The organism is Pseudomonas sp. TWR1-1-4, from assembly GCF_049897165.1.
Classification (GTDB): domain Bacteria; phylum Pseudomonadota; class Gammaproteobacteria; order Pseudomonadales; family Pseudomonadaceae; genus Aquipseudomonas; species Aquipseudomonas canadensis.
In genome coordinates, this window is record NZ_JAFCVS010000001.1 from 113,857 (window position 1) to 168,742 (window position 54,886).

The window sequence follows — 54,886 nt, forward strand, 5'->3', positions numbered from 1 at the left end:
GATACCCAGGTGCGTCCATGAACCCGGCCGAGTTCCTGCAAAACGCCCAGGACTTCTTGCCGATCCTGCTGCAAGGCGCCTGGGTGACTATCCAGATTACCGTCCTGTCGTTCCTGCTCAGCAGCGCGATCGGCCTGGTGCTGGCGTTGCTCAAGCTGTCGCCGATCCGCACGCTGTCGTGGACAGCCAGCACCATCATCAACGTGATCCGTGGCCTGCCGATCATTGTGCAGCTGTTCTACATCTACTTTGTGCTGCCGGACATGGGCGTGCACCTCACCGCGTTCTACGCAGGCGTGATCGGCATGGGCATCGCTTACTCGGCGTACCAGGCCGAGAACTTCCGCACCGGCATCATTGCCGTCGAACAGGGCCAGCGTGAAGCCGCCGAAGCCTTAGGGATGCGCTCGGCGCTGATGATGCGTCGGGTGATCCTGCCGCAAGCGTTTCGCATCGCCCTGCCGCCGTATGGCAACACCCTGGTGATGATGCTCAAGGACTCGTCGCTGGTCTCCACCATCACCGTCGCCGAGATGACCCGCCAGGGCCAGCTGATTGCGTCGTCGACCTTCCAGAACATGACCGTCTACACCCTGGTCGCCCTGCTCTACCTGCTGATGAGCCTGCCGCTGGTGTATGGCCTGCGTCGCATGGAACAGCACCTGGGCCGGAGGAAAAAAGCATGATCGAGATTCGCCAACTGCAAAAACACTACGGCAGCCACCGCGTGCTGCACGGTGTCGACCTGGACGTGGCCAAGGGTGAAGTGGTGTGCCTGATCGGCCCCTCGGGCTCGGGCAAATCCACCCTGCTGCGCTGCATCAACGCGCTGGAGGCCTATGACGGCGGACACATCCACGTGTTCGGCGAAACCGTGCAGCGCGGCAGTAAGACCGTGCACGCCCTGCGCAGCCGCATGGGCATGGTGTTCCAGCGCTTCAACCTGTTCCCCCACCGCACCGTGCTGGAAAACGTCATGGAAGGCCCGGTGTACGTCAAAGGCGAACCTGCGCAACAGGCCCGTGAGGAAGCCTTGGTGCTGCTGGAAAAAGTCGGGCTGAGCGCCAAGGCCGACGCTTACCCGGAACAACTCTCCGGTGGCCAGCAGCAACGCGTGGCCATCGCCCGCGCCCTGGCGATGAAACCCGAGGCGATGCTGTTCGACGAACCCACCTCCGCCCTCGACCCGGAACTGGTGGGCGATGTGCTGGCGGTGATGCGCACCCTCGCCGACGAAGGCATGACCATGATCGTGGTCACCCACGAAATGGGTTTTGCGCGGGAAGTGGCCGACCGCGTGTGCTTCCTGCACGGCGGCTACATCGTCGAAAGCGGCGCAGCTGAACAGGTGCTGGGCAATCCGCAGCATCCGAGGACCCAGGACTTCCTACGGCGGGTGCTGCACCCCACTGGCGATACGCGGAGCCTGTCATGAAGTCATTGTGGTCAGCGACCGCGCCTTCGGTGGTGCGGACACCTGCGTTGAGCGAGTCGGTGAAGGTGGATGTGGCGATTGTCGGGGCCGGCTATACAGGCTTGTCGACGGCGCTGCATTTGGCCGAGCGTGGCGTGAGCGTGTGTGTACTGGAAGCTAACGAACCGGGTTGGGGTGCGTCCGGGCGCAACGGTGGGCAGGTCAACCCGACGCTCAAATATGACCCGGAGCAACTGGTCCAAATGTACGGATCGGCGCGCGCAGAGCCATTGATCTCGACTATTTCGAGTTCGGCCGACCTGGTGTTCAAGCTGATCGAAAAGCACGGCATCGATTGCGCGCCGGTACGCAAGGGCTGGATGCAGGTGTCGTACAGCGAAAAAGGCGTCGCCGGGTTGCACGTGCGGGCAGATCAGTGGGCCCGGCGGGGTGTGCCGGTGCAGCGGTTGGATGCAGCAGCGGTGGCTTCGCGGATGGGCAGTGACGCCTTTGCCGGTGGCTGGCTGGACGGCCGGGCCGGGGCGATTCAGCCGTTGGCGTATGCTCGTGGGTTGGTCGGTGCGGCGTTGGCGGCGGGTGCAAGGATTCATGGACAGAGTGCGGTGACGGGGTTGCAGCGTCAGGGGTCCGGCTGGCAATTGCAGACCGCCTCCGGGGCGCAGGTGACCGCCGACCAAGTGGTACTCGCGACTAATGGATACAGCGGCAACCTGTGGCCGGGCATGGCGCAAAGCATCCTCGCTGCGAACAGTTTCATCGTCGCCACCAAGCCTTTGACGGGGCACGCGGCCGAAAGTATTTTGCCGGGCCAGGAAACCGTTTCCACCGCACAAAGGCTGCTGCTGTACTTTCGCAAAGACAGCCATGGGCGCTTGCTGATGGGCGGACGCGGGCTGTTCAACGATCCCACTTCGCCCACGGATTTTGCTCATCTGGAGCGTTCGTTGGCACTGCTGTTTCCGCAGTTGGGGCCATTGGAATTCGAATACCGTTGGGCTGGGCGTATCGCAATCACCCGCGACTTCATGCCCCATGTCCACGAACCGGCACCGGGGCTCACGTTGGCACTGGGTTGCAATGGCCGTGGGATTGCGCTGTGTACCAGCCTTGGACAGCAATTGGCGGGACGGTTGTGTGACGGCAAGGCAGAGTTTGCCTACCCGGTGACGGCGTTGCAGCGCTTGCCGATGCATGGGTTGCAGCGGTTTTATATTGGGGCTGGGGTGGCTTGGTACAGCCTGCTGGATCGGTTGAACATCGGTTGAATCGCCAAATACTCTAAAGAACTGTCAACACTCACAGGTTACCCAACCCACACACTCCGCTAGTCTGAGCCAGTCGAGCTCATTTCTCGACTGGCCCCCCGTTCACCATGCGCGAAAGGAATCGTCCATGAACCCGCAAAAAAACGCCTACAACCTGCCGGTACGCGTGGTCGGGCTGGTGTATAGCCTCGGTTGCTACTTGGTTTTCCTGGTCACATTCCTTTACCTGATTGGCTTCGTGGGTAGCATCGCGGTGCCCAAGAACATCAACGATGGGCCACTCATCGACTGGCCACTGGCAGCATTAGTCGATGGTTTGCTGGTTATCCTGTTTGGTCTCCAGCACAGTCTGATGGCGCGTAAAAGCTTCAAGAGCCGGCTGACCGCACTCATTCCGACGGCGGCTGAACGTTCCACCTATGTGTTGCTCAGCAGTCTGGTACTGGGGGTGATGTTCTGGCTGTGGTACCCCATCAACTTCCCGGTATGGCGTGTCGAAATACCTTGGGCCAGTGCCTTGATAACGGGGCTGTTCTGGATGGGATGGGCCATTGTCTTACTGGCGACGCTGTTGATCAGCCATTTCGAACTGTTCGGGCTCAAGCAAGCAATTGACCGCTGGCGCGACACAACGCAACACGCGCCCGTGTTCAGGGCCCCACTGTTGTACAAGCTCGTTCGTCACCCGCTGTACCTAGGGTTCCTGATTGCCTTCTGGGCTACGACTGACATGACGGTCGGGCATTTACTGTTCTCGATGGGCCTGACGGTCTATCTCTTTATCGGTGCTTACTTTGAAGAGAGGGACCTGGTGGTGTTGTTTGGTGATAGGTATCGGCAGTATCAGGGAGAGACCAGCATGATTTTGCCGGTGCCGAAGAGACGGTCCAAGGGACGGAACACAGACACTTAATCGCCCCTGAGCCCCCCTGTGGCGAGGGCGCTGGGCATCTGCCGTCTGCTGGAAGGTGTGCAACTTTTAGTGAACAAGGCATTGGATGACGCTCATCCAACCGCCTGAACGTAGACGACATAAGGCGCCTGAGCTATCTTCGGACGCCTTATCGATCGACCCGGAACAGGAAGTTACCGCTTGAGCATGTCGTCCCTACTGCGAAGCCGCACCTTTGCCCTCTTCGCAGGCATCGCCTTTATTGCCATAGACCAACTCGTCAAACTACTGGCCTTGGTTTCACTGCAGGCCAACAGCTTCAAATTCGGCGCCAGCCCAATCAACCTCGCGCTGGAACTGAGCCTGAACCCAGGCGCCTTCCTCAGCCTGGGCGCTGCACTACCGGCGCAGGTCAAACAGCTGATCTTTATCGTGGGTGTGGCGGTCGTGGTGGCTTGGGCGATGGGGTGGTCACTTTCCAACTGGAGCCAACCGCTGCGTAAAGTCTTGCCGCTGTACGCAATTGCGTTGGGCGGTATCGCCAACCTGATCGACCGCGTCTTTCGTGACGGGCATGTCGTCGACTACATGGTGTTGAATGTAGGGCCGACACATACCGGCGTGTTCAATATTGCTGATATCGCAATTACGGCCGGCGCCTTGTTTTTGATGCTCGATCTGTTCGTAAAACCACGCAAAGCCTGATGACCTGGGGAATTCAGGGCAACTGCCACAAATTCCCCGCTCTCAAAACACCGACCACCCAATCCGCTCACTCAACAACTCCAACGCTTTCATTCCCGCCAGCGAGTTCCCCGCCGCGTTCAACTCCGGTGACCACACGCACACCGTAAACTGCCCCGGCACCACCGCGACGATCCCGCCCCCTACCCCGCTCTTGCCCGGCAACCCCACGCGATAGGCAAAATTGCCCGCCTCGTCATACAGCCCGCTGGTGGCCATGATCGAGTTGACTTGTTTAGTCTGGCGCGCGGTGAGGATCTGCTCGCCGCTGTGAGCGCTCACGCCTTCGTTGGCCAGGAAGCTGAACGCCCGCGCCAGATCCAGGCAGCTCATCTGCAACGCGCAGTAGTTGAAGTAACTATGCAACACCGCATCCACATCGTTGTGGAAGTTACCGAACGACTTCATCAGATACGCCATGGCCGCGTTGCGCGCACCGTGTTGCGCCTCGGATTCCGCGACGATGCTGTTGACCAGGATCTGCGGGTTGCCCGACAGGCGCCGGACGAAATCACGCATCGACAAGATCGGCACGGCGAAGCGCGATTGGTTGATGTCGCAGATCACCAGCGCGCCGGCATTGATGAACGGGTTACGCGGGCGGCCGCGTTCAAATTCAAGCTGCACCATGGAGTTGAACGGCTGCCCGGAAGGCTCGTGGCCCAGGCGTTCCCAGATGGTTTCGCCGCCGTGGTCGATGGCTTGCACCAGGCTGAACACCTTGGAAATGCTCTGCACCGAGAACAATGTATCGGCGTCACCGGCGCGGTAGGCGGAGCCGTCGTTGCCGTACACGGCGATGCCGATCTGGTTGGCGGGTACATCGGCGAGCGCGGGGATGTAGTCGGCGACTTTGCCGAGGCCGATCAGTGGACGAACTTCGTCAAGGATCGAGTCCAGCAGCGCCTGCATGTCTTGTCCTGTCATCTGTTTTTGAATCAGTGATAAGCGGGGCGCGGAGGATACTTCAATGCGCGCGGAAGCCCCACACAATCTCTACCACCCGCTCGGCCACCACCAGATACACGAGGATCAACAACAGCTGTAGCGCCAAGTGATAACGCAGCTTGGCCAATCGACGGATGCCATCGCTGACGTTCAACAGCATCAACAGCGTCGACAGCACAATCAACCCCCAGCCGGCCACGCTGGAGGCAAACACCCCGATAAACAGGTCCTGGTGGCCCACGAGCGTGTTGGTCCCCGCCGCAAACAACAGCGCACACACCAGCAGGTTTTTCACGTTGTCGAAAATCTGTGTGCTCAGATCGTTTTCCAGCAAGTCCAAATACCGCTTCCATAACGTGTGCATGGGTAAGTACCGGGTAGGGATCGCTCGTCAATCAAAGTAGTCCAATTGCCCGTACACTGCACCGCTGCGCTTACCCTATGAGGACTTCTGCATGAAATTGATGATCGGCCTGGCCGCCCTGCTGTTGGTATCGGCTTGCACCACGACCGCGCCCACCACGCCACCCGCCCAAGACTCCGCTGCGTCGACGTGCCTGGCTGGCGGCGGCACCATGAAGCAAGTCGGCAAGTTGCAGAGCTGGAAGTGCATCACGCCGTACAAGGATGCAGGCAAGGCGTGTACCGACTCTAGTCAGTGTGATGGCGAGTGCCAGACCAGTGTCACCACCCAAACTGGCAATGGCCCGGTGACAGGCGCGTGCCAGGTAGATAACAGCCACTTCGGCTGCTCGGCGACGGTGGAAAAAGGCAAGCTCGGCCGAGCGATTTGCGTGGATTGAGTCTCGCCACCGATCGAACTGTGGGAGCTGGCTTGCCTGCTCCCACAAGAGGTCTGTAGCGCTGCTTAGAAATGCGCCACATCCGACACCTGCTCATCCAGCACATCCCGCGCCAGCGCCCAGGCGCGATCCTTGGATTCCACCACCAGCAGCGGGTAGCCCCAGGCCTTGCCGAACATTACGGCAAACGGCTTGAGTGCCAGGCGTTGCGCGGGGCTGGGCTCGACTTGGATCATACCTTTGACGTAGGTGCGCAACGCCTGCTTGTTTTTCTTCATCCAGATCGACGCTTGCTTGCGCTCCTCATGAGAATGTTCGTGGTTGTTCTCATCCACGGACTTCTCGTGCAGCAACAGGAAGGGTTTCTGACGGGCCAGCAGGCTTTCGAAGACCAGGAAGGCATCCTCCGGCCCGCCCTCGTTGGGCGCGTCGAAGACGATTTTCACCACTGGGAATGTTGAGCTGTCGAGTCGCATGGCAAATCTCCTTGTTGAGAATGTATCTCACTATAACGACCACCCCACTAGACGGCATTGCACAGAATAGCCAGAATGTTTCGCAATTCAGCCAAGCTTGAAGCCGCCATGCAACGCCACCGTCTCGATCAACGTGACCCCTCCAGAGTCAAGGACGCCGACCTGCTCCCGCGTGCAGTGATCGCCGTGAGCGCCACCAGCACGTCCGAGAGCTGGGAGCATGCCCCGCATTCCCATCGCAAGGGCCAGTTGATGTACACCCTGCGCGGGGTGATTCATTGTCAGATCGAGGCCGGCATCTGGATCGTGCCGCCCCAGTGCGCGCTGTGGATTCCCGGCGGCATGTCCCACGCCGCACGCGGCTCCGGCGAAGCGCAGGTGTATTGCCTGTTGATCGACCCGGACGCCGCCGGCGCCCTGCCCCCGCAATGCTGCACACTGTCGGTGTCCGGCCTGTTGCATGAACTGATCAGCAAGGCCGTAAGCTTCCCGCCGATGTACGAAGAGGACGGCGCGCAGGGCCGCCTGATCCGCACGCTGCTGGACGAACTGGCCCAGGCGCCCATCGAGGACCTGCACCTGCCAATGCCCCAGGACCCGCGCTTGCGGCGCCTGGCCGACAGCCTGCTGGCCGCCCCCGGCGATAAGGCCACCCTCGGCCAGTGGGCCGTGCGCATCGGCATGAGCGAGCGCAGCATGACCCGCCTGTTGCTGGAAGAATTTGGCCTGAGTTTCGGGCGTTGGCGCCGGCAGTTGCATGTGATCCTGTCACTGCAACGCCTGGCCAGGGGCGACAGTGTGCAGCGGGTCGCCCTGGACCTGGGCTATGAGAACGCCAGCGGCTTCATCACCATGTTCCGCAAGGCGGTGGGCCAGCCGCCAGCACGTTACCTGGCCGATCGCGCCGGAGCGTCAAAGGCCAACGCCGCCGCGACCATTGCCTTGCACGCGCTACAGACGCCAGATCAGCGCTGAACCGGAATGCGAATATCACCGCCGCGACACTGGGTCTTCATACTTTTGGGGCAGCCGGCAAAGCGCAGCTCCTTACTCAGGCACACCCGCACTTCGGACAGCACCTTGCCCTTGCAGATCACAGCCACACTGTGATCGCCCATGGCTGGGTTGCTCTGGCGGAACAGCCGTTCGATGTCCTGTGCCTCAAGGTAACTGGGCACATTGAAGGGCTGCAGTTGCTGCGGAATCTGCACCGTGGCCAGCGCTGCGTCGGTTGCTTCCAGGTAACGCGTGGGCCCCAAGCCGCTGCACGTGCCGTGTTTGGCCCACTCATGCTTGAGCAACGCCTGTGTGGGAAACATCAGCGCGCCCTTGGCCATGTCGTCGGCCGACAACCGCGATTGCGGGTCGCACGACGCCGGCCACCCGCCACGGGCGTACTGCGGCCATAACCCGTGCAATACAAAGCCGTAGCCTTTACCTGTGCATTGCTCGTTGTTCGGGTGCGTCAAGCAGAACGTGGGCGACCACGACAGAGACAACACATAAAAATCAAAATCCCCTGCCGGGCGTTGCTCACGTGGCGCAGCCATTGCACTGGTGGCTATGACCAGCCACACCATCATCCAGTATCTCATCCGTCTATTCCTCGAAAAAACAGAACCCTATCGCACCTACCCAGGATGATGGGGGTTACGTTGTAGCACCTTGTCGAGGATCCGATCGGTCTTCAACGCCTCGATCGCTTGGGAAGGGTGTTCGGCTTCCCCGCGAATATGGGCATTCATGGCCAGCACGTGATGCCACTGGATATGCGCGTGGCAAGGCACCTCCAGCACTTCGTCCACCTCGCCTTCAAGGCGCAGCGGCTGGTCTTCGAATACGGCAAAAGTGATGCGCCCCTTGCTGCCGATCAGCTCGACCTTGTCTTCGCGGCGGTCGGCGACAAAGTTCCAGCAGCCCATGCCCAGCGCGCCGGACGCGAACGTCCAGCAGGCAGTCACCGCATCCTCGGCGGCGTAGCGCCCGGCCTGTCGCGCGGTGAAGCCCGAGACCTCGACGATATCCCCGGCCAGGTACTGGAACAGGTCAAACCCGTGGCTGGCCAAGTCGGCAAAGTAACCACCACCGGCGATGAGCGGGTCGGTGCGCCAATTGGCGGCACTGGCATCGTCGGCGCCTGGTGGCTTGCACAGGGTCCAGGTCAGGTGGCGCAGTTGGCCGATGCGCCCGTCCTGCAGCCACTGACGCACCTGCTGGAAACGCGGCAGCGAGCGGCGGTAATACGAGACAAACAGATGCAGGCCGGCACGCTCGAAGGTGCGCTGCATCAATGCACTTTGCTCGGCATTCAACGCCATCGGCTTTTCGACACAGCAGTGCTTGCCCGCGGCGGCCACCATCAGGCTGTACTCGAGGTGGCTGTCGGGTGGCGTGGCGATATACACCGCATCCACTTCGGGATCATTGATCAGGGCCTGAGCGTCGGTGTAGAAGCGGGCAATGCCGTGGCGTGTCGCATAATCGCGCACCGCTTCTTCACGACGCCCCATCACGGCCACCAGCGCAGAACCTGGCGCTTTGTAGAAAGCGGGTCCACTCTTCAATTCAGTGACACTGCCACAGCCGATCATGCCCCAGCGTACGGTGCTCATCTGCTCTCCTCATGCGTTTTGATCAATCGGGCAGTATCCACAACCCCACACGTCAGCGCCATAACCACTTAGCATGACAATTGCATTACACTTTTATGACACTCATCCCGCTGCGGGGGCACAGACGATGAAAATACGGGCCACGGTCATTTGCGAACACGAGGGGCATATCCTCTTCGTGCGCAAGGCCAGATCGAAATGGGCGTTGCCGGGCGGCAAGGTCGAACGCAATGAGCGACCGGTTGGTGCGGCTGAACGCGAGCTGGAAGAAGAAACCGGATTGAATGTGGACGGCTTGTTGTACTTGCAGGAGTTGAAAGCCCGCGACACTGTCCATCACGTGTTCGAAGCGTCGGTGGTGAACATCGCCGATGCAAAACCTTGCAATGAAATAATCGACTGCCAGTGGCACCCCTATGGCGCCATGGATGATCTGGACACCACCGACGCCACCCGACACATCGTTAAATCCTTTCTACGTCGCCTGTAGTTCAGCGCTTTGGCCACTGGCCAACAGACCTCGCTTCACCCCGCCATTCTCTTTCTGCCGTTCGACAAAGGACCTGACGAACGCGGCAGCGGCTGCTTGCCACAACAAGCTCCCTCACCACAAAGGGCTTAAGCACCCGGCTGCAGTAACAACGCCACCAGCGCACTCCACCCGGTCTGATGGGACGCGCCCAACCCGCGCCCGGTGTCCCCATGGAAATACTCATGAAACAACACCAGATATCGACTCTCCGGGTCAGCCTCTAACTGCGCATACCCCGCCATCGATGGCCGCAGGCCATTTTCATCGCGAAGAAACAACCGGGTCAGCCGCTGACTGAGGCTGTCAGCCACTTCCTCCAGTGAGGACAGGTAACCACTGCCGCTCGGATACTCCACCGAGAAGTTGTCCGCGTAATAGCGGTGAAACTCCCGCAACGATTCGATCAGCATATAGTTCACCGGCATCCACAGCGGCCCGCGCCAGTTGGAGTTGCCGCCGTACAGCCGCGAGTCAGATTCGCCGGGCTGGTAACTCGCACTCAGGGTATTGCCGTTCATTTTCAACGCCAGCGGTTGTTCGGCAAACGCCTTGGACAGGGAGCGCACGCCAAAGGCCGACAAAAACTCTTCGTCATCCAACATGCGCCGCAACAGGTCCTTGGTGCGTTCGCCGCGCAGAAGCGCCAGCAGCAGGCGATTGCCCTGCCCCGGCTCGTTCCAGCGCGAGACCAGTTTGGCCAGGTCGGGCCGGTGCTTCATGAAGCCCAGCAAACGCTCGCGCAACCCTTCCAGGCCTTCATGCTCGCGCTGCTCCAGCACCAGCACGGCAAACAGCGGCATTAGCCCGACGATCGAACGCAGGCGCACCGGTTCGTTCTGGCCATCGGGGCGATGCAGCACATCGTAGAAGAACAGGTCCTGCTCGTCCCACAGGCCTTCCGCGCTGTCATCGACGCGGTTGATGGCGCCGGCGATATACAGGAAGTGCTCGAAGAACTTTACGGCGATGTCGACATACACCCCGTTGCGCTTGGCCAGTTCCAGCGCAATGCGCATCAAGTCCAGCGCATAGGCCGCGACCCACGCCGTGCCGTCGGCCTGATCCAGCTGGTAACCCGGTGGCAACGCGGCCGAGCGGTCGAACAAGGCGATATTGTCCAGCCCTAGGAAGCCGCCTTGGAACAGGTTGCGCCCTTCGGCGTCCTTACGATTGACCCACCAAGAGAAATTCAGCAGCAGCTTGTGGAATATCCGCTCCAGGAAATCCATATCGCCTACGCCAGTCAGCGCCTTGTCCTGCTGGTAGACCCGCCAACTGGCCCAGGCATGCACCGGCGGGTTGGCGTCGTCGAAGCGCCATTCGTAAGCCGGCAACTGGCCGTTGGGGTGCATGAAGCGGTCTTTCACCAGCAGCAACAGTTGCTGCTTGGCATAGCCCGGATCGATCAGCGCAATGGCCACTGCCTGGAAGCCTTGGTCCCACGAGGCATACCACGGGTATTCCCAGGTATCGGGCATGGAAAGGATGTCGAAATTCGACAGGTGCCGCCAATGGGTATTGCGGATATGCAGGCGCTCGGGCGGCGGCGCAGGTTGTGCCGGGTCGCCGTCGAGCCATTGGTTCACGTCGAAATAGTAGAGCTGCTTGGACCACAGCAGCCCGGCCAGGGCCTGACGCTGCACATTACGCGCGTCCTCATTGGCAATGCCGTGTTGCAAGGCGGCGTAGAAGTCATCGGCCTCCTGGCGGCGTTGTTCGAACAGCTTGCGGGCGTTGACAGGCGGTGCGTCGACCGGGGCAAAACGCAAATAGAGGGTTTTGCTTTCCAGGCCTGCCAGATCGAGGATGAAGCGTGCGGCGACTTTGGTGCCGCAGTCACGGCGAACCGCCGATTGCTCACCGCCGACCACGTAATCATTGATCCCATCCTTGAACGGCCCCGGTGCCGGCTGCCCATCCAACCGGGGGACATTGGTTTCGTTCTCGCAGAATAACCACTCCACCCCGTCCTGGCCCCAGGCATTGAGATGGCGATCCGCCAACTCATGATGACGCGCCAGCACCTGCTCCCCGTCCCGCGTCAACTGTGGCTTGGGCGCGTCGAAGGTCCAGCTCCAGTCATTGCGCGCCCACAGCTGGGGCAACACCTGCAAACGCGTTGGCTGGTCCGAACGATTGTGCAGGGTGACGCGCATGAAAATGTCGTCAGGCTGATGCTTGGCATATTCGACGCTGACATCGCAGTAGCGGTTGTCTTCGAACACGCCGGTATCGAGGATCTCGTACTCGGCATCTGCCAGGCCACGCCGGGCGTTTTCGCTGATCAGGTCGGCGTAGGGAAAGGCGGCGTGGGGGTATTTGTAGAGCATGCGCATGTAGGCATGGCTCGGTACGCCGTCGACGAAAAAGTACAATTCCTTGACGTCTTCACCGTGGTTGCCTTCGGCGTTGTTGAGACCAAACAGGCGCTCCTTGAGGATCGCGTCACGTTCGTTCCACAGGGCCAGGCCCAAGCACCAGCGTTGGGACTTGTCGCTGAAACCGGCTAAACCATCCTCGCCCCAGCGATAGGCGCGGCTGCGTGCGTGTTCATGGGGGAAGTAGGTCCAGGCGTCACCATCGGCGCTGTAGTCTTCGCGCACTGTGCCCCATTGGCGTTCACTTAAATAAGGGCCCCACTCGCGCCAGCACTCGGCATCCGGCTGCGCCAGGCGTTGGCCTTCGAGGGTTGCAAGTATTCGGTTGTCGGGTGTGGCCGTCATCGGGTCGTCCATCGCCTACCAAGTGAGAGGCAGTGTAGAGCCCAATGACGCCCGGGGGCACATGAAGACTTAGAAGATCGCGTAGGTGTAGTTGAAGATCAGGCGGGTCTGGTCCTGGTCGGCGGTGCCGGTGTTCTTGCCGTGATAGGTGCCGGTACGGAAAGTCGTACCAAAACCTTTCAGAGGACCGGCCTGCACAACGTAGTCCAGGCGGAAGTCGGCTTCGTTTTCTTTCTGGTCAGGGCCACCGGCTACCTTCGACTTGATGTCCCGGCCATCCAGGTAAGCCACGGACGCCTTCAGACCCGGCACGTAGGCCTTGAAGTCATAAGAGTACTGACCAAAGTTGACCTGCTCGCCCGCGCGGGAGAACTGGCCGACCACGGCGTCGGTGAACAGGTAGAAGTCACTGCCGCCAGCGCCTTGTGCGTGCGGATCGGCCAGGCTGCCCTGGTTCACCCACACAAAACCGCCGTCGTCACCCACGCCAATGTGGCCGAGCATCAAGCTGCTGCCGCCCAACTGATAGGTGAAGGCCGCACTGTAGGTTTTGTTGTCCACTTCGTTGGCGTGCTTGGCGTAGCCGCCGTTGTTGTTGAACTGGTAGCCGCTCTCGCCGTTCTTGCCGTCGCTGCTGCTGTCGAAGTAGCGCAGGTCGGTCTTGAACGACTGGTCATTGCCCAGCGGCAATACGTGGACCAAGCCGAAGTAGTTCTGTTTGTAGAAGTCCTGCAACTGGGCATAGTAGTACTGCAACGTCAGGTTTTTCGCGATGACGTTGTCGGAAGAGCCAAACGGCTTGTAGTCAACCCCACCGAACTTGAAACTGTCACTGTCGCGAGTCCCACCGGCCACGCTCAAGCCCGTAGAGTTGCTGGAGGCACGGCCTTCAGCGCGGTTCAGTTCACCGCCGGTGAAGGTGACGTTGGGGATGTCGTTGGAGGTCAGGATGCCGCCGTCAAAGGTCTGCGGCGCCACGCGGCTGTCATTGGACACCAGGATCGGCAAGACCGGCGCCAAGCCACCCCCCACATGCAACTCGGTCTGGGAAATGCGGAACTTCACGTTGCCCGCCGCGCGCCCAAAGGAGTCGGCAGGTTCAGTGCCGTTGTTCTTGGTCGGAAAGAAGCTGTTGCCGTTGCCCGACAGGCCCGCGCCCGCCGTGTGGCCATCGCCACCGTCCAGACGCAGCGCGCCGAAGGCCATGACGTCAAACCCCAGGCCGACGGTGCCTTGGGTGAAGCCGGATTTGTAGTCAAAACGCAGCGCGGTTGCGGTTTCGCGCAGGTCGTTGTTGGTCCCCGAGCGGTTATCCGCGCTGTAGTACATGGTCCGCGAGCTGATGGCCGCGTGACTGTCTTCAAGGAAACCGCTGTGACCGTTGCCCGTGCCCAGCGAACCGAGCCCGAAATCATCAGCGAATGCCTGTTGTGCAAGAACGGCGGCGGTGATCGACAACGCCAGTGTAGAAATTTTCATTAACGACAGCCCCTAAACATTTTTTTATGTGTCTGGTGTGCATAACGGCGTTTTCATCCTTGCAAACGTGACGATTCTTTCATGCCGACCGGGGCGGACTCCGTGAAGAATTAGTTAGGAAAACCGCCCGTAAATGAAATTTCTCACGGGCTGGTTTTTGTCATATTCACGTCATCTCATTCATTTGCAGAATGAAGTCCTGAGGATTCTTCGTTTGCAAGCGCGACTTGCGCTCAACAAAATCCAGGCACAGGCCACCTCTATCGTCATAGCCATCAGGAATTTTTCTATGCCTAGCACCGCACATGTCAGCCCAGACGAGATCCGCAAGGGCTTTTCCAAGGCCATGTCCGACATGTACCGAGATGAAGTTCCCCTGTATGGCGCGCTGATGGAGCTGGTGGCCGAGACCAATGCCCACGTGCTCGACACCCAGCCGCAGCTGGCGCAGCAGCTGCAACGCACTGGCGAAATCCAGCGCCTGGACATGGAACGCCACGGCGCGATCCGTTTGGGCACGGCTGAGGAACTGGCGACCATCAGCCGCCTGTTCGCAGTGATGGGCATGCAACCGGTGGGCTACTACGACCTGACACCGGCTGGCGTGCCTGTGCATTCCACTGCGTTTCGTGCCGTGCATGAACAAGCGCTGCAAACCAGCCCGTTTCGTGTGTTCACCTCATTGTTGCGCCTGGAACTGATCGAGAACTGCGACCTGCGCGCCTTTGCCGAAACCGCCCTGGCCAAGCGTTCGATCTTCACCCCTGGCGCCTTGGCGCTGATCGAACAGGCGGAAAAGGAGGGAGGCCTCAACGCTGAGAACGCCGATGAATTTGTCCGCCAGGCCTTGGAAACCTTCCGCTGGCACCACACCGCCACCGTCACCCGCGCGCAGTACCAGCAACTGAGCGACCAGCATCGCTTGATCGCGGACGTGGTCGCCTTCAAAGGCCCGCACATCAACCACCTGACCCCGCGCACCCTGGACATCGACCACGTCCAGGCCGCCATGCCCAACAAAGGCATCACGCCAAAAGCCGTGATCGAAGGGCCCCCTTGCCGCCGCTGCCCGATCCTGCTGCGCCAGACCAGCTTCAAGGCCCTGGATGAACCCATCGCCTTCACCGACGCCCAAGGCAGCCACAGCGCACGCTTTGGTGAAATCGAACAACGCGGCGTAGCGCTCACGCCCAAAGGCCGTGCGCTGTACGACCAGTTACTGAACGCCGCGCGCGACGAACTGGGCGCTTTCCCCAATGAGGGCAACGCCGCGCGTTATGTCGAATTGATGGAACGGCACTTCCAGGCCTTCCCGGATGATCACGCGCAGATGCGTGAACAGGGCCTGGCCTACTTCCGCTACTTCACAACCGAGCAGGGCCTGGCGGCGCGCGGTTCGGCTGATCAACCGCGAACCCTGGACGCATTGATCGCAGCGGGCCACATCGATGTGGAGCCTTTGGTGTATGAAGATTTTCTGCCGGTGAGTGCAGCGGGGATTTTCCAGTCAAACCTGGGGGATGCGGCGCAGAGTCACTACGCAGCCAACTCGAACCAGGCCGAATTTGAAAAAGCGCTGGGCCGTCCGACGATCGATGAATTGAAGCTGTATGGCGAGACGCAGCAGCGCTCGATTGATGCGTGCACACAGGCACTGCTGGCCTGAAATGAAGTACCCACCCGGCTCACCAGCGCAATCCTTGCGCCGCAACAGTCCCCAGAGCCGGGTGGGCGGTGGGCATCATAGGCAGTGAAAGCCGCCCTGTCCTTCAGACAATTCTGAACAAATATGTCCGCCCCTGCTGTAGGAGCGAGCTTGCTCGCGAAAAACCTGAGAGCGCCGCGATGAACCAGAAGCGCTGCGTTAACGTTGACGTTTTTCGCGAGCAAGCTCGCTCCTACAGGGCGGTGTGTTTTTGGCTTATGCCAACTTCGCCACAATGTCGTCTTTGATCAACAGTCGTTTCTTCTTCAGCTTCTCCACATCCTCATCGCTGGCGCTTGCCGATTCTGCCTTCAGCACCTCCTTGTCAGCGTCATCGTATTGAGTGAGCAGCGAGTCCAGACGTTTGTCGCTCGCCCTGCGTGCGTGAACGACTTCCTTGCTCAACCCCAAGTCCTGATACAGGTCGTGTTTCACTGGCATGGCGTACCTCCGCAAGTTGATCAATGGCTTACGCCCTAGAAGCTAGACCATTGCGAGGGGTCTTGTCATGTCCGGGGTCAATACAGCCCCGTTCGTCGCGGCGCAGGTGTTTGGATCAAACCTTTGCGGCGCCCTGCCCTCCACTCTAGATAGCCATTCGAGGGAGACCGGTTTCATGACTCATGCCGCCACCGCTGTCGACACCCAATGCATCAACACGATCCGCACCCTGGCCATGGACGCCGTGCAGAAGGCCAATTCTGGCCATCCGGGCACGCCCATGGGCCTGGCGCCGGTGGGTTACACGCTGTGGAGTCGCTTCCTGCGCTACCACCCGGAGCATCCCGACTGGCCCAACCGTGACCGCTTTGTGTTGTCGGTGGGGCATGCGTCGATGTTGCTGTATTCGCTGCTGCACCTGGCGGGTGTGGTGGAAATCGACGCCCATGGCAAGCGCACTGGCCAGCCGGCGATCAGCCTGGACGATATCAAGCAGTTCCGGCAGGCCGATTCAAAAACCCCGGGTCATCCCGAGTACCGCATGACCACTGGCGTGGAAACCACCACCGGGCCACTCGGCCAGGGCTGCGCCAACAGCGTCGGCATGGCGATGGCCGAGCGCTGGTTGGCCGAGCGTTTCAACCGTGATGGCAAGGTGTTGTTCGACTACAACGTCTACACCCTGTGTGGTGACGGCGACATGATGGAAGGCATCAGCAGCGAAGCCGCGTCGATGGCCGGGCATTTGAAGCTTGCGAACCTGTGCTGGATCTACGACAACAACACCATCAGTATCGAAGGGCACACCGAGTTGGCGTTCAGCGAAGACGTGATCAAGCGATTCCAGGCCTATGGCTGGCACACGTTGCACGTGACTGACGCCAATGACTTGCAGGCGCTGAGCGCAGCGTTGGAGACATTCAAGGCGAACACAGGAGCGCCGACCCTGATCGTGGTCGACAGCGTGATCGGCTACGGCTCGCCCCACAAGCACAACACCGCCGCCGCCCATGGCGAGCCATTGGGTGATGATGAGATTCGTCTGACCAAGGCCGCTTATGGCTGGCCACAGGATTCAAGTTTTCTGGTGCCGGACGACGCGCGCACCCTCTTGCGTGATGCCCTGTTGGAACGCAGCCAGGCGTTATACGAAACCTGGCGTCAGCACCTGTCGCAGCTGGCGCAGCACGAGCCGGAACTGGCTGACGAGTTGCACCGCATGCGCGCAGGGGAAATGCCCGAGCATTGGCAAGACAATTTGCTGCACTTCGACAGCGACACCAAGGGCGTGGCCAGCCGCGCAGCCGGTGGCGAAGTGCTGAATGCGTTTGCCCAACAAGTCCCCTGGTTGCTCGGCGGCTCGGCAGACCTGTCACCGTCGACCAAGACCAACCTCACCTTCGACGGCGCCGGGCGTTTCAGTGCCGACGACTACAGCGGGCGCAACCTGCACTTCGGCATCCGTGAACACGCCATGGGCGCGATTGCCAATGGCATGGCGTTGTCCTACCTGCGGCCGTACACCTCGACCTTCCTGGTGTTCAGCGACTATATGAAACCGCCGATCCGCCTGGCGGCGATCATGGAGTTGCCGGTGGTGTTTGTGTTCACCCATGACTCGATTGGCGTCGGTGAAGACGGGCCGACGCACCAGCCAATCGAACACCTCACGCAACTGCGCGCCACACCGGGGTTGCTGACGCTGCGGCCCGGCGATGCCAACGAAACCCTGGAGCTGTGGAAGGTCGCCCTGGCGCAAACCCATCGGCCGAGTTGCGTGGTGTTGTCGCGCCAGCCGTTGCCGACGCTGGATCGTACGAAGTATGCGGCGGCGTCCGGGGCAGCCAAAGGGGCCTATGTACTGGCGAGTGCCGAAGAACCCAAAGTGATTCTGCTGGCGACCGGCAGCGAGGTCAGCCTGGCCGTGGCGGCGTATGAACAGTTGAAAGGTCAAGGGATCGCTGCGCGGGTCGTTTCGATGCCCAGCTGGGAATTGTTTGAAGACCAGGACCAGGCCTATCGCGACAGCGTATTGCCGCCAGCGCTGAAAGCGCGCGTCGTGGTGGAACAGGCTGGGCCATTGGGTTGGGACCGGTATGTGGGGCAGACCGGCGCCAAAGTGGTGATGAACAGCTTCGGTGCGTCGGCGCCGCTGGCGAAGTTGCAGGAGAAGTTTGGGTTTACGGTGGAGAATGTGGTGGAGCAGGCTTTATCGCAGGTTCAACTGATTCAGGGTTGAGCTAAAAGTAGGATTGCGCGCGAATGCGGGGGGCAGTTTTTTTGGGTGGAGTACATATCCGTTATTTAGGTAACGGCTACTTATGGTTCCGCTCTTACAGCGGCTCACTTTTGGAAAGGCCGGAATGCCGGCCCAGCCAAAAGTAAGCAAAAGGCCTTCGCCCCAACACTCGGCACCTCGCTTAGGCTCGGTGTGCCCGTAATCCGACATGGATTTGGGGGGGCCGCCTAAGATCAAAATCAAAAGCACAGCGGCCTGACAGCCGGCTTGAGTGGTATAGAGCAAAGGCAAAGGCGAACGCGTTTTCTGTAGGAGCTGGCTTGCCTGCGATGGTCGTTAACGATGACGCGGGAAACCAGAATGAACGCGGCGTTCTCACGTTTTTCGCCGGCAAGCCGGCTCCTACAGGGACCGCGTAACCACGATGCGAAGCGAGTCGCTCTTGATCTTGATTTTGATCTTAGGCGCCCCGTCAAACACGCTGGCCGAACGCAGGCTTGAATCCGTGGGTAACCCGGCAGGACGCCGGGTTAGCCGCGCTGGGCCAAGGATGGCCCATCGCGGCGGCCCACGGATTCAAGCCGGAGTGAGGGCACACCGAGCCTAAGCGAGGTGCCGAGTGTTGGGGCAAGAGCCTTTTGGTTACTTTTGGGCTCTTTTCAAAAGTGACCCGCCGTAAGGGCGGAACCAATATCAGCCATCACCGCAGCAACGGATATGTACACCAACACAAATACCCCCCCACATGTGATCGAAATTGCCAGTTAAATCAGCTCTCGGGCCAGGAACGGCGCAGTCCGGCTCACCTTGCTTTTCGCAACTTTCTGCGGCGTACCACTGACAACCACCTTACCCCCCAAATCCCCCGCCCCCGGCCCGATATCAATCACCCAGTCACTCTGCGCCACCACGCGCATCTCATGCTCCACCACAACCACCGTGTGCCCCGCGTCCACCAAGTGATTCAACTGGCTGAGCAAGCGGTCCACATCCCGTGGATGCAACCCGGTAGTCGGCTCATCCAGCACATACAAGGTCGCGCCCCGCGCATTGCGTTGCAGCTCGGTCGCCAGTTTGATGCGCTGCGCTTCACCGCCCGACAGCTCAGTGGCCGGTTGGCCCAGGCGCAGGTAGCCCAGGCCGATATCCCGCAGCACCAGCAACGGGCGCAGTACGCTCGGTTGTTCGGCGAACACGTCCACCGCTTGCTCCACCGTCAGCCCCAGCACTTGGGCGATGGTCAAGCCTTGCCATGTCACCGACAGGGTCTCTGGGTTGTAGCGCGCTCCATGACAGGTCGGGCACGGTGCGTACACGCTCGGCATGAACAACAACTCGACACTGACAAAACCTTCCCCTTCGCAATTCGGGCAACGGCCCTTGGCGACGTTGAAGGAGAATTGCCCGGCATCGTAATGACGCTTCTTCGCCGCCGGTGTGGCCGCGAACAGCTTGCGCACGTTGTCGAACAGGCCGGTATAGGTCGCCAGGTTCGAGCGCGGTGTGCGGCCGATGGGCTTCTGATCCACCTGTACCAGGCGGCGGATGTGCTCCAGCCCGGCTTTGATGTACCCGCCACTGGTTTGCGGCGCGTCGTCTTCCAGGCTTGGTTCTTCGTCATTTTCCACGGCGCGCCCGAGACCGGCGCCCACCAGTTCCAGCAGGGCCTGGCTGACCAGGCTGGACTTGCCCGACCCGGAAATGCCGGTGACCGCGGTGAAGCAGCCCAGCGGAAAATCGACGTTCAGGTCCTTGAGATTATTGCGCGTCAGCCCTTGCAGTTTCAGCCAGCCGGTGGGCTCGCGGCGCGCCTGGTTCGGCGCGCGTTTTTCTGCGAACAGGTACTCACGGGTCTGCGACGCCTCGATTTGCGCAAGCCCTGCGGGCGGGCCGCTGTACAGCACCTGCCCGCCCTGTTCGCCGGCCGCCGGGCCGACGTCGATCAGCCAATCGGCGCGGCGCATGGTTTCCAGGTCATGTTCCACCACAAACAATGAATTGCCCGCGGCTTTCAAACGCTCCAGGGCGGTGAACAACGCCTCGCCATCCGCCGGATGCAGACCCGCCGAGGGTTCATCCAGCACGTAAATCACGCCGAACAACTGCGAGCCCAGTTGTGTGGCCAAACGCAGCCGCTGCAACTCCCCGGACGACAAGGTCGGCGTACTGCGCTCCAGGGACAGATAACCCAGGCCCAACTCGGTCAACGTGCTGACCCGCTCCAGCAAATCCTGGGCAATACGCTGCGCCGCCAGACGTTTTTCCACCGACAGTTTCATCGTGTCCTGGCCCGCCGCCACCGGCCGCAGCAACTCGGCCAAGCGCGTCAATGACAACTGCGACAACTCACCGATGTCCACCCCGGCAAACTTCACCGACAGCGCGGCCTTGGTCAGGCGTTTGCCTTCGCACAACGGGCAGGCGCTGCCCTGCATGAACTGCGAGACGCGCTTCTTCATCAGCGCGCTCTGGGTGTGGGCAAAGGTGTGCAGTATGTAGCGCCGGGCGCCCATGAAAGTGCCTTGGTAGCTCGGCTCCAGTTTGCGCTTGAGCGCATCGCGGGTCTGTTCCGGAGTAAAGCCAGCGTAGACCGGTGCGGTGGGGGTTTCTTCGGTGAACAGGATCCAGTCGCGCTGCTTTTTCGGCAGGTCACGCCACGGGATATCCACGTCGTAGCCCAGGGTCACCAGGATGTCCCGCTGGTTCTGGCCTTGCCACGCCAATGGCCAAGAGGCCACTGCACGCTGGCGGATGGTCAACGAAGGGTCCGGCACCATCAACGCTTCGGTCACTTCATACACACGGCCCAGGCCATGGCATTGCGGGCATGCGCCCTGGGGAAGGTTCGGCGAGAAGTCCTCGGCATACAGCATCGGTTGTCCCGGCGGATAGCTGCCAGCACGGGAGTACAACATGCGGATCAGGCTCGACAACGTCGTCACGCTGCCCACCGACGAGCGCGCACTCGGCGTACCGCGCTGCTGTTGCAGGGCCACGGCGGGCGGCAGGCCTTCGATGCTGTCCACGTCCGGCACACCGACCTGGTCGATCAGCCGTCGCGCATACGGCGCCACCGACTCGAAATAACGCCGCTGCGCCTCGGCATACACCGTGGAAAACGCCAGGGACGACTTGCCGGAACCCGATACACCGGTAAACACCACCAGGGCATCCCGGGGAATATCCACATCGACGTTACGCAGGTTGTGCTCGCGGGCGCCGCGCACGCGGACGAAACCGCTTTGCTGGGCAGTGATCGCTGGGATGTTGCGCTGTGAAGTCATGGACAACCTTGTCGGGCGGTGAGCACGCTGCGCACCCGTTGCGTCAGGGCTTCGGGGCTGTAGGGCTTGCTCAGCAGATGAATTTCGGCGCTCAGCAGGTGATTGCTGGAGAGAATGTCACGCGTATGGCCGGAGGTGAACAACACTGCAACTGGAGGATTCTGTGCACGGGCCCAGTCGGCCAGGTCGGTGCTTTTGACGCGGCCAGGCATGACCACATCGGTGAAGATCAGCTCCGGCTGCAAACCGGCTTGCAGCTTTTGCATGGCCTGGTCGCCGTCATCCGCCGTGAGCACGGTGTAGCCGGACTGTTCAAGCAGCTCGACGACGGTCAGGCGCACGCCTTCATTGTCCTCGACCACCAGGATGGTTTCCTGGCCGCCACTCTGAGGGATCTGATCGATATGCACATCAAGGCTTTCCGGCTCCAGGCTGTGGGGGAAATACATCTGCACCACAGAACCCTTGCCCTCCTCGCTCCACATCTCCACATGCCCGCCACTCTGGCGCACAAAGCCGAACACCATGCTCAACCCGAGGCCGGTGCCATGGCCTTCGCGCTTGGTAGTGAAAAAGGGTTCGAACGCCCGTTTCAACGTGGACTCGGACATGCCGACACCGGTGTCGATCACCGCCAGTCGCACATATTCGCCAGGCTTGATGCTTTTGCCCACACAATCGTCCGGGTTGAGGATGATGTTTTCGCCGGTAATACGGATCACGCCTTCGCCCTGCATGGCGTCCCGGGCGTTGATCGCCAGGTTGAGCAGCGCATTTTCCAGCTGATTGCGGTCGACGTTGATAAACCAGGAGTCCTGGGGCAATTGCACATCGATATGGATGGTTTCCCCCAGCGCCCGTTGCAGCAGTTCACCAAGCCCCGCGTAGATGCGTTGCGGGTTATACACCGCCGGCGACAAGGGTTGGCGACGGGCAAACGCAAGCAACTGCGACGACAGCTTGGCCCCGCGTTCCACCGCCGCAATGGCCGCGGCGACACGGCGCTGCACCTGGGCGTTGTCCGGTTCATGGCGAGCCAGCAAATGCAGGTTGCCGGCGATCACTTGCAGCAGGTTATTGAAGTCGTGGGCCACGCCACCGGTCAGGCCGCCGATGGCTTCGAGTTTCTGCGACTGGCGCAGTTGGTCCTCGGCAGCGGAACGCGCGTGCACCTCAGCGGCGACCCGTTGCTCCAGGTTATGCGTGAGTTCCTGGCGCACCTGTTCGGACTTCACCAGTTCGGTGGTCTCCACCACAATCGCCAATACCCCGGCCGGTTGCTGGTTGTCGCCGGCGACCGGGCTGTAGTACAGGTCCAGCCACACGGTTTCCGGCTTGCCATTGCGCAAAAGCACCAGGTCCTTGTTGTTGAACGACAGGGTGCCGCCGGCCAGGCAGGTATCCATCACATGGCGGTTGAACTCGGCGACTTCCGGCCAACCCAACTCTACCGGCGTGCCCAACAGGTACGGGTGGCGGCCACCGGCAAAGGCCGAGTAGCTGTCGTTGTAGATCATGTACCCCCATTGGCCCCACAGCATCACCATGGGCACCGGTGACGCCAGCATCATCTGCACGGTGCAGGTCAGGCTGGTGGACCATTGGTCGATAGGGCCCAGGTCGGTGGTTGCCCAATTGAAGTCGCGGATACGCTGGGCCATTTCTCCGGCCCAACCTTCACAGCCGTGGGGGTTGGATAAAAATTGCATCATTGAACTCTGCGCAAAGAAAGGACAGCCGCAAAATTTGGAGCGCACCAGGGCCGGATGGTTTCATCTTGTATAACTTAGGGGGTAATGGCCGCAGAAGCCACTGCCCCTAATGAAAATCCCGGCTGCGCACATGGATGCCTTCCAGCAATGGCGTCAGGTCGGTAAGGCGCCCGGCAATCAGGTGCCGCACTTCGCCCACCGCTTCCCAGCGACCGTCTACTTTCAACAACCGCGAGCCCACCAATGCCTGGCGTTGACGCTCAGCCAGGTCACGCCAGACCACCACATTGAGGTTGCCGAATTCATCTTCCAGGGTGACAAAGGTCACCCCACTGGCCGTGCCGGGACGTTGTCGACCAGTAACCAGCCCGGCGACACTGACATTGCGCCCATGCTCCACCGCCATCAGCTCCTGGGAACTGCGACAGCGCCGCTTGCGCAGTTCCGCACGCAACAACGCCAACGGATGCGGGCCCAGGGTGGTGCCGACCGTGGCGTAGTCGGCGTGCAGGTCCTCACCCACGGTGGGCGCCGGCAATTCCACCACGGCTTCGTCCGGGCTCGGCAGGCCGGCAAACAGCCCGAGTTGCTTGTGTACGCCGGCCACTTCCCAACGCGCCTTGTGTCGGTTGCCAGCCAGGGCGCGCAAGGCGCCGGCATCCGCCAGCAGTGCCTGGGCGCGTGCATCCAGCCCGGCACGCTCGTCCAGGTCGGCAATATCGCTGAACGCCCGGCGCTGGCGTGCGCTTTCGATGCGCCGCGCATCTTCTTCGCGAAACCCCGCGATCATGCGCAAGCCCATGCGAATCGCCGGCTGTGCGCCGTCAATCGGCTCCAGGCTGCAATCCCAGTCGCTGGCCTGCACGTCCACCGGGCGGATCTGCAAGCGATGGCGCCGCGCGTCCTGCAGGATCTGGTCCGGACTGTAGAAACCCATGGGCCAGCTGTTGATCAGCGCACAGGCAAACGCCGCCGGCTCATGGCACTTGAGCCAGCAACTGGCGTAGGTCAACAAGGCGAAACTGGCCGCGTGGGACTCGGGGAAACCGTAGCTACCAAAACCCTTGATCTGCTCGAAAATCTGCGCGGCAAAGGCCTCGCTGTAGCCGTTTTTCAGCATGCCGGTGCGCAGGCGCGCCTGGTGCGGTTCCAGGCCACCGTGGCGTTTCCAGGCGGCCATGGAGCGGCGCAACTGGTCAGCCTCGCCGGGGCCATAATCGGCGGCGACCATGGCGATCTGCATCACCTGTTCCTGGAACAGCGGAATGCCCAGGGTGCGCTCCAGCACCACTTTCAGTTCGCGTGACGGATACGTGGTGGCCTCCTCCTTGTTCCGCCGTCGCAAGTACGGGTGCACCATGCCACCCTGGATCGGCCCCGGCCTCACGATAGCGACCTCGATCACCAAGTCATAGAACGTTTGCGGCTTGAGCCTGGGCAGCATCGACATCTGCGCCCGCGACTCGATCTGGAACACACCGATGGTGTCGGCCTTGCTGATCATCGCGTAGGTGGCCGGGTCTTCCTTGGGTACCGACGCCAGGCTCATGTCACGGTTGCGATGGCGGCGCAGCAGGTCGAAACAGCGGCGGATCGCGCTGAGCATGCCCAAGGCCAGGATGTCCACCTTAAGCAGGCCGACGGCGTCGAGGTCGTCTTTGTCCCACTGGATGATGGTGCGCTCGGCCATGGCGGCATTTTCCACCGGCACCAGGGTGTCCAGCGGGTATTCGGAAATCACGAAGCCACCAGGGTGCTGGGACAGGTGCCGGGGGAAGCCGATCAATTGCTGGGTGAGCGTGAGCACGCGGCGCAGGATCGGGCTGTCGGGGTCGAAGCCGCCTTCGCGCAAGCGCTCCAGCGGAGGCGCGTCGTCACTCCAGCGCCCGCAGCAGTCGGCCAGGGCATTGATCTGATCCGGCGGCAACCCCAGGGCCTTGGCCACATCGCGCACCGCGCCGGACGCGTGGTAACTGCTGACCACCGCCGTCAACGCCGCGCGGGTACGGCCGTAGCGCTGAAACACGTACTGCAGCACTTCTTCGCGGCGTTCGTGCTCGAAGTCCACGTCGATATCCGGCGGCTCATTGCGCTCCCTGGAAAGAAAACGCTCGAACAGCATGCTGGTCAGGCTCGGATCGATCTCGGTGATGCCCAAGGCAAAACACACCGCCGAGTTGGCCGCCGAGCCGCGCCCCTGGCACAGGATCGACCGGCTGCGAGCGAACTGCACAATGTCGTGCACCGTGAGGAAGTAGCTTTCGTAACCCAACTCGCTGATCAACTCCAGCTCGCTGTTGATCTGCTGCAAGGTCTTGGCGTCGACACCCTGCGGCCAACGTTTGGCGATGCCTTCTTCGGTCACGGCGCGCAGCCAGGATTCGGCGTCGTGACCTTCAGGCACCAGTTCCCGTGGGTAGTGATAGCGCAATTGGCTGAGGTCGAAGGTGCAGCGGCGGGCAATGGCCTGGGTTTCGTCGAGCAACGACGCGGGGTACAGCGCGCTTAACGCCTCCAGGCTGCGCAGGTGCCGCTCGCCATTGGGGTGCAGCCGCGTGCCGGCTTCGGCCACCGGGACGTGATGTCGGATGGCGGTCATGGTGTCTTGCAGGGCGCGGCGGCCACGCGCATGCATATGCACATCGCCGCAAGCCACAACTGGGATATGCAGGCTGGCGGCCAATTGCAGGCGTTGTTCCAGGTGGCGAGCATCGTCCTGACCGCAGTGCAGGTGCACCGCCAGCCACAGGCGTTGCGCGAAGGTCCGGCACAGCCATTGGACGTCGGCCTGGGTGTCGCTGTCTTCGGCCACCCACAGCGCCAGCAGGCCGGGCAGCGGTTGCTCGAAGTCCTCGCGCAGCAGGCGATAGCGGCCTTTTTCGGCGCGCCGCCGGGCCAGGGTGATCAAGCGGCACAGGTGCTGGTAGCCGCTGAGGTCTTCCACCAGCAGCACCAGTTTCGGGCCGTTGTCGATACGCATCTCGCTGCCAATGATCAGCGGCAGCTCCACCGCCTTCGCCGCCTGCCAGGCGCGCACAATACCCGACAAGGTGCATTCGTCGGTGATTGCCAGGGCGCTGTAGCCTTGGCGCTTGGCGCGTTCGAACAGTTCCAGCGCACTGGAGGCGCCACGCTGGAAGCTGAAATTGGACAGGCAGTGCAACTCGGCGTAGCTCATGACCACCACCCCCTGTAGAAGCCGGCTTGCCGGCGAGGGTCGTCAACGATAACGCGGACAGCCAGGCAGAACGCGGTGCCTATGGTTTTTTCGCCGGCAAGCCGGCTCCTACAAAGGGAGGGTGTGTTCATGAGAACCAGCCTTGCAGCCACAATCCATCACTTTGCCCGACAGTGCGAAAGGCCCAGCCTTGCTGGCCGGCGCGGGTCTGGATCAGGTAGTAGTCACGACGAACATCGGCGCCGTCCCACCAGCCGGACTCGATGCGTTCCGGCCCCATGAGGATCTGCACGCCCTGCTCGCCCAGCAAGGTCGGTTCGTTCAGCAGCCAGCCGGGGCGCTGCACTTTGTTCAAGGTTGGGCATGGGGTTTTATCCGCTGCCGCTTGCCAGGCGCATTCGGGGCGGTGGTCGGCGTGAAAGCGCAAGCCCTGCACCGCCTCATCGCCCAAGCGGGCACGCAGGCGTTCGCGCAGTTGCTCCCACGGCAGGGTTTGTTGCGGGCGGTCGTCGAACAGGTCCTGGCGCTGGGGCACAAACACCGGCAGGTCCTGGGCCACCAGGCGAAAGCCGCGTACCGGTGAGGTAACTTGCACCTGCTCCAGACGGCCACGGGCCAATTCAAACAGCATCGCCGGTTCGCGTTCGGCACTGAGCAGGCCGACCTTGATCACGCTGTCGGGCGCCTGGGCGTGTTCAAGATGCAGGTCGAAACGCTGCACGCCACTGTCGCGGCCACACAGGAACGCGGACAGATCGCCAGTCAAACGCCTTAACGGAAACAGCAGCGCCTGATGAGATTGCACGTCGAAATTCAGCTCGATACGCACATCAAACCGGTCCGGCGGCTGATAGAACGCCAAGGCCAGCGGCCGCTGCCCAGCCAGTGCATCCAGATGCTTGAGCAGGCCAGCCTCAAAGCGCCGTGCCAGGGTATGCCGAGGCAGCGCCTGCACTTGGGCCAATGTGCGCAGGCCCATGCGCGACAAAGCCGTGGCGGCCTGCGGGTCGAGGCCGGCGCGGTCGATGGGCAGCGGCGCCAGGGCCTGCATCAAGCCGTCATCCTGCACCGCCAGGCCATCGTAGATATTTGCCAGCACCCGCGCCGCCGCCGGGTTGGGCGCAGCGACGATTCGGTGACGAAAACCCAGTTCGGTCAATTCCTTGCGCAAGCGCGCTTCGAAGCGCGACCAAGGGCCGAACAGCCCCAGACTCGACTCGATCTCGAACAACAAGGCACGCGGATAGTACAGGCTGACCTGGGAGCTGAACTGATAGGCCCAGGCAGCGAGGAACTGCTGGTAGCGTTCGATTTCGGCGGGATCATATTCGGCGCTGGCAAAGGTCTTGACCAGGGCATGCGCCGCCGTCAGGGATTGACCGGGACGCAAGCCCAGGGCACGGGCGGCATCGTTGACGGTTTGCAGCAAACGGCGTTGCGGCGTGCCGGCCAGCAAGACCAGGGGTTGCTCCGGCTCGGGGTGCACACGCTGCACCCCGTCCAGCGCCAATTGCGGGAAGACAATACACACCCAACGCATGGCAACCTCAATGCCCCGCCAGTGCAATCGGCGCCGGATGGGCCAGGCCGCCCCGGCACTTGAGCACCCGCACCTGCGCAGGTTTGGCCTCCACGGCCAGGCGCAAGGCGGCCGGTGATGAATTGACCGCCTCACTCAAGGCACGCCAGGCAAAGGCCAGGGTCTGCCCGGTTTCCGCCGCCACTTGCAAGCGCCGCAGCGCGCGGTCATCAGCCTTGCGCGGCCAGCACAACACCGCACCGCAACTGCCGGAACGCAGGCATTGCTCCACCGCCCACAAGGCATCGCGCTCCTCGGCCTGGATCACCGAAAGCAGGCGCAGATCCACCCCGGCGTTCTGCCAGGCATGCGGATAGGGCGTGTAGGGCGGCGCCACCAACACAATGCGCTCGCCCGCCTTTGACAAACGGGCCAGGGTTGGCAGCACCAGTTGCAGTTCGCCCACCCCCTCCTTGGCCATGAGGATTTCACTCAAGGCCGCCTCCGGCCAGCCGCCCGTGGGCAATACCGCATCCAGCGCTGCCAGCCCGGTGGGATACACACTGGCCGGAGGCGCGGCGGGCCGGCCTTTCCAGACACGCCCGCCATTGAACAGCGTGTCCAGTGCAACCACGGCGCCCATCAGCCTTGCCTCACCAAGCCGCAGAACACCCCTTCGATCGCCAGGTCCTGATCGGGCCCGACCACAATAGGTTGATACGCGGGGTTGCGCGGCAGCAAACGCACACTGTCGCCATGGCGTTCGAAACGCTTGATAGTCACTTCACCGTCCAGGCGCGCCACCACAATCTGCCCGTTCAAGGCCTCGGCACTGCGGCGCACGCCCACCAGGTCGCCATCGAGAATACCGTCCTCGATCATCGAATCACCCTGCACACGCAGCAGGTAATCCGGGGTTTTCGCGAAGGTCGATGGGTCGAGTTGCAGGCGGTTGTGCACTTCGGCATCGGCACCGATGGGCAAACCAGCAGCCACACGGCCTAGCACCGGTACATCCAGCCATTCCGGACGCTTCGGTTGATTGAGCAGGCGAATACCGCGCGCCTGGTTCGGGTTGACCTCGATAAACCCGGCTTCCGTCAGCGCCAGCACGTGCTTGCGCGCCACGCTACGCGAGGCAAAGCCGAACGCCTCGGCGATCTCGGCGAGGCTGGGAGGCTGGCCTTGCTGCGCGATGCGGTCGCGGATAAAGGTCAGGATGGCGGTACGGCGGGGGGTTAGAGTCGTCATGGAGTACATTTGTACTCCTGTGGGAATTTTCTGACAATAGCCGCTAGTCGTGTGGGGGACGACAAGGTTTGTCGAAACGTCCCACGTATCGGCCGGATTAGCTCTACTCCCCTCCCCTTAGAACCTCAGCAAAGTCCCTCGCCTGAATACACAGTGCGAGGGATTGCGGATGGATTTTCTTGTTGGAGCTGTTTCTTGAACCCGGCCATTGGCAGGCTGGCCCTGACCCCAATGCAGGTGAAAACGGTTGATGTCGAGGCTGTCTTTCGCGACTTCCGGGAATGCCTGAATACCTTTGACGACTGGGCATCGAGCTTTTGGCGCTTTTCGGCGCTGGATGTCGAGCAGGTCTTCAAGGTCGGGGACGAAGTGGCGCTGGTCGCGCCGATCAACCGCTCTCTTCACCCGAGCAGCACCGTCGCTACCTGCCAGGCCAACGGCACGTTGACCCTGGTGCATATGTTCCAGAGCACGCGATTTGTGCCCATCGGCAACACGCCGGTGATTCTGCAACGCGTCGACCCCAACGGCGGCCCACTCGGCGAGCCAATCCACAAGACCATCGGCCCGAGCGGCATTCTCGAAATCGACGAGTGTGAGCGCAACCAGCACTACCGGGTCAGCTTCTATCCCAATGTTTCCAAGGATCACGTCAAGGCGCTGTATGCGTCTTATCAGACAGTGATTGATGAACTGGAAATCCGTCTGCGCAACGAATGGACGGGCACCTTCCAGGCGCTGTGGAAAGACTACACCGATGCGAGCCCGCTTGATCAACGCAGGATGCTGGAGGCGGCGTTTCTGCGCGGCATGGGCAAGGCGCTCTACAACCTCTGGGACAACCTCACCCAGCTGTGCGACCTGCTGGCCGACCTCAAGCCCAACAGCGAAAAGCTCCTGCACTACCTGTCCCAAACCGAACTGGATGAACTGCTGAAACTGGGCAGCGAGTCCATCGCAAAAGGCTTGTTGATGCTCAGCGATGAGCCGCTGCTGTTCATTTATGTATCGGCGATTTGCAGTTGGATTCGGATGTTGCCGCCGCAGGAGATGAACGAGGTGATGGGTGAGATCACCGGAGAGATCCTGATCAACCTGGTGCTGATCTGGGCGACGGCGGGCATGGGCGTGGCGGTGCGCCTCGGCGCCCAGGTGATGGGGCATATCAAATCCGGTCGGGTGCGCAAATGGCTGGGGATGTTGGCTGAGCAACTGGCAGGGCCTCGGTTGGACGCGCATGTCGAAGCGGCCAAGCCCATGTTGTTGGGTAGCTCGGCGACGCCGATTCGGACGATTCCGGATGTGCCGTTGAAGGCTGGGGATCAGGTGGTTGCCAACGCGGTGCCGTTGGTGCGGGACAAGTCCCAGCGGACGGTGTTGGTGCGCCAGGAACATGTGGATGATGCGCCTGCTGTTGGGAAGAATCCGGCTGGGGATGCGGCGGCATCGTCGGACAAGACCGCCACTAACGGTTGCCCGGTGTCGATGGTCACGGGTGAGGAACTGCTGACCCTCACCGATGGCGCGCTGGACGGGATCTTGCCGTTTGAGTGGACCCGGTTGTATCGCACCAGCGCGGTGGAAGTGGATTGTGGGTTGGGGTTTGGCTGGAGTCACTCGCTGGCGCATCGGCTGAGTGTTTCCGGGGATTCGGTGGTGTGGACGGATCATGAGAATCGGTCGACTACCCTGCCCCTGCCTTCTAACTCTCGACCGGCGATTACCAACAGCCTGGCCGAAGCGGCGATCTACTTGGGGTCATTGCCCGATGAGTTAGTCCTGTCTCAAGGGGCGCGTTTCTACCATTTTCGCGACGGTGTGCTGACGGCGATCAGCGATGCGTATGACAACCGGTTGCGCATTTCCCGGAATTATCTGGGGCAGATTGAGCGGCTGGATAACGGCGTCGGGCGCTCGTTGTTTTTGCGCTATGCGTTGGGTCGCATTGTGGCGGTGGACTACCAGATTGAGCGGGCCGTCGATGACGGTCCGTTTGTCTGGGTGACGGAGCAGAACGTTGTTTCCTACGCCTATGACGTGGCGGGTCGGTTGGTTTCTGCGACCAATGCGGTAGGCGAAAGCGAGGTTTATCGGTACGACGAGCAGCACGTCATTCTTGAGCGTGGCTTGGCCGGTGGCGCGAGTTTCTTTTGGGAGTGGGAAAGGTCTGGCAAGTCCGCGCGATGTGTCCGCCATTGGGCCAGTTTCTCGCAGATGGACACGCGGTATGCCTGGGATGACAACGGCCAGGTCACGGTGTTTAACGCCGATGGCAGCCAGGAAGTCTACGTGCATGACCAGCGGGCGCGGCTGGTGCAGCGGGTGGATCCTGACGGTGCTGAGCACTTCAAATCCTACGATGACAAGGGAAGGCTGACGGTTGAGCAGGATCCGTTGGGGGCGATCACGGCCTACCAGTACGACGAAGCTGGACGTTTGGTGGCGGTGTTTCTTGGGGATGATGAGCCAACATCCTACGAGCATGACAATGGATTCGTACGGATTGTAAGGCGGGGTCAGGCGGTCTGGAAATATGAGCGTAATGAACAGGGCGATGTTACGCGTAAGACCGATCCTGACGGCCATTCGACTGACTACAGCTACAACAAACGCGGGCAACTGACCCAGGTTTGGTATCCAGATCACAGCTGTCATCGGCTGGTCTGGAATGAGCGTGGTCAGTTGCTTGAAGAGCAGTTGCCGAATGGCGGCGTTAAGCGCTATCGCTATGACGGCCTTGGACGGCAGGCTGCGCGCGAGGATGAACATGGCGTGCTGACCCAGTATCAATGGGACGCCGCAGGCCGCTTGCTTAAACTGACTCAGCCCGGCGGTGCCACACGGGAATACAGCTACAACGCTTACGGAAAAATCACCTCCGAGCGCGATGAGCTCGGCCACGTCACCCGCTACGAATACGCCGACGGCCTGCACCTGATCAGCCGTCGCATCAACGCTGATGGCACTCAGGTCAAATACCGTTACGACAACACTCGTTTGCTGCTGACCGAAATCGAAAACGAGGTAGGCGAAACCTACCGACTCCAGTATCACGCCAACGGCCTGATCCAGCAGGAAACCGGCTTTGACGGCCAGCGCACGGCTTACCTCTACGACCTCAACGGTAACCTGCAGGAAAAGACCGAACACGGCGATGATGGCAGTCAGTTGGTTACCCGTTACGAGCGCGATTATGCCGGACGGCTCGTAAGAAAAGCCCTGCCTGATGGCAACCGGGTCGATTACGCCTACGACCGTCAGGGCAATCTCCTAAGCGTCGAGGATGGCCACTGGGCGTTGGCCTACGAGTACGACAGCCAAAACCGTCTCACCGCCGAACACCAAGGCTGGGGCACGCTGCGCTATGGCTACGACGCCTGCGGCCAACTGCAAAACCTACGCCTGCCCGACAGCAATCGGGTGGCGTTCAACCACGGCAAAGGCGGCCACCTAGTCACCGTCGAACTGAACGGTGAAACCCTTACCTCCCACCTGTTCAAGGCCGGTCAGGAACACCAACGCCAACAAGGCCAACTGATCAGCCACTACCACTACGACGATCAACAACGCCTGCACGCCCACGCCGTTACCCAACAGCAACACACGCTTTACCAACGCCACTACGACTACGACAAAGCCGGCAACCTCACCCGCTTGCTCGACACCCACAAAGGCGACCACCACTACCACTACGATCCGCTAAACCGCCTCACCCGGGCCAACCACTCGCAAAGCGAGCAAGAACGCTTCGGCCACGACCCCGCCGGCAACCTGCTCATGCAAAACCGCCCCGGCCCCGACATCGTGGCCGGCAACCGCCTGATGATCCAAGGCGACAACCATTACGACTACGACGCCTTCGGCAACCTCATCCGCGAACGACGCGGCAAAGGCCATCAACTCGTCACCGAATACCGCTACGACTGCCAGCACCGGCTGATCGGCATCAAAAAACCCAACGGCCAGACCGCCAGCTATCGCTACGATCCGTTTGGCCGGCGCATCAGCAAAACCGTTGATAGCACAACTACCGAGTTTTTCTGGCAAGGCGACAGACTCATCGCCGAACACCAGACGGATCGCCACCGCAGTTACCTCTACGAGCCCGACAGCTTCCGGCCATTGGCGCTGCTGGAAGGCTTTGGTCCAAAGGAAACCAAGGCCTACCACTACCAACTCGACCACCTCGGTACGCCGCAGGAACTCACCGACCCGAACGGCGAAATCGTCTGGTCCGCCCACTACCGCGCCTACGGCGAAATCAGCCGTCTCGACATAGGAAAAGTGGACAATCCGCTTCGTTTCCAAGGCCAATACTTCGACCAAGAAAGTGGGCTGCACTACAACCGTCATCGCTACTACAATCCGGATGTCGGTCGCTACCTGACGCCTGATCCGGTGAAACTGGCAGGAGGCATCAACGCGTATCAGTACGCGCAGAATCCAATCGGATGGATAGATCCTCTAGGCCTAAACTGTAAGAACACGAACTGTCCTGAAGGGCCCTATAGCGTAATAGTTCCGGGAGGAGGTTTAGATGCACATGAGAAGGCAGGAGGACATTTAATGGAAAAGCACATAGGTAGAAGCGACAAACAATTGTTGGACCGTTTGAAACAAGAACCACACATCCCAGCCGCCTCTACTTTCCATGACAGAGCCAGCGCAGAGCATGAAGTATCGACTGTACTGGATCAAAACAAAGCAAAAATCGATAAATTTTTAAAGGGAACAAAGAATCAAACCGTCATCACTCAAAAAACCAACTACCCCGTAGGCACGAGCTTTAAAAAGAACAGCACAACAGCGCTTCCGGGAAAGGAAATTCAACTGATAATCCGTAGAGATCATAAAATGCATACTGGCTACCGAATTCATACTGGATTTCCAAACCCATGAATCAAGACTATCCTGAGCTACAGCAATTTCTTGCGGGTTACTTCAATCAAGACTGGGTTGATGACCACAAAAAAGCGGACGACGTTATTAAATATTTTATCTCCGAATCATCTGAAGATACGCTATTAGAAGTGCAAGAAGAACTAGATAAACTAATGCGAAGTGGAACGACAGAGCAAGAGCTCGAAAATTACTTATTCAGTGATATCGGTTGCTATTATTATTATCGCAGCGAATGGCCCGACGGAATCACTTGGCTGAGACATGTCGTATCAATACTGAAAAATGGAATCCTCCAAATGAAAAATGAAAAAAACTAAACGACGCTTAATAAAGCGAGACCCACTCCTGTGGCAAGCGAGCTTGCTCGCGTTGGGCCGCGCAGCGGCCCCAATCCGGGCAATGGTTTTTTTAGTTAATTCGGCACCGCCTGCTCACCACAATGATCGTATTCACCCGCTAATCAGCGAATTCACCACCCTTCTTTGAGCATCCGCAACTCCAAATGCTGCAACAGCATTATGGTCTTCCCATCCACAATCTCCCCGCTCTGCACCATCCCCAGCGCCTGTTCAAACCCCAGCTCCAGCACCTCGATATCCTCACCCTCCTCTTCCAGCCCACCACCGCTCCCCACCCGATCCCCCGGCTGATACTCACCCATGAAAAAGTGGATCCGCTCCGTCACCGACCCCGGGCTCATGAACGCCGCATAGATCTTCTCCACATGCCCCACGCGATACCCGGTTTCCTCTTCCGCTTCCAGGCGAATACGTTCTTCGGGACTGGCGTTGTCGAGTAAACCGGCCGCCGCCTCGATCAGGTAGCCGGGGTAGTCATTGACGAACGTCGGCATGCGAAATTGGCGGATCAGCAACACCGTGCGCTGCTCGCGGTTGTACAGCAGGATGGTCGCGCCATTGCCGCGGTCATATACCTCGCGGGTCTGGGTTTGCCAGCTGCCGTCGCGGCGGCGCAGGTCGAAGCTGTATTTTTTCAGCAGGTACCAGTTTTCCGAGAGGGTCTCTTCGGCGGTGATGCGAACGGGGCTGTTGTCCATGCTCGGGTTTCTCAAGAAAAGGGTTGTGTTTGTTTGATGCTGTTCCAGGCAGCAGCGACTGCTTCGGCGCTACTCGCCTTGATCCGTGCGAGGTTGCGCGGGTAGTCCACCCCTGGGTTTTCGGTGAAGCGCGTGGCCGTGAATTGGCCGTTGCTGGCGCGCAGGATATAACCCGTGTCCTCGCACTGCGAGGAGGCGAGAAACAGCACGCCCGGCGTCACCCAGTCGGGCTTGAGTTCGTCCGGTTCTTCGGTCACGCCCCACATGCGCGTCTTGGCGACCGGTGAGATTGCATTGACCTTGATCCCGGCCTCAGCACCTTCGTGGCTCAACGCGTTCATGATCCCCAGTTGCGCCATCTTGCCCGCGCTGTAGGCCACCAGGCCGGTCTGCTCATACTGTGCGTACATGGCGCGGTCGGAGGTGGTGAGGATGATGCGCGGCGCAGATGAGCGCAGCAGGTACGGCCAGGCGTGCTTGCACAGCCACAGCGGTGCGTAGAGATTGATGTCCATGGCGCGTTGCAGGAACGCGGCGTCAAGGTCGGCGATGTTCTGGTAACCGACCCAGCCGGCGTTGTGGATCAGGATGTCGAGTTGGCCAAAGGCCTCGATGGCGTAGGCGATCAGTTGCTCGCAACCCGCGTTCGTGGACAGGTCACCGCCGTGGCCGATCACGTTCAAGCCTTCGGCCTGCAAGGCTTCTGCCGCGGCCTGGACCACCGAGGCATCGCTGCCCGCGCCGGCATTGTCGGCACCGATATCGCTGATCACCACCCGTGCGCCGCCCTGGGCCAAAGCCCGTGCGTAACTGAGACCCAACCCGCGTGCACCGCCGGTGATGACTGCAATTTTGCCTGTGAAATCCATGTGCTTGCTCTCCTGTTCGGGCCGCCCACCCTAACAACCTCGGCGCGCCTTGTTCAATGCTGTAATACTTTGCAAGCAATCCCCGTTGACGGCTGTCGAATTAATTCCTGCCTGGCTGGGCCATCTGGTAAAACCCCTGCTTCACCTTTTTCCTGGAACCTTCATGTCCTCTCGTTTTCTCTCGCGCCTGAGCCTGCGCTGGTTTCCCATGGTGTGCATGGCGTTGTTGATCGTCGGCCTGCCGGTGGGTTGCGCGGTGCTGCAACACAAGGAGCGCGAACTGGTGTTTCGCATCGAGCCGGGTACCGCCAGTTGGTACAGCGGCTTGCCCAAGGCGGTGCAAGAGTTCGAACTCAAGCCGGCCAGTTTCAAAGCCGGACAGAATATCCATGGCTGGTGGTACCCGGCGGACAACAAAGACGCGCCCGCGGTCCTCTACCTGCACGGCGTGCGCTGGAACCTCACCGGGCAACTGTTTCGCATCGAGCAGCTGCACGCCCTGGGTTATTCGGTACTGGCTATCGACTATCGCGGCTTCGGCCAGAGCCACGGCGAGCTGCCTTCGGAAACCACGGTTTACGAAGACGCGCGCGTCGCCTGGGAACGTTTCCAGGTGCTGCAACCGGACCCGAATAAGCGCCTGATCTACGGACATTCCCTGGGGGGCGCGGTGGCCATCGACCTGGCTGCCGAGCTGGGCAAACAGACTCCACTGCCGGTGCGCGGGCTGGTGATCGAATCCACCTTCACGTCGCTGGCAGATGTGGCCACGGCCGTGGCGAATACCTCGTTGCCGGTGCGCTGGTTGCTGTCGCAGAAATTCGATTCCATTGACAAGATTGCCGATATCCATATGCCGCTGCTGGTGGTGCATGGCCTTGATGATCGCTACGTGCCGCCGCGTTTCAGCCAGCAATTGTTTGAAGCTGCCCAGGAACCCAAGCGGCTGTTATTGGTGCCCGGTGCCAGCCATAACAACAGCATGAGCCTGGCCGGTCGCAGCTATGGCCAGGCGCTGGAAAAACTGATGCACGCGAAGATGCCGGACCAGGTTGCCACACACTCCACAGGTCGAAGCGCAGACTCGTAAAAGCGTATTTCGGCACTGGGTTCGCGCTTGCGTGTCAAGCGCAAACCCTGCCCATACTGGGCCAAAACAGAAGTTGATCAAATAATGACCTCTGCCGAAATCGCCAACCCTGCCGGGGCTTCGCAAAGTTATCCACAGAGATACCCACGGTTTTCGTGGACAACTCTTTTTATATTTTTACGTTTTTTTTGCTCAGCAAACGCTTTCAGGAAATGTACCGGGCAACAAAATCTCGCGATTCACATCGCGTATATCGTTATACCCACACAATGCCATCGACACGTCCAACTCACGGGCGATGATCTCAAGCGCCTTGGTCACACCCGCCTCGCCCATCGCGCCCAAACCATACAAATGCGGGCGGCCGATCATGGTGCCTTTGGCGCCCAATGCCATCGCTTTGAGCACGTCCTGGCCGGAGCGAATGCCACCGTCGAGCCATACCTCAATGCGCTCACCCACCGCTTCGACAATCGCCGGCAACTGGCTGATGCTCGAAGGCGCACCGTCCAGTTGACGGCCACCGTGGTTGCTCACCACCAGTGCGTCGGCACCGGCGTTCGCTGCCAGGCGAGCGTCTTCTACATCAAGAATGCCCTTGATGATCAACTTGCCGCCCCAGCACTTCTTGATCCACTCCACATCGTCCCAGCTCAGGCGCGGATCGAACTGCTGGGCGGTCCAGGAAGACAGCGAACTCATGTCTGCCACGCCTTTCACGTGCCCGACGATGTTGCCGAAACCCCGGCGTTTAGTGCCGAGCATGCCCATCACCCAGCGCGGCTTGGTGGCCATGTTGAGGATATTCGGCAAGGTCAGTTTCGGCGGCGCCGACAGGCCATTGATCAAATCCTTGTGACGCTGGCCAAGGATCTGCAGGTCGAGGGTCAGCACCAGCGCATCCACACCGGCAGCCTTGGCCCGCTCGATCAGTTGTTCGATAAAGCCGCGGTCGCGCATCACATAGAGTTGGAACCAGAACGGCTGGCCGACGTGCTCGGCGATGTCTTCCAGGGAGCAGATGCTCATGGTCGACAAGGTGTAGCGCAGGCCAAATGCGGCGGCGGCGCGCGCGGTCAGAATCTCGCCATCGGCGTGCTGCATACCGGCCAATCCGGTGGGTGCCAGTGCCACCGGCATGGCCATCTCCTGGCCGATCATCGTGGCGCGGATCGAGCGCTCATCAATGTTGCGCGCCACCCGCTGGCGGAACTTGATGCTGGCAAAATCACTTTCATTTGCCCGGTAAGTGCTCTCAGTCCAGGAGCCGGAATCAGCGTAGTCGTAGAACATGCGTGGGACACGTTTTTGCGCGAGCTTGCGTAAATCTTCGATGGTTGTAATCAACGACATCTAGGTCACCTCTCCCTGAACTGAATGCTGAGAGTAACTGCCCATCGGCTGCGCAACCAGCCATTGCGTTTAGATAGCCGTACGGCTAACCTCGCAGAAACCCGCAAAAAAGCGCACAAACATGCACAGCACTCATCACGACATCGACCTGCCTTCTTTGCGCAAACAGAAAATCCTGTTGCTGCTGGAGCGCGATGGCAAAGTCACCGCCTCCGAGCTGGTGGAACACTTTGCCGTGTCCCAGGACACCATCCGCCGCGACCTCGGCGAACTCGCGGCCGCCGGCCTGTTGCAACGCGTCCACGGCGGCGCCCTGCCCCGGCCCAAAGACACCGGCAAAGACTTCTTCACCCGCGTCGGCGAGACCAGCGAAGCCAAGCGTCACCTTGCGCGGCTGGCCGCCGACCGTGTGGAAGATGGGCAGATCGTACTGTTCGATTCCGGCTCTACCACGCTGCAGATTGCCCAGTCATTGCCGCGCTCGATTCGCCTCACGGTGGTCACGACATCGCCCATGATCGCCATCGCCTTGGCCGACCATCCCGATGTGAAAGTGATCCTCACGGGCGGCCAGCTCAACCCGGCGACCCTGTCCACCAGCGGCCATGAAACTGTGCGCATGATCCAGGGCATCAAGGCCGATTTACTGTTCACCGGCGTGTGTGCGCTGCATCCGCAAGTGGGCATCAGCTCGCTGCATTTTGATGAGGTGGCGGTCAAACAAGCTCTGCTCGACAGCGCCTCCCATGTGGTAGCGGTGACCATGGCCGACAAACTCGGTGCCGTGGAGCCTTTTGTGGTGGCACCGTGCAGCCGTATTCACACGTTGATTACCGAGTGGCATGTACCAAGTGTGGAGGCGTATGAGCAACTAGGGTTGGAAGTGCTACGCGTGGAAGTCGAGTAGGCACAGCGCGTCGGGCGTGGCCAAACCGCTGGCGGTATTGTCGAAGATGCACCAGGTGGGAATGCCAGCCGCAACAGACGCGCTCAATAAACGCGCATACGCTTGAATGCGTTCAGGCCCATAACCACTGTGGTAGATACGCGGTGCTCCGTGCAGGCGCCAATAATGCACGCCCTGCCAACCGGCCGGAGCATTTCCCGCCTCGATGACCGGCGGGTCGGCAGCCACTCGCCCAATTTGCAGATCCTGCAGCATCTCTTCAGCCGCTAACCAACTCGCGTGCCGTGGTTCCAATACGACAGCGCCTGTAAACCGTCGGCGCAACAGCGTGAAGAATGCGTTGGCAACAACCGGTTCGTAATTCAACGAAGGCGGCAATTGCACCAGCAGGCAACCTAATTTTTCACCCAGTTGCAGGCATTGCTCGAGAAACGCATCCAGTGCGGCCTCGCAGCCCTGCAAGCGCAATTCATGCGTGATGCGCTTGGGCACTTTGACCGAAAAACCAAAGCCCGACGGCACCGAATGCGCCCAACGCGCGTACGTCTTCGCCAAGTGCGGACGATAGAACGAACTGTTGATTTCCACCGCATTGAAGCGCGAAGCATAACGCTCCAAATGCGTGCCCTCGTCGGCAAATGCTGCCCAGTACTCACGCGGCAAACTCCAGCCGGCACAGCCCACAAACAGGGTTGCCGTCAAAACAGCACCTTGGCGGCATCGCGCATGAAAATCTCGATGGTCTTGGGCCCCACACCATCGAATTCCCCAAGGCGCTTTTCGAAGGACGCTCGGCTCTCGCTGGCCCTGCGCATATGCGTGATCTTTCCCGCGTACTCAGCACTCAACTTGGCGCTGAGGTCGAGCAAACGTTGCGCGGTGGTTTCGTCATAGCGCACGTAATGCGCGCGCCCGAGCATGGCGACCAACTCACGCGATGTGCAGTGCTGCAGCTTGCGCGCCGTGTCGCGGCCCTGCTCTTCAACGATCACCTTGTAGGCCTGTGCGGCAATCGGTGCCTGGATGCGCTTGCCCATCAGGAAGCTGGCGATAAACCACTTGAAGAGGCCGTCATCATCGTCGGGTTTGAGCTCGATGCCCAACTCCAACGCGGTGATAGATCGGGCCATGTTTAATGGCCCAGCTTGCGCTCGGCCTTGGCGGCCTGCTCGTTGATGGCATTGGTCTGGCGCTCGGTGTCCTTGATCGAGGTGGGCGTCAGCACTTTATCGACGGTTTCGGTGTTGGGATTTGGGCGCTCCAGGGTCTGGCCTTTTGTGGCTTTATCAGTGCCCTGCTGAGCTTCTTCGGAGCTGATGGGTGCTGGGGTCTTATCGGCAGTCATGGTGTTTCTCCAATCAATGAATGCCCGCAGAAATATCGGGCACCTATGCAGCAGAAGCCTTCAGCCTTGGATAGTTCAAGGAAATTGACCGCGCCAACCATCCAAGAAATAAGCGCAAATTAATTTAAACCTTTGCCGCCCGGGCCGGATCAACTCTCCCATACCCCATCCATCCTTCCCCCCCATCAGGAGACACTCGATCATGAGTTCAAACCTTAACGGCAAGAAGATTCTGGTCATCACGTCCAACACCGGTATCGAGCGCGATGAACTGCTCAAGCCCCTGGAAGCGCTGCGCGGCTATGGCGCGACAGTGACCCACGGTTCCAGCAAAGGCGGCACGACCCAGACCTTCGTCGGCGATACCGAGAAAGACAAGACGGTAGAGTCCGATGCGGCGCTGTCCGAGCTATCGGGCAGCGAGTTCGATGCACTGGTGATCCCCGGCGGCACCGTTAACGCGGATACCTTGCGCCAGGATGCGGCGGCGCTGACGTTAATCAATGAGTTCGTCAAAGCGGGTAAAACCGTGGCGGCAATCTGTCACGGGCCATGGGCCTTGATCGATGCAGGTGTGATCAAGGGCAAGACCCTGACCTCCTATAAAAGTGTACGTATCGACTTGGAAAACGCCGGCGCCGCAGGCTGGGTCGATGCCGAGGTCAAGGAATGCCAGGCCAACGGCTGGACGTTGATCACGTCGCGTACACCGGACGATTTGTCAGCGTTCAGCGAGGCAATCGCCAAAGCTGTAGCCGGCTGACTCCGAGCAGAACGAAAACAGGCGCCGCAATGGCGCCTGTTGTCTATTTAGGCCTGACTCAACTTTTACGCTGCTCGGGCATCTCGCGTTTGGGCCCGAACATCGCCCAGGCGATAAGCCCAAACAACGGCACAAAAATCAGAATGACCAGCCACAATCCTTTCGACTCCCAGCCCCCCGTGCTGCGCAGTACGATATTGATGGCCCATAGTTCCAAGAGCAGCAGAATCACCGCCAACCCGATCCAGATGTATTGAATTTCCATGCTTCACCTCCTAGGTCGTATGCATTAGGTCAAGCGATGGCTGCGAGGGTTCATTAAAATTTGCGTCAACTGGCACGGGTTGTGGAATGCAACGTGTCACAGGCAACACCATGCAACCTGCACGACACGCTCCACCTTCAGCTTATCGTAGGCCATTGAATTACTTGATGAATTCAAAATAGCTCAAGTTGGTACAACTGATGCACCTGAGTACGGGACGAGGCATGCATTTCGACATGCCCTGAATATTTCCGTGAGGTGTCACCCATGAATGCCATTGACCTGCTCAAAGCCGACCATGAACGCGTGAAGGCCCTGTTGACCCAATTGAGTGAATCCACCGAACGCGGGGTTAAAAAACGCACTGAGCTGTTGGCCAAGCTGGAAGCGGAAATAAGCCTGCACACCAAGCTCGAAGAGGAAATTCTTTACCCGGCGTTCAGGAAGGTCGGTGGCAAGGAGCAGGACATCATGTATCACGAAGCCAAAGAGGAGCACCGCACTGTCGATTCCTTGGTACTGCCGGATCTGAAGCAGACCGAACCTTCCACTACGGAGTTTTCCGGTCGCGTAAAAGTGGTCAAGGAGCTGCTGGAACACCACATCGAGGAAGAAGAAACCGAGATGTTCCCGCAGGCGAAAAAACTGCTGGGCAAAGCGTTGCTTGAAGAGTTGGGCGCTGAAATGGAAGCGATGAAAGCGGCGCATAAAAAATTGCAGTCGACCAAGCCAATGGCGGCCTGATCGAGGCATGACCCGAGCCTTGAGGAAACTCAGGCTCTTGATGCATCATGATAGGGGATTGCATCATGAAGACCAGATTGCCCCAAAGGATTTTACTTATAGTCGGCCTGTCAGCTCTGCTCGCCGGCCCCGCCTACGCCGCATTTGGCGATAACCCCGAACCAGCTGCTAGCGCGTTGAGTGGCGACAGCGCTGCCGGTTCAGCACTGCCGCCGGGAACCTACCCCAGCAGCCCCTCCGACAGCGACAAGAAAACCAAAGAAACTGCAAAGCAGCCGAGCAAGCCGGCTAAACCTGCCGACCGCCAGCAAAAAGAAACTCAGCAAAAAACCCGCTCAGGCAGTTGACGGCTCATTCGTTCCCGGCGGCGCGGGCGCCAGCCCCCAGTCGCCGTGTTCATACCCGTCATCAGCGAGCATTTCCGCCGGGTGCAGGGTGCGTTCGGCGCCGTTGCCGCAGGCCAGGTCGGCCGCGCCGTAACAGCCTCTCAAGGCACCGACAACCACCCACTGAAACTGTCCGGCGCCTTTAACGGGCACCAGGCGAAATCCCAGGGCGGCGGCGGCAACGCCTGCTGTTCGGCCCCTGCAGACCGGGCGTCTTTCCAATCTACAACCCGTGACGACTGCCAGGCCAGGGCCACACCCTGGGCCTGACTTTCATCCGTATTGACCCAACGCGCCGCAGCCGCCGCCATGAACGCCTCGATCGGCTCGTCGTCGATCTGCGACCGATACGGCGAGCCCAGCAGCCAACGGCAGACATTCAGGTGATAGGTCCAATCCAGCGGCGGCCGGTTGCGATAGGCCCAGGTCATGAAGCTGCGAAACAGGTTCAATCCTTCAGGCGGATCCAGCTTGAGCAGCGCCGGGCAGATATCGAACAGGGTGTGCCAATACGGCAACAACCGCGCATCCAGGTGCACGAAGCTGCGGGAATTACTCGGGTATTCAGGCGGCGCCGATTCCGCGTGCAGGCGGCGGGACGCCTTGCTGACGAGGCGGCTGGCGCCTGCGGGCAACAGGTGGTTCATGAAACGCACTCACAGTCATGACGATGGAATGCCGCCCGATCACGGGAGGCCCAAGGCATACGTCAGAAAGTGGGGGAAGCGCGAGGGTTGGCCGAAGGCCAGGCATAACGCGGTGGCGCCTTGTTGCGCCGTTGGTGAGCGGGTCGAGGGGCTTGCCGCAGGCCCAACAGCCAGGCGAGACCCACCAGAAACACCAGCGCAACCGTCAAGGCGTTGCAGACCGGGCAAGCAAAGTAGTTCGAGATGTTGCCGGAAGACGGGCTGCCCAACCCTTTGTCGGAAAGTGGTGCCGACTTGCCGTCCACCGAACAGAACGCCCCGCCGATGCCATTCAGTTCCTGGCCCATCATCTGCCCATGCCCCAAACCGCAGACGAACAGGTTCATCAGCACGCAGAAGTACAGGGCCCAGGCAATCAGGGAACGGTCGGGGTGGCTCAGTTTCATGGCGGCGACTCTACCACCAGAGCCGCCAAAGGATGAAGTGTCGCAGGCCCCTGTGGCAGAACGTCGCAGATTACGTGCACTTCCCAGGGTTGGTAGACTGAGTGCCCTCAAAGCCTGACGTATTGATCCAGAGCAATGCAGGCGTTTCACAGGATGCACAGTTGATGAGTACCTTATTCACCCGCCGCAAAGTGCTGACCGGAATGGGCCTGCTGGGGCTGGGCAGCCTGCTGGGCGGCTGTGACTACAGCCCCAAGCTGAACTTCAAGTACGGCAAGGACCTGAGCGACAAGATCATGGGCCGTACCTTCAAGCTCAAGAACACCGACGGCGAAACCGTCACCTTGAGTTCGTTCCGTGGCCTGATGCCGGTGGTGTTCTTCGGTTTCACCCAATGCCCGGCCGTGTGCCCGACCACCCTGGCGCGCGCCGCGCAGGCCAAGAAGCTGATGGGCCGCGACGGCGAAATCATGCAGGTGGTGTTCATCACCCTGGACCCGGAACGCGACACCCCCGAGATTCTCGACAAGTACGTCAAAGCCTTCGATCCGAGCTTCGAGGCGCTGTACGGCACCCCGGAAGAAATCGCCGTGGCCGCCAAGGAATTCGGGATCTTTTATGAAAAGATCCCCGCCGGCGACACCTACACACTGTCCCACACCGCCACCAGCTTCGTGTTCGACACCCGTGGCAACCTGCGCCTGGGCCTGCAGGCATCCCTTACCGCTAAAGAGTGCGCAGAAGACCTGCTCACCGTCATGGAGGTCTGCTAATGACTGCCGTTCAACACCTCAAACGCACCCTCATCGGCCTGACCCTGCTGGGCCTTGCCGCCCACGCCAGCGCCCAGGTGCAAGTAACCGACGCCTGGGTACGCGCCACCGTGCCGGGCCAGCCGTCCAGCGGCGCGTTCATGACCGTCACCGCCGACAGCGACAGCCAACTGTTGAGCGTGGCCTCGCCGGTGGCCAAGGACGTGCAGATCCATGAAATGAGCATGAAGGACGACGTGATGCGCATGGGCCCGGTGAATTCGGTAGCCCTGCCCGCCGGCAAGGCCGTGTCCCTCGACCCCAACGGCTACCACGTGATGCTGATGGGCCTGACCGGCCAGATCAAGGAAGGCGACCAGGTGCCGCTGACCCTGACAGTGCAGAACGCCAAGGGCGAGCAGCAGGCGATTGAAGTGAAGGCACCGGCCCGTGGCGTGGATGGGATGGATCACAGCAAGATGCATTGATGGGGACTGTGGCTGACGGGTTCGGAAGGTTTGTCAGTTCTGTTGTGGTGAGCGGGCTTACTGTGGTGAGCGGGCTTACTGTGGTGAGCGGGCTTGCCCCGCGCTGGGGCGCGAAGCGGCCCCAACCAAGAGCACTCAATTCCCTCTGACAGAACGCGGTGGATGGTTTTAGGGCTGCTTCGCAGCCCAGCGCGGGGCAAGCCCGCTCACCACACCAAACGAGCGTTTTATCGGCTTGGCGCGGGCGTCGGGTGGGGTGTATCGCTACGGATCAGGCCACCTGCCCTTGGCTGCGTCATCAGGTGAAAACTCTCGCTGAGCAACTCGACCGTGGCGCGAATGCTGTCGGTCTGACGCGGTACCGCGAACAACCCATAATTGACGCTTAACGCCGGGCTGCCGTTGGGCCCCAGTGCGATCACGCGCATGGTGTCCGGGCGGATATTTTCGGCAGGCAACAACGCGACGCCCAAGCCGCTTTCCACGGCAGCCATGATCACGCCGATATTCGGGCTGGTGACGGTGACACGGAAATCGCGGCCGGCAGTCAATAACGCGTCGAACATCAGGCGCCGCCACGCGCAAGGTTCGGCGTACACGATGACATCCAACGCCAACGCCGGGTCGATCTCGTCATCGATCCCGCACACCCAATACAACGGCATATTCCAGGTATGCACGGGGTCGGCGGCAAATACCGAGCTCACGCCAATGGCAACGTCGAGCAAACCATCGTGCCAGCGCTCAGCGAGTGCATCGCCGTGGTCAACGGTGATGTCCATGTGCACGTGGGGGCTGGCACGGTGTAAGCGGCCCAGGGCGGCTGGCAATGCTGAGACGGCGACGTCTTCCGACAGGCCGACGCGCACCGTGCCCATTACCGTACGCTCCTTCAAGCGTGTCGCCACTGTTTCGCCCAACGCCAGGATGCGTGTGGCATAGCTGAGCAACAGTTCGCCCTCAGTGGTCGGCACCACGCCACGCCCGGTGCGACGCAACAGGCGTTGCCCGAGCAATTCTTCCAGCCGGCGAATCTGCGCGCTCAGCGCCGATTGCGCCCTGCCCGCCTGTTGCGCGGCGCCACTGAGGCTGCCGTGATGACACACCGCAACAAAGGTGCGCAGCAAATAAGGTTCGAACGCGTCGGATATCATGTTTGGCATAACTCTGAATCAACCGCTATCAGCCTACCTTGATACCCATCGTATGACTACGCTGCTCAGCCTGTTCAATCAGTGAGTAGAAACATCATGGATAACCCCCAGAACCCGCGCGTCGTATTGGCCGCTCGCCCCGAAGGTCGCCCGAAAACCAGCGATTTCCGCCTTGAGTACGCACCGATCCCCGAGCCGAACGATGGACAGGTGCTGCTGGAAAACCTTTACCTGTCTCTCGACCCTTACATGCGCTGGCGCATGAGTGCAGCCAAATCGTATGCCGAGCCGGTGGGCATCGGTGAGGTGATGGTCGGCGGCACCGTGGCGCGTATCAAGCACTCACGTCACGTCGATTGGCACGCAGGCGATATCGTATTGGCCTACGCCGGCTGGCAGCGCTTCGCGTTGTCTGACGGACAAGACCTGCGCCGCCTGGACCCAAGCGTCGCACCGCTGACCACCGCCCTCGGCGTGCTGGGCATGCCGGGCTTCACGGCCTACGCCGGCCTGCTCAATATCGGCAAACCCAAACCCGGCGACACCGTAGTCGTCGCAGCCGCCAGCGGTGCAGTCGGTTCAGTGGTCGGCCAGATCGCCCGCCTGCACGGTGCTCGTGCCGTGGGCATTGCCGGGGGAGCGGATAAGTGCGCATTCGTGAAAGACGAACTCGGCTTTGATGCGGTCATTGACCATCACACAGCGGACTTTGCCGAACAGCTGGCCATGGCGTGCCCCCAGGGTATCGACGTGTACTTTGAGAACGTCGCCGGACCTGTCTGGGATGCCGTGCGACCGCTGCTCAATGATTTTGCGCGTATACCCGTGTGCGGGCTGATCGCTCATTACAACGATGACGCCCTTCAAGAAGCAACGATGGACCGATTGCCTGCAACGATGCATGACATTCTCGCCAAGAGCCTGACCGTGCGTGGGTTTATCCAGACCGAGTTTGTCGATCAGCAGCAGGACAAATTCCTGCACGACGCCGCGCAGTGGATCGCCGAAGGCAAACTCAAATGGCGCGAGGACATTGTCGACGGACTGGCGCGGGCACCCGAAGCGTTCATCGGGCTGCTGGAAGGTCGCAATTTCGGCAAGTTGATCGTGCGCCTCAATCCACAATAAACAGCTTCGCCCCACTAGTCGTCGATGAGCGATGGCCTTCCATATCATTGCCCACCTGGTAACTCATTCCGGCCGTCAGGGTGAACTGACGGCCGTCTTCCAATTCGGTGTGCAACTCGCCTTCAAGGCACAACAGAATGTGCCCTCTCCAGCACCAGTGATCCGCAAGGTAGCCGGGGGTATATTCGACCATGCGCACGCGGGTTGTGCCGAAGTGGCAGGTGCGCCATAACGCATTGCCGGTAATGCCTGGGTGAATGGCAGGTTCGACAGTAGACCAGTCGGTGGTGCCAAAAGGGACGGCAGTGAGTTCCATGGTGGGCTCGATGGTTATTTAGCGAGGCTTGAGGCTAATCATCTGGAGCAACGGGCGATAGGCACAGATCAAACGCTTTTCTGGGATACAGGTATCCTGCTCGCACCGCTCCCCTGGATTCGCTTATGCACATCGACCCCGCGTACATCCTTCACGAAACCGAACACTGGCTGCTCAACCACCACCTGGCCTCGGCGTTGCCCGGCTACCTGATGTTGGGCGCCAAGACACCGATCCATTCCCTGGCCGACATGCCGGAAGCAGCGCTGGCCGAGTTGGGTGGGCTGCTGGCGAAAACCCAGCGAGTGGTAGAAGCGCAGCTCAAGCCGAAATGGCTGTACATCAGCCGCTATGGACACATGCCGGGATTCCCGCTGCATTTTCATTTCATACCGGTGTACGACTGGGTGGAGGAAGCATTCTGGCGGGATGATCGGTATCGCTTGCTGCAGGATTTTGGCTCGCAGCCCCCGACGCAAACGTTGACCGATGGCGCGGAGTTAACGCTGTTTGTGTGGCGTGAGTTTGGCGAGAGCCTCACACCACCGGTAATCCACGGAGCCTCGGTGGCGCAGGTCATCGAACGCCTACAGGCACGTTTTGATGATTGAAACAGTTCCACTGTAGGCGCTGGCTTGCCAGCGAAAATCGGCAACGATGACACTGGTGTTCTGGATGAGTGCGGCGTCCGTGATTTTTTCGCCGGCAAGCCGGCTCCTACAGGGGTTGGGTGTCAGGTCGTAAGGTGTTTAGTCATCGGGATACAGGCCAACTGCAACCCTGATGGTGAGTGATAGACCGCCTGCTCATCTCCCGCATACCCGTGCGCGCGGTAGAAATCCACTGCATTCAGCGTCGAATCCAGCACCAATGTGGGGATGCCCCGCTTATGCGCCTGGTACTCTAGAAAATCCAGCATCGCCTTGCCATAGCCGCACCCGGTGTAATCCGGCAGGACGAACAGCGCGCCGACTTCATTGTTGTCCGGATCAAGCATTCCAGTGACGACCGCCTGACCGTCCACCCACCCCAGGTAAAACGGTTTATCCATCAGCGCGCTGTAACCATCTTCGGCCTTGCCCCGCGTCCACAGCAGCATTTGTTCGCGCGTGTACGCGCCGATGCATTGGCCGCGAATGGCCTGCAAGCGGATGTTGAACGCCACCTGGGCGTGTTCTGGGGTAGCCCGTTTTATCTCCAGCATTTCACGCTCCTTCCATGAAATCATCGTGCCATTAGCACACTTGTGCTAATCGACCCCTCCCCCCTGCGGCGCTATATTCCCCGGCACTTCCAGCGCTCCTCCGGCACCGTGCATTTCTTGCGCGTGGGCGCGTTGTGCGCTGGAAAAACCATAACAACCCCAAGGAAGAAGCACCATGAAACTGCAATCCTCCGTTACCCGCCTCACCCTGTTGGGCGCCCTGATCATCGGCGTCGCCGGCTGCAGCAACATCAAGCCTACCGAAGATCACCTCAAGACGCTGTCGGAGACCAACCTGGGCGAACCGGTCAAGCGTATTTCCAATGTGCGCAGCGACTCGATGACCACCTACTACGTCGCCAGCGCGGCATCCGGCGAGTACAACTGCTCAGTGCCCAGCGGTGCCAGCGGCGGAGCGTTCGCGGTGGCGAGCTTTGGGCTGATGAAGCCTGCCGCCTACTGCCAGCCCAAAGGTGCACGCGGCAACCCCCTTCAGGGTTTCACCCAGTAACCGCCTCCTGGCTCAGGTCCCGCAGAACACCGCGCAGTTCAGCGGGGCGCACAGGCTTGGAGAGAATGGCGATCTGACGGTCGTGCAACGCGGCCTGGATTTTCTCCACATCGTGCCCGGTGAGGATCAGCGCCGGGACCGCCCAGCCACGTTGTTCGCGCAGGGCATCAATGCATTCGATACCGGTGGCGTGGTTACCCAGATCGTAGTCGGCGACGATGATGTCGCAATCACTCACCAGATCACGCCCCGAGGACGCCGCCTGCACCTCGCACCCCCAGCGCTCCAGCAGCGCCTGGGTGGCGAGCAACACGTTGTGGTCATCTTCCACCAGGCACACCTTCAACCCGGTGAGCAACCCGGCTTGGCGCGTGTCATCACGCGGAGCCGTTGCTCGCGGCGCGGTGGCCAGGGTGAGGCCATACAGGCTTACGGAAGTGCCATGACCCACTCGTGAACGCAGGCTCACTTGAACCCCCATCAACTGCCCCAAACGCTTGACGATGGACAGCCCGAGGCCCACGCCTTCGACGTCTTTGTCACGCAGGTGGCGTACCCGATAAAACTCCTCGAAGACCTTTGACAGATGCTCCTCGGCAATCCCTCGCCCCCGGTCATGAATCTCCACCGCCAAGCCGCCGTCGCGAATGCGCACGCCGATCAGCACCGGACGATGCGCGCCATATTTGAAACAATTGGACAGCACGTTCTGCACCATGGTCGCCAACAGCGCCGGGTCGACCAGCACCCAGTGCGCGCACGGCCGCAGGCGCAATTCCACCCCCGCCCAGCGCGCGGCCTCGGCGTTCTGGCGCACCAGGTCGGCAAGAAACTCGCCCAGGTGTACCGCCTGGTATTTAGGCAGCAGGCGGCCGTTGTCGAGGGTGTAGAGGTCGAGAATCGAGCGAAACAATTGCGACACGTTCAGCAGCGAACGGTCGATGTTATCCACCAGGCGCCGCTCTTCATCGCCCAGCCGGGCTTCGCGCAGGCACGCGGTGAACAGGCCGATGGAGTGGATGGGTTGGCGCAAATCATGGCTGGCCTGGGCGAGGAAACGGGATTTTTCCAGGTTGGCGGCGATGGCCTGCTCAGATGCCTTGCGCGTGCGCTCCAGCAGGATATGCGCGTACACCGGGATCACCGTGCTGGTGATCATCAGCATCAGCACCATGAAAGGTTGCGCCTGCCACACCGGTGTGAGGCGATACACGATCAGCAGCGCCAGCAACGCCAACGCCGTGGCAATCGCCAGGTATCGCGAGCCGTAGCGCATGCCATTACCGAGGTTGACCCACACCATCACCGCATACAATGGCAAGGCCGCCTCGCCGCCGACCACCATACCGAACGAGGTGCCGGTGTAGTCGTGAAGCATGCCGAAGATCCGCCGTGCCGGATAATGCCCGGGCCAACGTGCGATCACCTGGCGCAACGCGATGGAGGCGAGCAGGAACAGGACGATATACAGGATCACCGGCAGGTAGGTGTCCATCGACTGTCCGGGCAGAAAGCCCAGTGCGGTGATGTACACGACAGCGATGGTGGCCACCACAATGCGCAGGTTGGCTTGGTCGAGTTCGGAGTTGGTCTCAAGGCTCATGGGGTTACGTCCTTGTGCGGCAGTCATCAATTCCTTCACACACCCCAGGCAGGCCCAGGGCGCGGTGGTAAGGTAGCATGCAACTGCACAGCCTTGCCCCAGGAAGGAGCACTCCTATGACCGGTCGCATCATCATCGCCGACGATCACCCGATGTTTCGCGAGGCCATGTTGCGCACCGTACAGCGCATACTGCCGGACGCTTTGATGCAGGAAGCTGGCGACCTGGAAACGGTGCTCGCGCTGATCCGAGAAGGCGGCGAGGTCGATACCCTGATCCTCGACCTGCGCTTCCCCGGCCTGACCTGCATGAGCCAACTGGTCGACCTGCGCCAGCAACTGCGGCGCACCACGTTGATCGTGGTGTCGATGGTGGATGACCCGGCATTGATCGATCAGGTCATGGCCCTGGGCGCAGATGGCTTCATTGGCAAGAACATCGCCCCCGATGAGATCGGCCAGGCCCTGCTGGCCATCCGCGAAGGCGAAGTGCTGGTCAAGTTCGCCCCCTCCGGCCTACTGCCGCTGGACACCCACACCCTCACCGCCCGCCAGCAGGACGTGCTGCGCCTGATCGCCCAAGGCAAGACCAACAAGGAAATCGCCAAGGCCCTGGATATCTCGCCGTTTACCGTGCGCATCCATGTGTCGTCGTTGTTGCGCACGCTGGATGTGCCGTCGCGGGCGGCGGCAGCGGTGAAGTATTCCGGGGAGTTTTAGTGGTAAGCGGGTTCACCAAAGACGCTGCTTGCCAGTCGCTTGGTCAGCCCTGCATCCGATATTTATGCTCACTTCCCAGCTTAATAATATTTTATTTATAACCCCCCTCCCCCTAGCCTTGAAGTCATGCCAACGCTGAATCCAACTGCATTACGCAAGGACAGAGACATGACTCAAGCAATAACAAAAACAGACACGCTGGTGGTAGGCGCCGGCCAAGCTGGCGTGGCCATGAGCGAGCATCTGAGCAAGCAAGGGGTGCCCCACTTGGTGCTGGAGCGCAGCCGTATCGCCGAGCGCTGGCGCACCGGGCGTTGGGATTCGCTGGTGGCCAATGGGCCGGCCTGGCATGACCGCTTTCCGGGGCTGGAATTCGACACGGTCGCTCCGGATGGATTTGCGCCGAAAGAGCATGTGGCGGATTACTTTGAAGCCTATGCCCGCAAGTTCAATGCGCCGATCCGTACCGGCGTGGATGTGCTGTCCGTGGTGCGTAATGTCGGCCGCCCAGGCTTTACCGTGCACACCAGCGAAGGCGTGATCGAGGCCAACCGTGTGGTCGCCGCCACCGGGCCGTTCCAAAAACCAGTGATTCCGGCCATCGCGCCGAAAGACAGCGCGCTGCACCAGATCCACTCCGCCGACTACCGCAACCCCGCGCAATTGCCGGCCGGTGCGGTGCTGGTGGTGGGCGCGGGTTCCTCCGGCGTGCAGATCGCCGATGAATTGCAGCGCTCCGGACGCCAGGTGTATCTCTCGGTCGGTGCCCACGACCGCCCGCCCCGCGCCTATCGCAATCGCGACTTCTGCTGGTGGCTGGGGGTGCTGGGCGAGTGGGACCAGGCGGCCATGAAACCCGGCCGTGAGCACGTGACCATCGCGGTCAGCGGCGCACACGGCGGCAAGACCATCGACTTCCGTGAGCTGGCCCAGCGAGGCATGACCCTGGTCGGCCTCACGCAAGCCTTCAACGGCAGTGTCGCCAGCTTCCAGCCGAACCTGGTGGAAAACCTGGCACGCGGCGATGAAAACTACCTGGCCCTGTTGGACGCAGCCGACGCCTATATCGAGCGTAACGGCGTCGATCTGCCGCTGGAGCCCGAAGCCCGTCGCGTATTCCCTGACGCCGACTGCATCAAACACCCGATCCTGGAACTGGACCTAGCCAAGGCCGGTGTCACCTCGATCATCTGGGCCACCGGGTTTGCCGTGGACTACAGCTGGTTGAAGGTCGCCGCCTTCGACGAAGCCGGCAAGCCCCAGCACCAGCGCGGCGTGTCCAGCGAAGCCGGGATCTACTTCCTCGGCTTGCCATGGCAATCGCGTCGGGGTTCATCGTTTATCTGGGGCGTCTGGCATGACGCCAAGTATGTGGCCGACCACATCGCCATCCAGCGTCAATACCTTGAATACCGCGAAGCCGCCCCGGTGGTTCGTCCCTCCCCTGTCAGCGCCTGATCCCTTTATTGCCGGAGTTTTTGATGCCTACTCACACTCGCATCCGCATGTTCAACACCAAGGAAACCTACCCTAATCAGAGCCTGGACAACGACCTGTGCCAGGCCGTACGTGCCGGCAATACCGTGTACGTGCGCGGCCAGGTGGGCACGGATTTCGAAGGTAACCTGATCGGCCTTGGCGACCCGCGCGCCCAGGCTGAGCAAGCGATGAAAAACGTCAAGCAACTGCTGGAAGAGGCCGGTTCCGACCTGTCGCATATCGTCAAGACCACCACCTACCTGATCGACCCGCGCTACCGCGAGCCGGTGTATCAGGAAGTCGGCAAATGGCTCAAGGGCGTGTTCCCGATTTCCACCGGGCTGGTCGTATCGGCGCTCGGTCAGCCGCAGTGGTTGATGGAAATCGATGTGATCGCCGTTATTCCAGAGTAAGGAGCCGCACATGACCTTTTCAATCGTCGGCCGTTGTGCCGAAACCGGCCAGTTGGGCATTGCCATCAGCTCATCGAGCATTGCCGTAGGTGCCCGTTGCCCGTGGCTGCGGCCCGGCGTGGGCGCGGTGTCGACCCAGAACATCACCCTCCCGGCCCTGGGCCCGGACGTGCTGGACCTGTTGGAGCAAGGCCTCGCCCCCGCCGATGCGGTCGACAAGGCGCTGACGCGCAACGGTTACAGCCAGTACCGGCAACTGACGGCGATTGATCACCTGGGCCGCAGCGTGCATTTCAGCGGCAGCGAAACCCTCGGCACCCATAACGCCGTGTCGGGCGAACAATGTGTGGCGGCGGGCAACATGCTCGCCGACCGCACGGTGATCGAGGCGATGATCACGGCCTTCGAGCAAGGTGAAGGCCAGTTGGCGGACCGGTTGCTAGCGGCGATGCATGCCGCCATCGCCGCCGGTGGCGAAGCCGGCCCGGTGCACTCCGCCGCGCTGGTGGTGGTGGGCGAACTGACCTGGCCGATCATCAACCTGCGCGTGGATTGGGCCGATGAACAACCGATCCTTGAATTGCAAAAGCTCTGGGAGGCCTATCGCCCGCAAGTGCAGGACTACATCGACCGCGCCCTTGCCCCGGACCGCTCCCCTGGCTACGGCGTGGCCGGAGACGACCGATGAGCACCAGCCGCGAACTGCTGCAGGCGCTGGTGGGGTTTGACACCACCAGCCGCGAATCCAACCTGCAACTGATCGAGTTTGTACACGATTACCTGGCCGGTTTCGGGGTATCCAGCGAGTTGGTCTACAACGAAGATCACAGCAAGGCCAATTTGTTTGCCAGCGTGGGCCCGGTTGAGTTGCCGGGGATCGTGCTGTCGGGGCACACCGATGTGGTACCGGTGGACGGCCAGCCCTGGACCGTACCGCCGTTCGAGCTGACCGAACGCGACGGCAAGCTGTTCGGGCGCGGCACCGCCGACATGAAGGGTTATATCGCCTGCGTGTTGGCACTGGTGCCGGCATTGGTCGCGGCGCCGTTGCGGATGCCGGTGCACATCGCACTGTCCTATGATGAAGAAGTCGGTTGCCTGGGCGTG

At 60.7% G+C, this 54,886-nt stretch carries 56 protein-coding genes and 2 pseudogenes (2 of these 58 running past the window's edge); 29 read left to right on the forward strand and 29 right to left on the reverse strand.

Translation table 11 applies throughout. The features are described from left to right. The 7 genes and pseudogenes from ACP7C6_RS00510 to ACP7C6_RS00540 form a co-directional block, all read left to right on the forward strand. Nucleotides 1-21 carry the end of an ABC transporter substrate-binding protein gene (locus ACP7C6_RS00510; protein ID WP_305381294.1) on the forward strand. The gene continues 762 nt to the left of window position 1, outside the view, so the window shows 21 of its 783 coding nt (coding positions 763-783); its start codon lies beyond the left edge, outside the window; it ends in the stop codon at nt 19-21. Next, a complete protein-coding gene (locus ACP7C6_RS00515; RefSeq protein ID WP_028616551.1) occupies nt 18-686 on the forward strand; it encodes an amino acid ABC transporter permease in 669 nt (222 codons plus the stop codon). Before ACP7C6_RS00510 ends, ACP7C6_RS00515 begins: the two co-directional genes overlap by 4 nt. Beyond that, nucleotides 683-1,435 (forward strand): amino acid ABC transporter ATP-binding protein, encoded by a 753-nt coding sequence (locus ACP7C6_RS00520; protein ID WP_028616552.1) that lies wholly within the window; start codon nt 683-685, stop codon nt 1,433-1,435. The genes ACP7C6_RS00515 and ACP7C6_RS00520 overlap by 4 nt, the downstream gene beginning before the upstream one ends. Then, nucleotides 1,432-2,700, forward strand: a complete 1,269-nt coding sequence (locus ACP7C6_RS00525) for an NAD(P)/FAD-dependent oxidoreductase (RefSeq protein WP_028616553.1) — start codon at nt 1,432-1,434, stop codon at nt 2,698-2,700. The genes ACP7C6_RS00520 and ACP7C6_RS00525 overlap by 4 nt, the downstream gene beginning before the upstream one ends. A gap of 127 nt (nt 2,701-2,827) precedes the next feature. Continuing rightward, nucleotides 2,828-3,613, forward strand: a complete 786-nt coding sequence (gene mddA, locus ACP7C6_RS00530; RefSeq protein ID WP_426108058.1) for a methanethiol S-methyltransferase — start codon at nt 2,828-2,830, stop codon at nt 3,611-3,613. 27 nt (nt 3,614-3,640) lie between these two features. After that, nucleotides 3,641-3,721, forward strand: a pseudogene (locus tag ACP7C6_RS00535) (DUF6124 family protein); the annotation flags it as partial. 72 nt (nt 3,722-3,793) lie between these two features. Then, nucleotides 3,794-4,297 carry a signal peptidase II gene (locus ACP7C6_RS00540; protein ID WP_311892718.1) on the forward strand — a complete coding sequence of 168 codons (504 nt, stop codon included), beginning with the start codon at nt 3,794-3,796 and terminating at the stop codon, nt 4,295-4,297. 42 nt (nt 4,298-4,339) lie between these two features. Here ACP7C6_RS00540 and glsB read toward each other — a convergent pair whose 3' ends face one another. Both glsB and ACP7C6_RS00550 read right to left on the reverse strand, forming a co-directional pair. Continuing rightward, nucleotides 4,340-5,248 (reverse strand): glutaminase B, encoded by a 909-nt coding sequence (glsB, locus tag ACP7C6_RS00545; RefSeq protein ID WP_028616557.1) that lies wholly within the window; start codon nt 5,246-5,248, stop codon nt 4,340-4,342. Between the two features lie 55 nt (nt 5,249-5,303). Beyond that, nucleotides 5,304-5,648, reverse strand: coding sequence for a hypothetical protein (locus ACP7C6_RS00550; RefSeq protein WP_028616558.1), 345 nt, complete (start codon nt 5,646-5,648; stop codon nt 5,304-5,306). A gap of 91 nt (nt 5,649-5,739) precedes the next feature. On the opposite strand from ACP7C6_RS00550, the gene ACP7C6_RS00555 reads away from it, so the two are divergent. Further along, nucleotides 5,740-6,087 carry a hypothetical protein gene (locus ACP7C6_RS00555; protein WP_028616559.1) on the forward strand — a complete coding sequence of 116 codons (348 nt, stop codon included), beginning with the start codon at nt 5,740-5,742 and terminating at the stop codon, nt 6,085-6,087. A gap of 65 nt (nt 6,088-6,152) precedes the next feature. Here the strand turns inward: ACP7C6_RS00555 and ACP7C6_RS00560 are convergent, their stop codons facing one another. Continuing rightward, a complete protein-coding gene (locus ACP7C6_RS00560) occupies nt 6,153-6,563 on the reverse strand; it encodes a hypothetical protein (RefSeq protein ID WP_236318990.1) in 411 nt (136 codons plus the stop codon). Between the two features lie 108 nt (nt 6,564-6,671). On the opposite strand from ACP7C6_RS00560, the gene ACP7C6_RS00565 reads away from it, so the two are divergent. Then, entirely contained in the window at nt 6,672-7,538 is an 867-nt protein-coding gene (locus tag ACP7C6_RS00565) for an AraC family transcriptional regulator (RefSeq protein ID WP_032864164.1), read from the forward strand. Here the strand turns inward: ACP7C6_RS00565 and ACP7C6_RS00570 are convergent. Further along, a complete protein-coding gene (locus ACP7C6_RS00570) occupies nt 7,529-8,158 on the reverse strand; it encodes a ribonuclease T2 family protein (RefSeq protein WP_426108062.1) in 630 nt (209 codons plus the stop codon). The two genes, ACP7C6_RS00565 and ACP7C6_RS00570, sit on opposite strands and share 10 nt — an antisense overlap. Nucleotides 8,159-8,194: 36 nt before the next feature. Beyond that, entirely contained in the window at nt 8,195-9,175 is a 981-nt protein-coding gene (locus tag ACP7C6_RS00575; protein ID WP_021491604.1) for a Gfo/Idh/MocA family protein, read from the reverse strand. A 127-nt stretch (nt 9,176-9,302) separates the two neighbouring features. On the opposite strand from ACP7C6_RS00575, the gene ACP7C6_RS00580 reads away from it, so the two are divergent. Further along, nucleotides 9,303-9,665: an NUDIX hydrolase gene (locus ACP7C6_RS00580; RefSeq protein WP_095016581.1), complete on the forward strand. Its 363-nt coding sequence runs from the start codon at nt 9,303-9,305 to the stop codon at nt 9,663-9,665. A 128-nt stretch (nt 9,666-9,793) separates the two neighbouring features. Here ACP7C6_RS00580 and ACP7C6_RS00585 read toward each other — a convergent pair whose 3' ends face one another. Further along, complete coding sequence (locus ACP7C6_RS00585) at nt 9,794-12,430, reverse strand: MGH1-like glycoside hydrolase domain-containing protein (protein ID WP_426108065.1); 2,637 nt, start codon at nt 12,428-12,430, stop codon at nt 9,794-9,796. Between the two features lie 69 nt (nt 12,431-12,499). Further along, nucleotides 12,500-13,909 (reverse strand): OprD family outer membrane porin, encoded by a 1,410-nt coding sequence (locus tag ACP7C6_RS00590; RefSeq protein WP_028616577.1) that lies wholly within the window; start codon nt 13,907-13,909, stop codon nt 12,500-12,502. A gap of 289 nt (nt 13,910-14,198) precedes the next feature. Here ACP7C6_RS00590 and hglS point away from each other — a divergent pair, with 289 nt between their 5' ends. Further along, nucleotides 14,199-15,575, forward strand: a complete 1,377-nt coding sequence (gene hglS / locus ACP7C6_RS00595) for a 2-oxoadipate dioxygenase/decarboxylase HglS (RefSeq protein ID WP_426108068.1) — start codon at nt 14,199-14,201, stop codon at nt 15,573-15,575. Between the two features lie 137 nt (nt 15,576-15,712). Here the strand turns inward: hglS and ACP7C6_RS00600 are convergent. Both ACP7C6_RS00600 and ACP7C6_RS00605 read right to left on the reverse strand, forming a co-directional pair. Next, nucleotides 15,713-15,799, reverse strand: a pseudogene (locus tag ACP7C6_RS00600) (outer membrane lipoprotein carrier protein LolA); the annotation flags it as partial. A gap of 31 nt (nt 15,800-15,830) precedes the next feature. After that, nucleotides 15,831-16,055: a DUF465 domain-containing protein gene (locus ACP7C6_RS00605; protein ID WP_426108070.1), complete on the reverse strand. Its 225-nt coding sequence runs from the start codon at nt 16,053-16,055 to the stop codon at nt 15,831-15,833. Between the two features lie 175 nt (nt 16,056-16,230). On the opposite strand from ACP7C6_RS00605, the gene tkt reads away from it, so the two are divergent. Continuing rightward, complete coding sequence (gene tkt / locus ACP7C6_RS00610) at nt 16,231-18,294, forward strand: transketolase (protein ID WP_305381329.1); 2,064 nt, start codon at nt 16,231-16,233, stop codon at nt 18,292-18,294. 764 nt (nt 18,295-19,058) lie between these two features. Here tkt and ACP7C6_RS00615 read toward each other — a convergent pair. The 6 genes from ACP7C6_RS00615 to lexA all read right to left on the reverse strand — a co-directional run bounded on the left by ACP7C6_RS00615 (nt 19,059) and on the right by lexA (nt 29,247). Continuing rightward, nucleotides 19,059-21,578, reverse strand: a complete 2,520-nt coding sequence (locus ACP7C6_RS00615) for an excinuclease ABC subunit UvrA (RefSeq protein WP_028616581.1) — start codon at nt 21,576-21,578, stop codon at nt 19,059-19,061. Then, nucleotides 21,575-23,287 carry an ATP-binding protein gene (locus ACP7C6_RS00620; protein WP_426108073.1) on the reverse strand — a complete coding sequence of 571 codons (1,713 nt, stop codon included), beginning with the start codon at nt 23,285-23,287 and terminating at the stop codon, nt 21,575-21,577. Before ACP7C6_RS00620 ends, ACP7C6_RS00615 begins: the two co-directional genes overlap by 4 nt. A 109-nt stretch (nt 23,288-23,396) precedes the next feature. After that, a complete protein-coding gene (locus ACP7C6_RS00625) occupies nt 23,397-26,468 on the reverse strand; it encodes an error-prone DNA polymerase (protein ID WP_426108075.1) in 3,072 nt (1,023 codons plus the stop codon). A 127-nt stretch (nt 26,469-26,595) separates the two neighbouring features. Continuing rightward, nucleotides 26,596-28,008: a Y-family DNA polymerase gene (locus ACP7C6_RS00630; RefSeq protein WP_028616584.1), complete on the reverse strand. Its 1,413-nt coding sequence runs from the start codon at nt 28,006-28,008 to the stop codon at nt 26,596-26,598. A 7-nt stretch (nt 28,009-28,015) separates the two neighbouring features. Beyond that, on the reverse strand, nt 28,016-28,630 hold the full coding sequence (imuA, locus tag ACP7C6_RS00635; RefSeq protein WP_016980372.1) for a translesion DNA synthesis-associated protein ImuA: 615 nt from the start codon (nt 28,628-28,630) through the stop codon (nt 28,016-28,018). Then, nucleotides 28,630-29,247, reverse strand: coding sequence for a transcriptional repressor LexA (gene lexA, locus ACP7C6_RS00640; protein WP_028616585.1), 618 nt, complete (start codon nt 29,245-29,247; stop codon nt 28,630-28,632). The genes imuA and lexA overlap by 1 nt, the downstream gene beginning before the upstream one ends. Before the next feature lie 222 nt (nt 29,248-29,469). Between lexA and ACP7C6_RS00645 the strand changes: the two genes are divergently transcribed. Both ACP7C6_RS00645 and ACP7C6_RS00650 read left to right on the forward strand, forming a co-directional pair. Next, on the forward strand, nt 29,470-34,137 hold the full coding sequence (locus ACP7C6_RS00645; protein WP_426108315.1) for an RHS repeat-associated core domain-containing protein: 4,668 nt from the start codon (nt 29,470-29,472) through the stop codon (nt 34,135-34,137). Continuing rightward, nucleotides 34,134-34,457: a contact-dependent growth inhibition system immunity protein gene (locus ACP7C6_RS00650; RefSeq protein WP_028616587.1), complete on the forward strand. Its 324-nt coding sequence runs from the start codon at nt 34,134-34,136 to the stop codon at nt 34,455-34,457. The genes ACP7C6_RS00645 and ACP7C6_RS00650 overlap by 4 nt, the downstream gene beginning before the upstream one ends. Before the next feature lie 152 nt (nt 34,458-34,609). Here the strand turns inward: ACP7C6_RS00650 and ACP7C6_RS00655 are convergent, their stop codons facing one another. Next, the gene (locus ACP7C6_RS00655) at nt 34,610-35,197 is read right to left on the reverse strand and encodes an NUDIX domain-containing protein (protein WP_068934236.1); all 588 of its coding nucleotides are present in this window, start codon (nt 35,195-35,197) and stop codon (nt 34,610-34,612) included. 11 nt (nt 35,198-35,208) lie between these two features. Next, a complete protein-coding gene (locus ACP7C6_RS00660) occupies nt 35,209-36,066 on the reverse strand; it encodes an SDR family NAD(P)-dependent oxidoreductase (protein ID WP_068934238.1) in 858 nt (285 codons plus the stop codon). Between the two features lie 163 nt (nt 36,067-36,229). Here ACP7C6_RS00660 and ACP7C6_RS00665 point away from each other — a divergent pair, with 163 nt between their 5' ends. Then, a complete protein-coding gene (locus tag ACP7C6_RS00665) occupies nt 36,230-37,156 on the forward strand; it encodes an alpha/beta hydrolase (RefSeq protein ID WP_028616590.1) in 927 nt (308 codons plus the stop codon). A gap of 192 nt (nt 37,157-37,348) precedes the next feature. Here ACP7C6_RS00665 and ACP7C6_RS00670 read toward each other — a convergent pair whose 3' ends face one another. After that, on the reverse strand, nt 37,349-38,509 hold the full coding sequence (locus ACP7C6_RS00670; protein ID WP_122684636.1) for an alpha-hydroxy acid oxidase: 1,161 nt from the start codon (nt 38,507-38,509) through the stop codon (nt 37,349-37,351). A 121-nt stretch (nt 38,510-38,630) separates the two neighbouring features. Here ACP7C6_RS00670 and ACP7C6_RS00675 point away from each other — a divergent pair, with 121 nt between their 5' ends. Further along, entirely contained in the window at nt 38,631-39,416 is a 786-nt protein-coding gene (locus tag ACP7C6_RS00675; RefSeq protein WP_338567581.1) for a DeoR/GlpR family DNA-binding transcription regulator, read from the forward strand. Here the strand turns inward: ACP7C6_RS00675 and ACP7C6_RS00680 are convergent. Genes ACP7C6_RS00680 through ACP7C6_RS00690 form a run of 3 tightly spaced genes read right to left on the reverse strand, consistent with a single transcriptional unit; the run spans nt 39,396 to nt 40,761 of the window. Beyond that, nucleotides 39,396-40,118 (reverse strand): DUF72 domain-containing protein, encoded by a 723-nt coding sequence (locus tag ACP7C6_RS00680; RefSeq protein ID WP_426108081.1) that lies wholly within the window; start codon nt 40,116-40,118, stop codon nt 39,396-39,398. The genes ACP7C6_RS00675 and ACP7C6_RS00680 overlap by 21 nt on opposite strands. After that, nucleotides 40,115-40,546 carry a DNA methylase gene (locus tag ACP7C6_RS00685; RefSeq protein ID WP_236321097.1) on the reverse strand — a complete coding sequence of 144 codons (432 nt, stop codon included), beginning with the start codon at nt 40,544-40,546 and terminating at the stop codon, nt 40,115-40,117. The genes ACP7C6_RS00680 and ACP7C6_RS00685 overlap by 4 nt, the downstream gene beginning before the upstream one ends. A 2-nt stretch (nt 40,547-40,548) precedes the next feature. Further along, entirely contained in the window at nt 40,549-40,761 is a 213-nt protein-coding gene (locus ACP7C6_RS00690) for a hypothetical protein (protein WP_028616595.1), read from the reverse strand. Nucleotides 40,762-40,963: 202 nt separating this feature from the next. Here ACP7C6_RS00690 and ACP7C6_RS00695 point away from each other — a divergent pair, with 202 nt between their 5' ends. Then, the gene (locus ACP7C6_RS00695; protein ID WP_028616596.1) at nt 40,964-41,524 is read left to right on the forward strand and encodes a type 1 glutamine amidotransferase domain-containing protein; all 561 of its coding nucleotides are present in this window, start codon (nt 40,964-40,966) and stop codon (nt 41,522-41,524) included. Between the two features lie 58 nt (nt 41,525-41,582). Here the strand turns inward: ACP7C6_RS00695 and ACP7C6_RS00700 are convergent, their stop codons facing one another. Further along, on the reverse strand, nt 41,583-41,789 hold the full coding sequence (locus ACP7C6_RS00700) for a PLDc N-terminal domain-containing protein (RefSeq protein ID WP_028616597.1): 207 nt from the start codon (nt 41,787-41,789) through the stop codon (nt 41,583-41,585). A gap of 267 nt (nt 41,790-42,056) precedes the next feature. Between ACP7C6_RS00700 and ACP7C6_RS00705 the strand changes: the two genes are divergently transcribed. Both ACP7C6_RS00705 and ACP7C6_RS00710 read left to right on the forward strand, forming a co-directional pair. Further along, nucleotides 42,057-42,533: a hemerythrin domain-containing protein gene (locus ACP7C6_RS00705; RefSeq protein WP_426108084.1), complete on the forward strand. Its 477-nt coding sequence runs from the start codon at nt 42,057-42,059 to the stop codon at nt 42,531-42,533. Nucleotides 42,534-42,598: 65 nt separating this feature from the next. Beyond that, entirely contained in the window at nt 42,599-42,880 is a 282-nt protein-coding gene (locus ACP7C6_RS00710; protein WP_073860007.1) for a hypothetical protein, read from the forward strand. Here the strand turns inward: ACP7C6_RS00710 and ACP7C6_RS00715 are convergent. From ACP7C6_RS00715 to ACP7C6_RS00725, 3 genes are all read right to left on the reverse strand, one after another. Further along, nucleotides 42,869-43,039, reverse strand: a complete 171-nt coding sequence (locus ACP7C6_RS00715) for a DUF3079 domain-containing protein (RefSeq protein WP_236321869.1) — start codon at nt 43,037-43,039, stop codon at nt 42,869-42,871. The two genes, ACP7C6_RS00710 and ACP7C6_RS00715, sit on opposite strands and share 12 nt — an antisense overlap. Continuing rightward, a complete protein-coding gene (locus ACP7C6_RS00720) occupies nt 43,021-43,566 on the reverse strand; it encodes a putative natural product biosynthesis protein (RefSeq protein WP_426108087.1) in 546 nt (181 codons plus the stop codon). The genes ACP7C6_RS00715 and ACP7C6_RS00720 overlap by 19 nt, the downstream gene beginning before the upstream one ends. Nucleotides 43,567-43,628: 62 nt before the next feature. Beyond that, nucleotides 43,629-44,012, reverse strand: coding sequence for a DUF2946 domain-containing protein (locus tag ACP7C6_RS00725; RefSeq protein ID WP_068934246.1), 384 nt, complete (start codon nt 44,010-44,012; stop codon nt 43,629-43,631). A gap of 164 nt (nt 44,013-44,176) precedes the next feature. On the opposite strand from ACP7C6_RS00725, the gene ACP7C6_RS00730 reads away from it, so the two are divergent. Both ACP7C6_RS00730 and ACP7C6_RS00735 read left to right on the forward strand, forming a co-directional pair. Continuing rightward, entirely contained in the window at nt 44,177-44,785 is a 609-nt protein-coding gene (locus tag ACP7C6_RS00730; RefSeq protein ID WP_016976099.1) for an SCO family protein, read from the forward strand. Continuing rightward, entirely contained in the window at nt 44,785-45,252 is a 468-nt protein-coding gene (locus ACP7C6_RS00735) for a copper chaperone PCu(A)C (RefSeq protein ID WP_122684642.1), read from the forward strand. Before ACP7C6_RS00730 ends, ACP7C6_RS00735 begins: the two co-directional genes overlap by 1 nt. Nucleotides 45,253-45,479: 227 nt before the next feature. Here the strand turns inward: ACP7C6_RS00735 and ACP7C6_RS00740 are convergent, their stop codons facing one another. Beyond that, complete coding sequence (locus ACP7C6_RS00740) at nt 45,480-46,415, reverse strand: LysR family transcriptional regulator (protein WP_426108090.1); 936 nt, start codon at nt 46,413-46,415, stop codon at nt 45,480-45,482. Nucleotides 46,416-46,502: 87 nt separating this feature from the next. Between ACP7C6_RS00740 and ACP7C6_RS00745 the strand changes: the two genes are divergently transcribed. Continuing rightward, complete coding sequence (locus tag ACP7C6_RS00745) at nt 46,503-47,534, forward strand: NADP-dependent oxidoreductase (RefSeq protein WP_426108092.1); 1,032 nt, start codon at nt 46,503-46,505, stop codon at nt 47,532-47,534. Here ACP7C6_RS00745 and ACP7C6_RS00750 read toward each other — a convergent pair. After that, nucleotides 47,521-47,850: a DHCW motif cupin fold protein gene (locus ACP7C6_RS00750; protein WP_068934251.1), complete on the reverse strand. Its 330-nt coding sequence runs from the start codon at nt 47,848-47,850 to the stop codon at nt 47,521-47,523. The two genes, ACP7C6_RS00745 and ACP7C6_RS00750, sit on opposite strands and share 14 nt — an antisense overlap. Nucleotides 47,851-47,975: 125 nt before the next feature. Between ACP7C6_RS00750 and ACP7C6_RS00755 the strand changes: the two genes are divergently transcribed. Further along, nucleotides 47,976-48,461 (forward strand): HIT family protein, encoded by a 486-nt coding sequence (locus tag ACP7C6_RS00755; protein ID WP_068934253.1) that lies wholly within the window; start codon nt 47,976-47,978, stop codon nt 48,459-48,461. Nucleotides 48,462-48,583: 122 nt separating this feature from the next. Here the strand turns inward: ACP7C6_RS00755 and ACP7C6_RS00760 are convergent, their stop codons facing one another. Further along, a complete protein-coding gene (locus tag ACP7C6_RS00760) occupies nt 48,584-49,054 on the reverse strand; it encodes a GNAT family N-acetyltransferase (RefSeq protein ID WP_426108095.1) in 471 nt (156 codons plus the stop codon). A gap of 175 nt (nt 49,055-49,229) precedes the next feature. Between ACP7C6_RS00760 and ACP7C6_RS00765 the strand changes: the two genes are divergently transcribed. Continuing rightward, nucleotides 49,230-49,565 carry a hypothetical protein gene (locus tag ACP7C6_RS00765; RefSeq protein ID WP_028616607.1) on the forward strand — a complete coding sequence of 112 codons (336 nt, stop codon included), beginning with the start codon at nt 49,230-49,232 and terminating at the stop codon, nt 49,563-49,565. On the opposite strand, the gene ACP7C6_RS00770 is transcribed toward ACP7C6_RS00765, so the two are convergent. Then, entirely contained in the window at nt 49,555-51,168 is a 1,614-nt protein-coding gene (locus ACP7C6_RS00770; protein ID WP_426108097.1) for an ATP-binding response regulator, read from the reverse strand. The genes ACP7C6_RS00765 and ACP7C6_RS00770 overlap by 11 nt on opposite strands. A gap of 116 nt (nt 51,169-51,284) precedes the next feature. On the opposite strand from ACP7C6_RS00770, the gene ACP7C6_RS00775 reads away from it, so the two are divergent. From ACP7C6_RS00775 to argE, 5 genes are all read left to right on the forward strand, one after another. Then, on the forward strand, nt 51,285-51,887 hold the full coding sequence (locus ACP7C6_RS00775; RefSeq protein ID WP_028616609.1) for a LuxR C-terminal-related transcriptional regulator: 603 nt from the start codon (nt 51,285-51,287) through the stop codon (nt 51,885-51,887). Between the two features lie 126 nt (nt 51,888-52,013). Beyond that, on the forward strand, nt 52,014-53,345 hold the full coding sequence (locus ACP7C6_RS00780; protein ID WP_410525287.1) for a flavin-containing monooxygenase: 1,332 nt from the start codon (nt 52,014-52,016) through the stop codon (nt 53,343-53,345). Nucleotides 53,346-53,368: 23 nt separating this feature from the next. Next, nucleotides 53,369-53,779, forward strand: coding sequence for a RidA family protein (locus ACP7C6_RS00785; RefSeq protein WP_016969085.1), 411 nt, complete (start codon nt 53,369-53,371; stop codon nt 53,777-53,779). 10 nt (nt 53,780-53,789) lie between these two features. After that, nucleotides 53,790-54,467, forward strand: coding sequence for a DUF1028 domain-containing protein (locus tag ACP7C6_RS00790; RefSeq protein WP_068934261.1), 678 nt, complete (start codon nt 53,790-53,792; stop codon nt 54,465-54,467). Then, nucleotides 54,464-54,886, forward strand: the 5' portion of a protein-coding gene (gene argE / locus ACP7C6_RS00795) for an acetylornithine deacetylase (RefSeq protein WP_068934263.1). The gene runs 723 nt beyond the window's last position; the window shows 423 of its 1,146 coding nt (coding positions 1-423); it begins with the start codon at nt 54,464-54,466; its stop codon lies off the right edge, out of view. The genes ACP7C6_RS00790 and argE overlap by 4 nt, the downstream gene beginning before the upstream one ends.

What these genes read in the sequence shown, in the direction of transcription:
- ACP7C6_RS00515 (WP_028616551.1), top strand. Translation starts at nt 18, where the DNA reads ATGAACCCGGCCGAGTTCCTGCAAAACGCCCAGGACTTCTTGCCGATC.
- ACP7C6_RS00520 (WP_028616552.1), top strand. Translation starts at nt 683, where the DNA reads ATGATCGAGATTCGCCAACTGCAAAAACACTACGGCAGCCACCGCGTG.
- ACP7C6_RS00525 (WP_028616553.1), top strand. Translation starts at nt 1,432, where the DNA reads ATGAAGTCATTGTGGTCAGCGACCGCGCCTTCGGTGGTGCGGACACCT.
- mddA (WP_426108058.1), top strand. Translation starts at nt 2,828, where the DNA reads ATGAACCCGCAAAAAAACGCCTACAACCTGCCGGTACGCGTGGTCGGG.
- glsB (WP_028616557.1), bottom strand. Translation starts at nt 5,248, where the DNA reads ATGCAGGCGCTGCTGGACTCGATCCTTGACGAAGTTCGTCCACTGATC.
- ACP7C6_RS00550 (WP_028616558.1), bottom strand. Translation starts at nt 5,648, where the DNA reads ATGCACACGTTATGGAAGCGGTATTTGGACTTGCTGGAAAACGATCTG.
- ACP7C6_RS00555 (WP_028616559.1), top strand. Translation starts at nt 5,740, where the DNA reads ATGAAATTGATGATCGGCCTGGCCGCCCTGCTGTTGGTATCGGCTTGC.
- ACP7C6_RS00560 (WP_236318990.1), bottom strand. Translation starts at nt 6,563, where the DNA reads ATGCGACTCGACAGCTCAACATTCCCAGTGGTGAAAATCGTCTTCGAC.
- ACP7C6_RS00565 (WP_032864164.1), top strand. Translation starts at nt 6,672, where the DNA reads ATGCAACGCCACCGTCTCGATCAACGTGACCCCTCCAGAGTCAAGGAC.
- ACP7C6_RS00570 (WP_426108062.1), bottom strand. Translation starts at nt 8,158, where the DNA reads ATGAGATACTGGATGATGGTGTGGCTGGTCATAGCCACCAGTGCAATG.
- ACP7C6_RS00575 (WP_021491604.1), bottom strand. Translation starts at nt 9,175, where the DNA reads ATGAGCACCGTACGCTGGGGCATGATCGGCTGTGGCAGTGTCACTGAA.
- ACP7C6_RS00580 (WP_095016581.1), top strand. Translation starts at nt 9,303, where the DNA reads ATGAAAATACGGGCCACGGTCATTTGCGAACACGAGGGGCATATCCTC.
- ACP7C6_RS00585 (WP_426108065.1), bottom strand. Translation starts at nt 12,430, where the DNA reads ATGACGGCCACACCCGACAACCGAATACTTGCAACCCTCGAAGGCCAA.
- ACP7C6_RS00590 (WP_028616577.1), bottom strand. Translation starts at nt 13,909, where the DNA reads ATGAAAATTTCTACACTGGCGTTGTCGATCACCGCCGCCGTTCTTGCA.
- hglS (WP_426108068.1), top strand. Translation starts at nt 14,199, where the DNA reads ATGCCTAGCACCGCACATGTCAGCCCAGACGAGATCCGCAAGGGCTTT.
- ACP7C6_RS00605 (WP_426108070.1), bottom strand. Translation starts at nt 16,055, where the DNA reads ATGCCAGTGAAACACGACCTGTATCAGGACTTGGGGTTGAGCAAGGAA.
- tkt (WP_305381329.1), top strand. Translation starts at nt 16,231, where the DNA reads ATGACTCATGCCGCCACCGCTGTCGACACCCAATGCATCAACACGATC.
- ACP7C6_RS00615 (WP_028616581.1), bottom strand. Translation starts at nt 21,578, where the DNA reads ATGACTTCACAGCGCAACATCCCAGCGATCACTGCCCAGCAAAGCGGT.
- ACP7C6_RS00620 (WP_426108073.1), bottom strand. Translation starts at nt 23,287, where the DNA reads ATGCAATTTTTATCCAACCCCCACGGCTGTGAAGGTTGGGCCGGAGAA.
- ACP7C6_RS00625 (WP_426108075.1), bottom strand. Translation starts at nt 26,468, where the DNA reads ATGAGCTACGCCGAGTTGCACTGCCTGTCCAATTTCAGCTTCCAGCGT.
- ACP7C6_RS00630 (WP_028616584.1), bottom strand. Translation starts at nt 28,008, where the DNA reads ATGCGTTGGGTGTGTATTGTCTTCCCGCAATTGGCGCTGGACGGGGTG.
- imuA (WP_016980372.1), bottom strand. Translation starts at nt 28,630, where the DNA reads ATGGGCGCCGTGGTTGCACTGGACACGCTGTTCAATGGCGGGCGTGTC.
- lexA (WP_028616585.1), bottom strand. Translation starts at nt 29,247, where the DNA reads ATGTACTCCATGACGACTCTAACCCCCCGCCGTACCGCCATCCTGACC.
- ACP7C6_RS00645 (WP_426108315.1), top strand. Translation starts at nt 29,470, where the DNA reads ATGCAGGTGAAAACGGTTGATGTCGAGGCTGTCTTTCGCGACTTCCGG.
- ACP7C6_RS00650 (WP_028616587.1), top strand. Translation starts at nt 34,134, where the DNA reads ATGAATCAAGACTATCCTGAGCTACAGCAATTTCTTGCGGGTTACTTC.
- ACP7C6_RS00655 (WP_068934236.1), bottom strand. Translation starts at nt 35,197, where the DNA reads ATGGACAACAGCCCCGTTCGCATCACCGCCGAAGAGACCCTCTCGGAA.
- ACP7C6_RS00660 (WP_068934238.1), bottom strand. Translation starts at nt 36,066, where the DNA reads ATGGATTTCACAGGCAAAATTGCAGTCATCACCGGCGGTGCACGCGGG.
- ACP7C6_RS00665 (WP_028616590.1), top strand. Translation starts at nt 36,230, where the DNA reads ATGTCCTCTCGTTTTCTCTCGCGCCTGAGCCTGCGCTGGTTTCCCATG.
- ACP7C6_RS00670 (WP_122684636.1), bottom strand. Translation starts at nt 38,509, where the DNA reads ATGTCGTTGATTACAACCATCGAAGATTTACGCAAGCTCGCGCAAAAA.
- ACP7C6_RS00675 (WP_338567581.1), top strand. Translation starts at nt 38,631, where the DNA reads ATGCACAGCACTCATCACGACATCGACCTGCCTTCTTTGCGCAAACAG.
- ACP7C6_RS00685 (WP_236321097.1), bottom strand. Translation starts at nt 40,546, where the DNA reads ATGGCCCGATCTATCACCGCGTTGGAGTTGGGCATCGAGCTCAAACCC.
- ACP7C6_RS00690 (WP_028616595.1), bottom strand. Translation starts at nt 40,761, where the DNA reads ATGACTGCCGATAAGACCCCAGCACCCATCAGCTCCGAAGAAGCTCAG.
- ACP7C6_RS00695 (WP_028616596.1), top strand. Translation starts at nt 40,964, where the DNA reads ATGAGTTCAAACCTTAACGGCAAGAAGATTCTGGTCATCACGTCCAAC.
- ACP7C6_RS00700 (WP_028616597.1), bottom strand. Translation starts at nt 41,789, where the DNA reads ATGGAAATTCAATACATCTGGATCGGGTTGGCGGTGATTCTGCTGCTC.
- ACP7C6_RS00705 (WP_426108084.1), top strand. Translation starts at nt 42,057, where the DNA reads ATGAATGCCATTGACCTGCTCAAAGCCGACCATGAACGCGTGAAGGCC.
- ACP7C6_RS00710 (WP_073860007.1), top strand. Translation starts at nt 42,599, where the DNA reads ATGAAGACCAGATTGCCCCAAAGGATTTTACTTATAGTCGGCCTGTCA.
- ACP7C6_RS00720 (WP_426108087.1), bottom strand. Translation starts at nt 43,566, where the DNA reads ATGAACCACCTGTTGCCCGCAGGCGCCAGCCGCCTCGTCAGCAAGGCG.
- ACP7C6_RS00725 (WP_068934246.1), bottom strand. Translation starts at nt 44,012, where the DNA reads ATGAAACTGAGCCACCCCGACCGTTCCCTGATTGCCTGGGCCCTGTAC.
- ACP7C6_RS00730 (WP_016976099.1), top strand. Translation starts at nt 44,177, where the DNA reads ATGAGTACCTTATTCACCCGCCGCAAAGTGCTGACCGGAATGGGCCTG.
- ACP7C6_RS00735 (WP_122684642.1), top strand. Translation starts at nt 44,785, where the DNA reads ATGACTGCCGTTCAACACCTCAAACGCACCCTCATCGGCCTGACCCTG.
- ACP7C6_RS00740 (WP_426108090.1), bottom strand. Translation starts at nt 46,415, where the DNA reads ATGCCAAACATGATATCCGACGCGTTCGAACCTTATTTGCTGCGCACC.
- ACP7C6_RS00745 (WP_426108092.1), top strand. Translation starts at nt 46,503, where the DNA reads ATGGATAACCCCCAGAACCCGCGCGTCGTATTGGCCGCTCGCCCCGAA.
- ACP7C6_RS00750 (WP_068934251.1), bottom strand. Translation starts at nt 47,850, where the DNA reads ATGGAACTCACTGCCGTCCCTTTTGGCACCACCGACTGGTCTACTGTC.
- ACP7C6_RS00755 (WP_068934253.1), top strand. Translation starts at nt 47,976, where the DNA reads ATGCACATCGACCCCGCGTACATCCTTCACGAAACCGAACACTGGCTG.
- ACP7C6_RS00760 (WP_426108095.1), bottom strand. Translation starts at nt 49,054, where the DNA reads ATGCTGGAGATAAAACGGGCTACCCCAGAACACGCCCAGGTGGCGTTC.
- ACP7C6_RS00765 (WP_028616607.1), top strand. Translation starts at nt 49,230, where the DNA reads ATGAAACTGCAATCCTCCGTTACCCGCCTCACCCTGTTGGGCGCCCTG.
- ACP7C6_RS00770 (WP_426108097.1), bottom strand. Translation starts at nt 51,168, where the DNA reads ATGAGCCTTGAGACCAACTCCGAACTCGACCAAGCCAACCTGCGCATT.
- ACP7C6_RS00775 (WP_028616609.1), top strand. Translation starts at nt 51,285, where the DNA reads ATGACCGGTCGCATCATCATCGCCGACGATCACCCGATGTTTCGCGAG.
- ACP7C6_RS00780 (WP_410525287.1), top strand. Translation starts at nt 52,014, where the DNA reads ATGCCAACGCTGAATCCAACTGCATTACGCAAGGACAGAGACATGACT.
- ACP7C6_RS00785 (WP_016969085.1), top strand. Translation starts at nt 53,369, where the DNA reads ATGCCTACTCACACTCGCATCCGCATGTTCAACACCAAGGAAACCTAC.
- ACP7C6_RS00790 (WP_068934261.1), top strand. Translation starts at nt 53,790, where the DNA reads ATGACCTTTTCAATCGTCGGCCGTTGTGCCGAAACCGGCCAGTTGGGC.